Source organism: Kitasatospora sp. NPDC001660 (assembly GCF_053596725.1).
In genome coordinates, this window is the sequence record NZ_JBSFGU010000002.1 from 56,451 (window position 1) to 114,121 (window position 57,671).

48 protein-coding genes and 1 pseudogene (2 of these 49 cut by a window edge) are annotated in these 57,671 nt (G+C 72.1%); 36 read left to right on the forward strand and 13 right to left on the reverse strand.

From position 1 onward, the window contains the following. Positions 1-46, reverse strand: partial view of an exodeoxyribonuclease VII small subunit gene (locus ACWCXH_RS02245; protein ID WP_449799416.1) — the 5' portion only. The gene continues 221 nt to the left of window position 1, outside the view; 46 of the gene's 267 nt are visible here — the first part of the coding sequence; it begins with the start codon at positions 44-46; its stop codon lies off the left edge, out of view. 149 nt (positions 47-195) lie between these two features. Further along, a complete protein-coding gene (gene xseA / locus ACWCXH_RS02250; RefSeq protein ID WP_449799417.1) occupies positions 196-1,428 on the reverse strand; it encodes an exodeoxyribonuclease VII large subunit in 1,233 nt (410 codons plus the stop codon). Positions 1,429-1,527: 99 nt separating this feature from the next. Between xseA and ACWCXH_RS02255 the strand changes: the two genes are divergently transcribed. Further along, entirely contained in the window at positions 1,528-2,502 is a 975-nt protein-coding gene (locus ACWCXH_RS02255) for a 4-hydroxy-3-methylbut-2-enyl diphosphate reductase (protein WP_449799418.1), read from the forward strand. 132 nt (positions 2,503-2,634) lie between these two features. After that, a complete protein-coding gene (ppgK, locus tag ACWCXH_RS02260) occupies positions 2,635-3,381 on the forward strand; it encodes a polyphosphate--glucose phosphotransferase (RefSeq protein WP_449799419.1) in 747 nt (248 codons plus the stop codon). A 10-nt stretch (positions 3,382-3,391) separates the two neighbouring features. Here the strand turns inward: ppgK and ACWCXH_RS02265 are convergent, their stop codons facing one another. After that, positions 3,392-3,877 (reverse strand): DUF6542 domain-containing protein, encoded by a 486-nt coding sequence (locus ACWCXH_RS02265; protein WP_449799420.1) that lies wholly within the window; start codon positions 3,875-3,877, stop codon positions 3,392-3,394. Positions 3,878-4,186: 309 nt separating this feature from the next. Between ACWCXH_RS02265 and ACWCXH_RS02270 the strand changes: the two genes are divergently transcribed. Both ACWCXH_RS02270 and ychF read left to right on the forward strand, forming a co-directional pair. Then, the gene (locus ACWCXH_RS02270) at positions 4,187-4,579 is read left to right on the forward strand and encodes a glyoxalase (RefSeq protein ID WP_449799421.1); all 393 of its coding nucleotides are present in this window, start codon (positions 4,187-4,189) and stop codon (positions 4,577-4,579) included. A gap of 75 nt (positions 4,580-4,654) precedes the next feature. After that, positions 4,655-5,728 (forward strand): redox-regulated ATPase YchF, encoded by a 1,074-nt coding sequence (gene ychF, locus ACWCXH_RS02275; protein ID WP_449799422.1) that lies wholly within the window; start codon positions 4,655-4,657, stop codon positions 5,726-5,728. 109 nt (positions 5,729-5,837) lie between these two features. Here the strand turns inward: ychF and ACWCXH_RS02280 are convergent. Next, positions 5,838-6,973 (reverse strand): annotated as a pseudogene (locus ACWCXH_RS02280) (dihydrofolate reductase family protein). A gap of 150 nt (positions 6,974-7,123) precedes the next feature. Between ACWCXH_RS02280 and ACWCXH_RS02285 the strand changes: the two are divergent. The 23 genes from ACWCXH_RS02285 (at position 7,124) to ACWCXH_RS02395 (ending at position 38,328) form a co-directional block, all read left to right on the forward strand. After that, positions 7,124-7,936, forward strand: a complete 813-nt coding sequence (locus ACWCXH_RS02285) for a methyltransferase domain-containing protein (protein WP_449799423.1) — start codon at positions 7,124-7,126, stop codon at positions 7,934-7,936. Positions 7,937-8,094: 158 nt separating this feature from the next. Continuing rightward, a complete protein-coding gene (locus ACWCXH_RS02290) occupies positions 8,095-9,465 on the forward strand; it encodes a DUF4190 domain-containing protein (protein WP_449799424.1) in 1,371 nt (456 codons plus the stop codon). A gap of 117 nt (positions 9,466-9,582) precedes the next feature. After that, positions 9,583-9,735 carry a hypothetical protein gene (locus tag ACWCXH_RS02295; protein WP_449799425.1) on the forward strand — a complete coding sequence of 51 codons (153 nt, stop codon included), beginning with the start codon at positions 9,583-9,585 and terminating at the stop codon, positions 9,733-9,735. A gap of 10 nt (positions 9,736-9,745) precedes the next feature. Then, positions 9,746-10,156 carry an NUDIX domain-containing protein gene (locus ACWCXH_RS02300; protein ID WP_449799426.1) on the forward strand — a complete coding sequence of 137 codons (411 nt, stop codon included), beginning with the start codon at positions 9,746-9,748 and terminating at the stop codon, positions 10,154-10,156. A gap of 173 nt (positions 10,157-10,329) precedes the next feature. After that, positions 10,330-13,098, forward strand: coding sequence for a SpoIIE family protein phosphatase (locus ACWCXH_RS02305; RefSeq protein ID WP_449799427.1), 2,769 nt, complete (start codon positions 10,330-10,332; stop codon positions 13,096-13,098). A gap of 263 nt (positions 13,099-13,361) precedes the next feature. Further along, positions 13,362-15,959 (forward strand): SpoIIE family protein phosphatase, encoded by a 2,598-nt coding sequence (locus ACWCXH_RS02310; RefSeq protein WP_449799428.1) that lies wholly within the window; start codon positions 13,362-13,364, stop codon positions 15,957-15,959. A gap of 93 nt (positions 15,960-16,052) precedes the next feature. Then, positions 16,053-17,846: an ABC transporter family substrate-binding protein gene (locus ACWCXH_RS02315; RefSeq protein ID WP_449799429.1), complete on the forward strand. Its 1,794-nt coding sequence runs from the start codon at positions 16,053-16,055 to the stop codon at positions 17,844-17,846. A gap of 331 nt (positions 17,847-18,177) precedes the next feature. Next, positions 18,178-20,082 (forward strand): translational GTPase TypA, encoded by a 1,905-nt coding sequence (gene typA, locus ACWCXH_RS02320; RefSeq protein WP_449799430.1) that lies wholly within the window; start codon positions 18,178-18,180, stop codon positions 20,080-20,082. Between the two features lie 432 nt (positions 20,083-20,514). After that, the gene (locus ACWCXH_RS02325) at positions 20,515-22,140 is read left to right on the forward strand and encodes a peptide ABC transporter substrate-binding protein (RefSeq protein WP_449799431.1); all 1,626 of its coding nucleotides are present in this window, start codon (positions 20,515-20,517) and stop codon (positions 22,138-22,140) included. A gap of 89 nt (positions 22,141-22,229) precedes the next feature. After that, positions 22,230-23,174: an ABC transporter permease gene (locus tag ACWCXH_RS02330; protein ID WP_449799432.1), complete on the forward strand. Its 945-nt coding sequence runs from the start codon at positions 22,230-22,232 to the stop codon at positions 23,172-23,174. Then, positions 23,167-24,111 (forward strand): ABC transporter permease, encoded by a 945-nt coding sequence (locus tag ACWCXH_RS02335; protein ID WP_449799433.1) that lies wholly within the window; start codon positions 23,167-23,169, stop codon positions 24,109-24,111. Before ACWCXH_RS02330 ends, ACWCXH_RS02335 begins: the two co-directional genes overlap by 8 nt. 19 nt (positions 24,112-24,130) lie before the next feature. Then, positions 24,131-25,183, forward strand: coding sequence for an ABC transporter ATP-binding protein (locus ACWCXH_RS02340; RefSeq protein WP_449799434.1), 1,053 nt, complete (start codon positions 24,131-24,133; stop codon positions 25,181-25,183). Then, positions 25,176-26,198: an ABC transporter ATP-binding protein gene (locus ACWCXH_RS02345; RefSeq protein ID WP_449799435.1), complete on the forward strand. Its 1,023-nt coding sequence runs from the start codon at positions 25,176-25,178 to the stop codon at positions 26,196-26,198. The genes ACWCXH_RS02340 and ACWCXH_RS02345 overlap by 8 nt, the downstream gene beginning before the upstream one ends. 179 nt (positions 26,199-26,377) lie before the next feature. Continuing rightward, the gene (locus ACWCXH_RS02350) at positions 26,378-27,997 is read left to right on the forward strand and encodes a peptide ABC transporter substrate-binding protein (protein ID WP_449799436.1); all 1,620 of its coding nucleotides are present in this window, start codon (positions 26,378-26,380) and stop codon (positions 27,995-27,997) included. Between the two features lie 70 nt (positions 27,998-28,067). After that, positions 28,068-28,994 (forward strand): ABC transporter permease, encoded by a 927-nt coding sequence (locus ACWCXH_RS02355; RefSeq protein ID WP_449799437.1) that lies wholly within the window; start codon positions 28,068-28,070, stop codon positions 28,992-28,994. Continuing rightward, positions 28,987-29,985, forward strand: a complete 999-nt coding sequence (locus ACWCXH_RS02360; RefSeq protein WP_449799438.1) for an ABC transporter permease — start codon at positions 28,987-28,989, stop codon at positions 29,983-29,985. The genes ACWCXH_RS02355 and ACWCXH_RS02360 overlap by 8 nt, the downstream gene beginning before the upstream one ends. 16 nt (positions 29,986-30,001) lie before the next feature. Beyond that, positions 30,002-31,054 (forward strand): ABC transporter ATP-binding protein, encoded by a 1,053-nt coding sequence (locus ACWCXH_RS02365; protein WP_449799439.1) that lies wholly within the window; start codon positions 30,002-30,004, stop codon positions 31,052-31,054. After that, positions 31,044-32,153 (forward strand): ABC transporter ATP-binding protein, encoded by a 1,110-nt coding sequence (locus ACWCXH_RS02370; RefSeq protein WP_449799440.1) that lies wholly within the window; start codon positions 31,044-31,046, stop codon positions 32,151-32,153. The genes ACWCXH_RS02365 and ACWCXH_RS02370 overlap by 11 nt, the downstream gene beginning before the upstream one ends. Positions 32,154-32,599: 446 nt before the next feature. Beyond that, a complete protein-coding gene (locus ACWCXH_RS02375) occupies positions 32,600-34,240 on the forward strand; it encodes a peptide ABC transporter substrate-binding protein (RefSeq protein WP_449799441.1) in 1,641 nt (546 codons plus the stop codon). Positions 34,241-34,336: 96 nt separating this feature from the next. After that, complete coding sequence (locus ACWCXH_RS02380) at positions 34,337-35,281, forward strand: ABC transporter permease (protein WP_449799442.1); 945 nt, start codon at positions 34,337-34,339, stop codon at positions 35,279-35,281. Beyond that, positions 35,274-36,203, forward strand: a complete 930-nt coding sequence (locus ACWCXH_RS02385; protein WP_449799443.1) for an ABC transporter permease — start codon at positions 35,274-35,276, stop codon at positions 36,201-36,203. Before ACWCXH_RS02380 ends, ACWCXH_RS02385 begins: the two co-directional genes overlap by 8 nt. 15 nt (positions 36,204-36,218) lie before the next feature. Further along, positions 36,219-37,316, forward strand: coding sequence for an ABC transporter ATP-binding protein (locus ACWCXH_RS02390; protein ID WP_449799444.1), 1,098 nt, complete (start codon positions 36,219-36,221; stop codon positions 37,314-37,316). Beyond that, positions 37,309-38,328 carry an ABC transporter ATP-binding protein gene (locus tag ACWCXH_RS02395; RefSeq protein WP_449799445.1) on the forward strand — a complete coding sequence of 340 codons (1,020 nt, stop codon included), beginning with the start codon at positions 37,309-37,311 and terminating at the stop codon, positions 38,326-38,328. The genes ACWCXH_RS02390 and ACWCXH_RS02395 overlap by 8 nt, the downstream gene beginning before the upstream one ends. A gap of 69 nt (positions 38,329-38,397) precedes the next feature. Here the strand turns inward: ACWCXH_RS02395 and ACWCXH_RS02400 are convergent, their stop codons facing one another. The 5 genes from ACWCXH_RS02400 to ACWCXH_RS02420 all read right to left on the reverse strand — a co-directional run bounded on the left by ACWCXH_RS02400 (position 38,398) and on the right by ACWCXH_RS02420 (position 44,541). Beyond that, a complete protein-coding gene (locus tag ACWCXH_RS02400) occupies positions 38,398-40,113 on the reverse strand; it encodes an ABC transporter family substrate-binding protein (protein WP_449799446.1) in 1,716 nt (571 codons plus the stop codon). Between the two features lie 132 nt (positions 40,114-40,245). Then, positions 40,246-42,603, reverse strand: a complete 2,358-nt coding sequence (locus tag ACWCXH_RS02405) for a hypothetical protein (protein WP_449799447.1) — start codon at positions 42,601-42,603, stop codon at positions 40,246-40,248. A gap of 239 nt (positions 42,604-42,842) precedes the next feature. Further along, a complete protein-coding gene (locus ACWCXH_RS02410; protein ID WP_449799448.1) occupies positions 42,843-43,337 on the reverse strand; it encodes a DUF6113 family protein in 495 nt (164 codons plus the stop codon). Then, entirely contained in the window at positions 43,334-44,287 is a 954-nt protein-coding gene (gene mshB / locus ACWCXH_RS02415; protein WP_449799449.1) for an N-acetyl-1-D-myo-inositol-2-amino-2-deoxy-alpha-D-glucopyranoside deacetylase, read from the reverse strand. The genes ACWCXH_RS02410 and mshB overlap by 4 nt, the downstream gene beginning before the upstream one ends. A 59-nt stretch (positions 44,288-44,346) precedes the next feature. Further along, positions 44,347-44,541, reverse strand: a complete 195-nt coding sequence (locus ACWCXH_RS02420) for a DUF2304 domain-containing protein (RefSeq protein WP_449799450.1) — start codon at positions 44,539-44,541, stop codon at positions 44,347-44,349. 314 nt (positions 44,542-44,855) lie between these two features. Between ACWCXH_RS02420 and ACWCXH_RS02425 the strand changes: the two genes are divergently transcribed. The 6 genes from ACWCXH_RS02425 to ACWCXH_RS02450 all read left to right on the forward strand — a co-directional run bounded on the left by ACWCXH_RS02425 (position 44,856) and on the right by ACWCXH_RS02450 (position 51,333). Continuing rightward, positions 44,856-47,060, forward strand: a complete 2,205-nt coding sequence (locus ACWCXH_RS02425) for an alpha/beta fold hydrolase (RefSeq protein WP_449799451.1) — start codon at positions 44,856-44,858, stop codon at positions 47,058-47,060. A 220-nt stretch (positions 47,061-47,280) separates the two neighbouring features. Next, entirely contained in the window at positions 47,281-48,243 is a 963-nt protein-coding gene (locus tag ACWCXH_RS02430) for an ABC transporter ATP-binding protein (RefSeq protein ID WP_449799452.1), read from the forward strand. Further along, complete coding sequence (locus tag ACWCXH_RS02435; protein ID WP_449799453.1) at positions 48,240-48,962, forward strand: ABC transporter permease; 723 nt, start codon at positions 48,240-48,242, stop codon at positions 48,960-48,962. The genes ACWCXH_RS02430 and ACWCXH_RS02435 overlap by 4 nt, the downstream gene beginning before the upstream one ends. 8 nt (positions 48,963-48,970) lie before the next feature. Then, positions 48,971-50,227, forward strand: coding sequence for a sensor histidine kinase (locus tag ACWCXH_RS02440; protein ID WP_449799454.1), 1,257 nt, complete (start codon positions 48,971-48,973; stop codon positions 50,225-50,227). Between the two features lie 37 nt (positions 50,228-50,264). Further along, a complete protein-coding gene (locus ACWCXH_RS02445; protein ID WP_449799455.1) occupies positions 50,265-50,615 on the forward strand; it encodes a hypothetical protein in 351 nt (116 codons plus the stop codon). 73 nt (positions 50,616-50,688) lie between these two features. Further along, positions 50,689-51,333: a response regulator gene (locus ACWCXH_RS02450; protein ID WP_449799456.1), complete on the forward strand. Its 645-nt coding sequence runs from the start codon at positions 50,689-50,691 to the stop codon at positions 51,331-51,333. On the opposite strand, the gene ACWCXH_RS02455 is transcribed toward ACWCXH_RS02450, so the two are convergent. Together ACWCXH_RS02455 and ACWCXH_RS02460 are read right to left on the reverse strand one after the other, a co-directional pair. Beyond that, on the reverse strand, positions 51,326-52,198 hold the full coding sequence (locus tag ACWCXH_RS02455; protein WP_449799457.1) for a transglutaminase family protein: 873 nt from the start codon (positions 52,196-52,198) through the stop codon (positions 51,326-51,328). The genes ACWCXH_RS02450 and ACWCXH_RS02455 overlap by 8 nt on opposite strands. 58 nt (positions 52,199-52,256) lie before the next feature. Beyond that, entirely contained in the window at positions 52,257-53,261 is a 1,005-nt protein-coding gene (locus ACWCXH_RS02460) for a GNAT family N-acetyltransferase (protein ID WP_449799458.1), read from the reverse strand. Between the two features lie 133 nt (positions 53,262-53,394). On the opposite strand from ACWCXH_RS02460, the gene fdxA reads away from it, so the two are divergent. Together fdxA and dapC are read left to right on the forward strand one after the other, a co-directional pair. Then, entirely contained in the window at positions 53,395-53,721 is a 327-nt protein-coding gene (gene fdxA / locus ACWCXH_RS02465) for a ferredoxin (protein WP_030061559.1), read from the forward strand. Positions 53,722-53,741: 20 nt separating this feature from the next. Beyond that, on the forward strand, positions 53,742-54,893 hold the full coding sequence (gene dapC / locus ACWCXH_RS02470; RefSeq protein WP_449799459.1) for a succinyldiaminopimelate transaminase: 1,152 nt from the start codon (positions 53,742-53,744) through the stop codon (positions 54,891-54,893). A gap of 99 nt (positions 54,894-54,992) precedes the next feature. Here the strand turns inward: dapC and ACWCXH_RS02475 are convergent, their stop codons facing one another. Beyond that, positions 54,993-55,721: a hypothetical protein gene (locus ACWCXH_RS02475; RefSeq protein ID WP_449799460.1), complete on the reverse strand. Its 729-nt coding sequence runs from the start codon at positions 55,719-55,721 to the stop codon at positions 54,993-54,995. Positions 55,722-56,034: 313 nt separating this feature from the next. Continuing rightward, the gene (locus tag ACWCXH_RS02480) at positions 56,035-57,078 is read right to left on the reverse strand and encodes a hypothetical protein (RefSeq protein ID WP_449799461.1); all 1,044 of its coding nucleotides are present in this window, start codon (positions 57,076-57,078) and stop codon (positions 56,035-56,037) included. 146 nt (positions 57,079-57,224) lie between these two features. Between ACWCXH_RS02480 and dapE the strand changes: the two genes are divergently transcribed. Next, positions 57,225-57,671, forward strand: partial view of a succinyl-diaminopimelate desuccinylase gene (gene dapE, locus ACWCXH_RS02485; RefSeq protein ID WP_449799462.1) — the beginning only. The gene runs 630 nt beyond the window's last position; the window shows 447 of its 1,077 coding nt (coding positions 1-447); its start codon is at positions 57,225-57,227; its stop codon lies beyond the right edge, outside the window.

A 57,671-nucleotide genomic window follows, 5' to 3' on the forward strand; every position in this document is an offset into this window, starting at 1 on the left:
GGGCCTCGCCGGGCTGCTCCTGCTTCTGCTCCTGCTGCTCTGCCATGCGAGCCACACTAGGGGCTGACGCCGACAGAACGGCCGTGCCGGGTGGAAATCGGGTGCACACGACCTGCACGCCGGCGGCGGCGAGGCGCTCGACGGCAGCCTCGGCTTCGGTGAGCACGCGACGGCGCTCTCCCGCCGGTGCTCGTACTAGCCGGCGGCGGAGCCGGACCCCTCGGCGTCCACCGTGACGCCGAACCCGCCGCCCGCGACCCGGGCGTGCAGCGCCTCCCCGGACGCGACCTGCGCCGGATCCGTCACCACCGTGCCGTCCGCCCGCTGGAGCACCGCGTAGCCGCGCTCCAGGGTGGCCGCCGGGGAGAGCGCGACCACCCGGGCCAGCGTGTGCCCGAGGTCGCTCTGCGCGTGGTCCAGCCGCTGCCGCAGGGTGCGCCGGGCCCGCTCCAGCAGCCCGGCCACCTCCTGGCCGCGCCCGTCCAGCATCCGGTGCGGCGCGGCCAGCACCGGGCGGCTGCGCACGCCGTCCAGCCCGTGCTGCTCGCGCTCGACCCGCCCGTGGACGTACCGCCGGGCCCGGTCCCGCAGGTGGAGCACCTTCGCCAGCTCCTCGCCGACGTCCGGGACCACCTGTTTGGCGGCATCGGTCGGGGTGGAGGCGCGCAGGTCGGCGACGAAGTCCAGCAGCGGCTGGTCCGGCTCGTGCCCGATCGCGCTGACCACCGGCGTCCGGGCCGCCGCGACCAGCCGCACCAGCCCCTCGTCCGAGAACGGCAGCAGGTCCTCGACGCTGCCACCGCCCCGGGCCACGATGATCACGTCCACCTCGGGGTGCTCGTCCAGCTCCCGGACGGCCGCGCTGACCCGCTCCACCGCGCTGACGCCCTGCACCGGCACGTTCCGCACCTCGAAGCGGACGGCCGGCCAGCGCCGCCGGGCGTTCTCCAGGACGTCGCGCTCGGCCGCCGAGCCGCGCCCGGTGACCAGCCCGACGCACTGCGGCAGGAACGGCAGCGGCTTCTTCCGCTCGACGGCGAACAGGCCCTCCCCGGCGAGCCGCCGTTTCAGCTGCTCCAGCCGGGCCAGCAGCTCGCCGAGCCCGACCGGCCGGATCTCCGAGGCCCGCATCGACAGCTGCCCGCGCGCCGCGTACCACTCCGGCTTGGCGTGCACGACGACCCGCGCGCCCTCCTGCACGACGTCCGCGACCTGGTCGAACACCGACCGGAAGCACGTCACCGTGAGCGACACGTCCGCCTGCGGGTCGCGCAGGGTCAGGAACACCACGCCCGCCCCGGGCCGTCGGCTGAGCTGGGTGATCTGCCCCTCCACCCACACCGCGCCGAGCCGGTCGATCCAGCCGCCGATCAGCGCGGAGACCTTGCCGACCGGGAGCGGGGCTTCGGGGGAGCTGGTGTTGGCCATGCGTACGAGGCTAGCGGCGCCCGCCGACACCGGGACCCGGCGTGCCGACGGAACGCTCCTCCCGTCGGCGCGGCTCCCCGCCGCCCGTACGATGGAGCCATGTCCAACACCGCGCAGCGCCGTGTCCTGCTCGCCGCTCCCCGGGGCTACTGCGCGGGTGTCGACCGCGCCGTGATCGCCGTGGAGAAGGCCCTGGAGCAGTACGGGGCCCCCATCTACGTCCGCAAGCAGATCGTCCACAACAAGTACGTGGTGCAGACCCTGGAGAAGAAGGGCGCGATCTTCGTCGACGAGACGGAGGAGGTGCCCGAGGGCTCGATCGTCGTCTTCTCCGCGCACGGCGTCGCCCCGTCCGTCCACGACGAGGCCGAGGCCGGCAAGCTCGCCACCATCGACGCCACCTGCCCCCTGGTCACCAAGGTGCACAAGGAGGCCGTCCGCTTCGCCGACGAGGACTTCGACATCCTGCTGGTGGGCCACGAGGGCCACGAGGAGGTCATCGGCACGATGGGCGAGGCCCCGGACCGGATCCACCTGGTGGACGGCGCCGAGGACGTGGCCAACGTGCAGGTCCGCGACGAGTCCAAGGTCGTCTGGCTGTCCCAGACCACCCTTTCGGTGGACGAGACCATGGCCACCGTCGGCGAGCTGAAGAAGCGCTTCCCGCTCCTGGTCAGCCCGCCCAGCGACGACATCTGCTACGCGACCCAGAACCGCCAGGTCGCCGTCAAGCAGCTGGCCCCCGAGACCGACCTGCTGATCGTCGTCGGCTCCAAGAACTCCTCCAACTCGGTCCGCCTGGTCGAGGTCGGCCTGGAGTACGGCGCCAAGGCCGCCCACCTGGTGGACTTCGCCGAGGAGATCCGGGAGGAGTGGCTGGAGGGCGTCGGCACCGTCGGCCTCACCAGCGGCGCCTCGGTGCCGGAGATCCTGGTCGAGGGCGTGCTCGAATGGCTGGCCGCGCGCGGTTACGAGACGGTCGAGACCGTCAAGACCGCCGAGGAGCACCTGACCTTCTCGCTGCCCAAGGAGCTGCGCCGCGACCTGCGCGCCGAGGCCGCCGGCAAGCTGTAACGCCGTGCCCGCAAGGCCCGGTGCCCCGCGCGGGGCACCGGGCCTTCTGCTGTGCGCGGCCGCGCGGCCTCTCGTAGTTTTGTGCACAGGCTGTGGACAGCGGTTCGCGGCATCCGGTGGAGGGCGGTCGCGATGACGGCGGTATTCGGTGTGGACATCGGCGGTTCGGGCATCAAGGGCGCCCCGGTCGACCTAGGCCGCGGCGTGCCGGCCGAGGAGCGCCACAAGGTGCTCACCCCGCAGCCGTCCGCCCCCGAGGCCGTGGTCGCCGCCGTGCGGGAGGTGGTCCGGCACTTCGGCCACGAGGGCCCGGTCGGGCTGACCTTCCCGGGCGTGGTGGTCGGCGGCCGGACGAGAACCGCGGCCAACATGGACAAGGGCTGGATCGGCCTGGACGCCGAGGGCCTGTTCCGCGAGGCGCTGGACCTGCCGGCGACCGTCCTCAACGACGCCGACGCGGCGGGCCTCGCCGAGACCGCGCACGGCGCCGGCCGCGAGCAGTCCGGCGTGGCCCTGGTGCTCACCTTCGGCACCGGCATCGGCAGCGCGCTCTTCGTGGACGGCGCGCTGGTGCCCAACACCGAGCTGGGCCACCTGGAGCTGCGCGGCAAGGACGCCGAGCGCCGGGCCTCCTCGGCGGCGAAGGAGCGGCACGAGCTGAGCTGGGAGCAGTGGGCCGGGCGGGTCGACGAGTACCTGGACCTGGTGGAGATGCTGTTCTCGCCGCAGCTGATCGTGATCGGCGGCGGGGTGAGCCGCAAGCACGAGAAGTTCCTGCCGCTGCTGCGCGAGCGCGAGGCCCGGGTCGTCCCCGCGGAGCTGCGCAACGACGCGGGCATCGTCGGGGCCGCCATGGCCGCGGCCCGCGCGGCGCGGTGACGGCCCCTCGCTACCGCGACCGCTGGATCCGGCGCTGGGCCACGAACCGGGCGAGGACGATCAGCGCGGCCAGCCCGGTGCCGGAGAAGAGCCAGCCGGCCCGCAGCGCCAGCCCGGTCGCCAGGGCCACCACCTGGGCGGTGACGCCCGGCGAGTTCACCGGCGCGAGCAGCAGCAGCGCGAGCGCGAAGGCGATCGGGCCGCTGATCGGCGCGGCCAGCAGGTCGACGTAGCGCACCCGGACGGCCAGCTGGAAGCAGACCATCAGGTAGCCGAGGCCGAACAGCCAGCCGAGGCCGTCGAACAGCAGCCGGTCGACCCCGGCCACCGCGAGGGTCGCCAGCACGCCGACCACGCCGGTGCCGACGGCGGTCAGCCGGGTCGGCCGCCCGGTGCGGCGGCGCCCGTAGAGCCGGGCGTCGCCGCGGCCGCGCAGCGGCAGGCGCAGCCGGAGCTTCGGGGTGGCGGGGCGGGCGTTGTCGGGCGGCCCGGCCACGGGGCGCGGCCGGGAGGCGGCGGGGGCCGCGGCGGCCCCGGGGGGCCGCCCGGGCCCCGGGACCGCGGCTGCGGCCCTGACGTTCGGCGGACGGCGTCTGGGCCCTGGCGGCTGGGTACGGATGCTCTGCTCCACCCACCCAACGTACGGTCCGATCATCGCCACACTGTGTAATGGACCGTTCAGGCCTTGCTCCGTGTCTGCGGACGGAGTACTGATGTGATCGTCGCTCAGGTCGGCCGACCTGTCCGGCCGGCGCCGCTCGGCGATGCGGCGCACCGTCAACCGACCTGCTCAACGGGGACCGCCATGACCGCCGGCTTCACCTTCGAACGGCTCCACCACGTCCAGCTCGACATCCCGGCCGGCGCCGAGGGCGAGTGCCGGGCCTTCTGGGCCGGCGTCCTCGGGATGACGGAGGTGGAGAAGCCGCCGGTGCTCGCCGCCCGCGGCGGCTGCTGGTTCCGCGGCGGCGGGCTGGAGGTCCACCTCGGCGTCACGCCGGACTTCCGTCCGTCGCTGAAGGGCCACCCGGGCATCCAGGTGAGCGCGCTGGACGCGCTGGCCGAGCGGCTGGCCGCGCACGGCCACGAGGTCGTCTGGGACGACGACCTGCCCGGTCACCGCCGCTTCCACTCCAGCGACCGGCTGGGCAACCGGCTGGAGTTCCTGGAGCCCCTGCCGGTGGCGACCGAGGCGTGAGGCGCTGCACGTAGACTTGGGGGTCGGCCCGTACGGTGCCGACCCAACTCCTCCAAGCCCACGGGACTGCGCTTCATGTCGCTCACGATCGGAATCGTCGGCCTGCCGAACGTCGGCAAGTCGACCCTGTTCAACGCCCTGACCAAGAACGACGTGCTGGCGGCCAACTACCCGTTCGCCACCATCGAGCCGAACGTCGGCGTCGTCGGCGTCCCGGACGCGCGGCTGGCCAAGCTCGCCGAGATCTTCGGCTCCCAGCGCATCCTCCCGGCCACCGTCGACTTCGTCGACATCGCCGGCATCGTGCGCGGCGCCTCCGAGGGCGAGGGCCTGGGCAACAAGTTCCTCGCCAACATCCGCGAGTCGGACGCGATCTGCCAGGTCGTGCGTGCCTTCACCGACCCGGACGTGGTGCACGTGGACGGCAAGGTGTCGCCCAAGGACGACATCGAGACCATCCACACCGAGCTGATCCTGGCCGACCTGCAGACCATCGAGAAGGTCCTCCCGCGGCTCCAGAAGGAGGCGCGTCTGAAGAAGGACACCGCCCCCGTGCTGGCCGCCGCCGAGGCCGCGCAGGCGGTCCTGGAGACCGGCAAGACCCTCTTCGAGGCCGGCTTCGACACCGCCCCGATCCGCGACCTGCACCTGCTGACCGCCAAGCCCTTCCTCTACGTCTTCAACGTGGACGAGGCCGAGCTGGCCGACGAGGACTTCAAGAACGCCCAGCGCGAGCTGGTCGCCCCGGCCGAGGCGATCTTCCTGAACGCCAAGATCGAGTCCGAGCTGATCGAGCTCGACGACGTCGAGGCGCTCGAACTCCTCCAGTCGATGGGCCAGGAGGAGCCGGGCCTCGCCACCCTCGCCCGGGTCGGCTTCGACACCCTCGGCCTGCAGACCTACCTCACGGCCGGCCCCAAGGAGACCCGCGCCTGGACCATCAAGAAGGGCGCCACCGCCCCCGAGGCGGCCGGTGTGATCCACACCGACTTCCAGAAGGGCTTCATCAAGGCCGAGGTCATCTCCTTCGACGACCTGGTCGAGACCGGCTCCATCGCCGAAGCCCGCTCCAAGGGCAAGGCCCGCATCGAGGGCAAGGAGTACGTCATGCACGACGGCGACGTCGTGGAGTTCCGCTTCAACGTCTGACGGCCGCTCGACGCATCGGACCGCCCGGCCCCGTGGTTGCACGGGGCCGGGCGGTCCGGCGTTTCCGGGGGCGGACGGACGGCGGCGGTGAGGATCGGGGCTCGGTGGGTCACCCGTGTCCGAGCAGGTGCGCGTTGACCGCCCGGGCCTGCGCCGCCAGCTGCGGCAGCTCGACCACTTCGACCCCGGCCGCCTCCAGCAGCGCCGTGCCCTGGCAGTCGGTGACGAACAGGTCCGGCTCCCGCCAGGCCACCACCACCCGCGGCACGCCCGCCGCGATGATCAGCCGGGCGCACGGCACCGGGCGCGAGGCGCGCTGCCCGCACGGCTCCAGCGAGCTGTAGACCGTCGCGCCGCGCAGCCGCGGGTCGCCGGCCGGGAGCTTGCCGAGCGCGGCCTCCTCGGCGTGGTCGTGCGCGTCCGCCTCGCGGCTGAAGCCCTCGGCGAGCACCTCGCCGTCCGCACCGACGATCACCGCGCCGACGGAGAAGGCCGTCTCGGACGGCGGGCACCGGCGGGAGAGTTCGACGGCCCGGCGCAGGTGGTCGAGGTCGGTGGTCACGGGGCTGGCTCCTTCGGGGCGTACCTGAGCAGGACGACATCGCCCACGGTACGTGCCTCCAGCAGGCGCATCCGCCGCGCCGGACCGCCGGGGAAGGCCGCCGGGTGGACGAACCGCGGCGCCCGTGCCTGGCCGACCAGCAGTGGTGCGACGGCCAGCTGGAGCTCGTCCGCCAGGCCCTGCGCGAGGAACTGGGTGTGCACGCTGCCGCCGCCCTCGACCATCAGGCGTCGCACGCCGCGTGCGCCCAGGTCGTCCAGCACCGCGCCGAGGTCCACCGCGCCGCCGAGTGCGACCACCTCGGCCAGCCCGTCCAGTGCCGGGCGCAGCGCCGCCGCGCCGGCGTCCGTCGTGTATGCGAGCTTGTCGCCGCCGGTGTGCCAGAACCGCAGCGCCGGGTCGAGCGTGCCGCTCGCGCTGAGCGTCGCCTTCAGCGGGTACGCGGGGCGGCCGGTCGCGACCCGGGCGGCCCGGCGGGCGGGGTCGTTGACCAGCAGGCGCGGGTTGTCGGCGCGCAGGGTGTTGCCGCCGACCAGGATCGCGTCGGCGGCGGCGCGCTCCGCGTCGACCCGGTCGAAGTCGGCGGCGTTGGAGAGCAGCAGGCGCTCGGGGGAGGCGTCGTCGAGGTGGCCGTCGAGCGACACGGCGGCGCTCAGCAGGACGAAGGGGCGCGGGCCGGGCATGGGGCGGGACCGTTCTGTCGGGGGCGCCTCCACGGTACGGCGGGCGGTGGGGGAGGCACTGTCGAGTGATCGGGATATGAGACGAAGCTTCTCGTCATGCGGGATCAGGGGTAGCGTCGCAGGACGCCGACCACGATCGAGGGGGATCCGATGACCGGACAGTCCGCCGTCTACACGCACGGCCACCAGGAAACCGTGCTGCGCTCGCACCGCTCGCGGAGCGCCGCCGACTCCGCCGCCTACCTGCTGCCCGAACTGCGGCCCGGGCAGGCCCTGTTGGACGTCGGTTGCGGGCCCGGCACGATCACCGCCGACCTGGCCGAACTGGTCGGCCCGGGCGGGCGGGTGGTGGCCGTGGACACCTCCGCGGAGGTGTTGGAGCAGGCGGCCGAGTACGCGGCCGGGCGGGGGCTGTCCAACGTCGTCTTCGAGGTCGCGGACGTCCACCAACTGGATCACCGCGACGGGGAGTTCGATGTGGTGCACGCCCACCAGGTGCTCCAGCACGTGGCCGATCCGGTGGCCGCGTTGCGCGAGATGCGCCGGGTGGTGGCGCCGGGCGGCGTGGTCGCGGCCCGGGACGTCGACTACGCGTCGATGACCTGGTACCCCGAAGCGCCCGCGCTGGACGGCTGGTCGGCGCTCTACCGGCGGACCGCGCGGGCCAACGGCGGCGAGCCGGACGCCGGGCGGCGGCTGCTGTCCTGGGCCCGCGCGGCCGGCTTCGCCGAGGTCGCGGCCACCGCCACCACCTGGACCTTCGCGACGCCCGAGCGGTGCGCGTGGTGGGGCGGCATGTGGGCGGACCGGACGGTCGACTCGGCGCTCGCCCGCACGGCGGTGGCCGAGGGCTTCGCGGACCGGGAGGAACTGGAGCGGATCGCGGCCGGCTGGCGGGAGTGGAGCACCGCCGGGGACGCGTGGTTCTCGATGCTGCACGGCGAGATCCTGGCCCGCGGCTGAGGGGCGGGAACAAACGGCGGGCGGACGTTCGAAAAGATCGGGTAAAGTCGCGCGACCGTTCGTTCGCGGGCCCGTTGCGATCCGCGCCGTGTGCCGAACACCGCCGAACGCCGCCGACGCAGAACTGACGCCCGCACCGCCGGGCCGGGGGAGCCCACGTGTCCAAGCCCGATCCCGACGCGCCCGTCCCCGGGCCGGAGAACCCCGCGCCCGCGGACCCGGCGGACCGGGTCGACCTCCACAAGAAGGACGTCCCGCCGGCGGCGCCCGCGGACGCGCCGCCCGTCGAGGCACCCGCCGACGCCCCGCAGCCCGCCGACCCGTGGGCCGCCCCGGCCGGCGCCCCGGCCTTGGCACCGCCCCAGCCCCCGCCGCCGTCCGGCGGGACCGCCGGGGGCTGGGCGTCGGTGCCGCCCGGCGCGTACTCCGGCTTCCAGCCCGGTTACGACTACACCCGGTACCCCCCGTACCCCAGGCAGATCAACGGCTTCGCCATCGGCGCGCTCGTGACCGGCCTCACCTGCTTCTGGCCGGTCGCCCTCGTGCTGTCGGTCGTCGCGCTGGTCCAGATCAGGAAGCGCGGCGAGCGCGGCCTGGGCATGGCCGTGACGGGCCTGGTGTTCGGCGTGCTCGGCATCCTGCTCACCGCTCTCGCCGGCTTCGGCGCGCTGGTGGCCGGGGACGGGCCGGACCGCGCCGGCGGCTCCGGCCGGCCGCCCAAGGCCCCGGCCGGCTCCGTCCGCTGGTCCGCCCTCAAGTCCGGGGACTGCTACAACTCCCCGGACGGGGGCAGCCGGACCGACCCGGACGGCGGCGACGAGACCGTGTACTGGGTCCGCAAGGTGCCCTGCTCAGCCCCGCACCACGGCGAGGTGGCCGGTACCTCCCCGATCCCGTCGAGCACCGGCCAGCCCTACCCGGGCGAGTCGACGATCCGCGGGCGCGCCGCCGAACTCTGCCACCCGGTGCTCGACAACTACGCCCTCGACCAGTGGGCGATCCCGGACGGCATGGACGAGATCTACCTCTACCCGACCAGCGGCAACTGGAAGTCCGGCGAACGGTACGTCACCTGCGCCTTCGAGGACCGCGACGCCGAGCACGTGGGCACCGTCCGCACCGACCGCGGCAGCCTGAACTCCGCCCAGCTCACCTACCTGGAGGCCGTCCGCGGCTTCAACTCGGCCTACGCGAACCGGCCCAAGGGCGACGTCGAGACCGCCGGCCCCGAGTACGTGACCTGGGCCAAGCAGATGGCCGCCGCCTCCCGCACCGAGGCCGAGCAGCTGTCCCGCACGACGGCGCCCTGGTCGGACGGCGCCAAGCCGAAGATCGCGGCGCTCGTCGCGGCCCAGCGGGACGCGGCCGCCGCCTGGGACTCCGCCGCGCGGACGGCCGACCCCACCGCGCTCGCGGGGGAGGTCCGGCGGGCCGAGCAGGCGACGGCCAGGACCACCCCGCTGAGCGTCGACGTCCGCCGCGAGCTGGGCCTGTCCACCGGCGAGCAGGTGCCCGACCTCCGGGTCTGACGCGCCGTCTTACCCGGAGTTAACCGGGCCCGTACCTGCCGGTAGCGATCCGCGCGTACGGTTCCGGGCAGGTATCCCCGGCCCGACCCCCACGCAGGCCGGGGATACGCTCCCGCCATGGGCACCTTTCGGGTGATGCGGCAGGACGACAACGGCAACCGCTTCGTCGTCGCACGCGGCCTCGCGAAGTCCGAGGCCGAGCACCTCGCGGCCGAGTTCGAGGCCCGCGGGCACAAGCAGCTGTACTGGGTCGAGGCCGAGGACGCATAGGCTCGGGCCCATGAACGTCGAGGAGCAGGCCGCCGTCCGGATCGTGGTCGGCGGTGCGATCGTCCACGAGCGGCGGGTGCTGGCCGCGCGCCGCAGCGCCCCCGCCGCGGTGGCCGGGCGCTGGGAGTTCCCGGGCGGCAAGGCCGAGCCCGGCGAGAGCGAGGCCGACGCGCTGGAGCGCGAGCTGCTGGAGGAACTCGGCGTCCGGGCCAGGGCGCTGCGGCGGCTGCCCGGCGCGTGGGCCGTCCGGCCGGGCCTGGAGCTGCGCTTCTGGGCCGCCGAACTGCTCTCCGGCGACCCCCGCCCGCTGGAGGACCACGACGAACTGCGCTGGCTCGGCCCGGACGAGCTGGACTCCGTCGACTGGATCGACCACGACCGGGACGTCCTGCCGTACGTCGCCGGGCTCCTGCGGGCCTGAGCGCCGTACGGCCCGACGCGCAAGACGCCAGATAGGTCAATCGGACAAGACGACCCGGGAGCCGGGATAGCCTGGGTTCTGCTGGGTGTGTCACTTTTCGGCACATTTCGTCACCATCGGTGAGCCGTCCCGGCCGGTGCCGCCGATCCCGACCAGAGCCGGAGGCCCCGTCGGTGTCGAATACCGGGAACGGCGGCGGGGGAGCACGGCGGACAGGCACCGCGGGGAGCGCCGCCGCCCGCGCCCGGCTGCGCCGCGGCGCCCGCCCGGCCGCTCCGCAGCCGTCCGCCGTCCGCCGCCGCGGCACCGGGCCGGCCGCCGTCACCGAGGCCGCTCCCGGCGGCGCCGAAGCCGGCACCCCGCGGCCCGCGCCGACCCTCGCCGTCCCCGGCCCCGGCACCCGGGCCGGCCTGCGCAGCCGCCCCGGCCGGCCGTTCCCCGGCGGGCTCTTCGAGCCGACGCGCGGTGCCGGCACCCCGGCCGAGGGCAGCCTGCTCGACATGCTCAAGGTCGCCATCGCGATCCTCGACACCGCCGGCCGCGTGGTGCTCTGGAGCCCCGCCGCCGAGGAACTGCTCGGCTGGCCGAACGAGCTGCTGGTCGGCCGCCGGATCGACGAGCTGATCCCGGACCACCAGCAGGTCACCCGGATCCAGGCCGCCATCCAGGACACCCTGCGCAACGGCCGCTGGGCCGGGCCCGCCGAACTGCGCGACCGGGACGGCGTGCCGCTCGCCGTGGACGCCCGGATCTCGCTGCTGGTGGACGGCGACGGCACCCCGTTCCTCCAGGTCAACCTGGCCGAGGCGGCGGCCGTCCGGGCCGTCGAGCGGGACCTCGCGGTGCGCGACGCGCTGTTCGAGCAGTCACCGCTCGGCATCGCCGTCCTCGACACCGACCTGCGCTACACCGCCGTCAACCGGACCCTCGCCGAGATGAACGGCATCGCCACCGAGGACCACGTCGGCCGCACCACCGGTGAGACCCTGCCCGAGCGGGCCGCCGACGAGATCACCGCCATCCAGCGCCAGGTGCTGGCCACCGGCGAGCCCGTCATCGACGTCACCCTCGCCTCCCCGGTCACCGCCCGCTCCGGCTACCGCTCGATCTCCTACAGCCGGATGACCGACCGCTCCGGCCGGGTGCTCGGCATCTCCGGCACCGTGATGGACGTCACCGAGCGCTACCGGGCCGTCGCCAAGGTCGAGCACGCCCGGCGCCGGCTCTCCCTGCTCAACGAGTTCGGCTCCCGGGTCGGCGACCTCCTCGACGCCTCCCGGATCGCCCAGGAGCTCGCGAGCTCCGTCGTCCCCCGGCTCACCGACCACTCCGCGGTGATCCTGCTCCAGGCCGTCGCCCACGGCGACGACCTGCCCCGGCACGGCCACGACCGGCGCACCTCGCTGCTCCAGCTCGGCACCGCCTCCGTCCAGGACGGCCCCGAGGTCGACGTGATGCTCCGCCGCGGCGCCCGGATCACCTTCGCCGAGGACTCCGCCTGCGGCCGGGTGCTGCGCACCGGCGTCCCCGAACTGCTCTCCGGCGCCGACCAGCTGAACGACGTCACCTACCCGGGCGACCCGAAGATGCAGGCCGCCCACGACCTCGGCGTGCACTCGATGCTCGTCGTCCCGCTGCGCGCCCGCGGCATCGTGATCGGCCTGCTGCTGGTCAGCCGGGCCGGCTACCGGGAGGGCTTCGACCGGGACGACCTCGCCTTCACCGTCGAACTCGCCGACCGGGCCGGCAGCTCGCTCGACAACGCCCGCCTCTACGCCCGCGAGCGCACCGCCGCGCTGACCCTCCAGCGCACCCTGCTCCCGCAGCAGGTCCCGCAGCCCACCGGCGTCGAGGTCGCCTACCGTTACGTGCCCGGCTCCAGCGGCACCGAGGTCGGCGGCGACTGGTTCGACGTCATCCCGCTGCCCGGCGACCGCACCGCGCTGGTCGTCGGCGACGTCATGGGCCACGGCCTGCGCGCCGCCGCCACCATGGGCCGGCTGCGCACCGCCGTCCGGGTGCTCGCCGCCCTCGACCTGCCGCCGGACGTGCTGCTGCGGCACGTCCACGAGCTCGCCGACGACCTCGCCCAGGGCCCGGACGAGGCGCTGCTCGCCACCTGCGTCTACGCCGTGTTCGACCCCGGCACGGCCCGGCTGACCGTCGCAAAGGCCGGGCACATCCCCCCGGTGCTCGTGGTGCCCGGCCAGGAGACCGGGGAGCCGACCCGCACCGGCAGCCCGCTGCCCGGCGGCGCCGGCCGGATCCTCGACCTGCCCTCCGGCGCCCCGCTCGGCGTCGGCGGCGTCCCGTTCGAGGCGGTCGAACTGAAGATCCCCGAGGGCAGCCTGCTCGCGCTGTGCACCGACGGCCTGGTCGAGTCCCGGGACAAGGACCTGGACGTCGGCCTCGGCCGGCTGGTCACCGTGCTCCAGGAGCCGTACGCCTCGATCCAGGCCGCCTGCGAGGCGGTGCTCGACACCATGGAGCAGGGGCGCGAGCCGGACGACGTCGCGCTGCTGCTCGCCCGGCTCGGCCACGGCCAGGCCGGCATCCCGACGGCCGGCTGGACGCTGCCCGCCGAGCCCACCGCCGTCTCCCGGGCCCGTCGGCTGGTGCGCTCCACGCTCGCCGAGTGGAGCGTCGAGGAGCTGACCGACACCGCCGAACTGCTGGTCAGTGAGCTCGTCACGAACGCCGTCCGGTACGCCAGCGCCCCGATCGGGGTCCGGCTGACGCTCGGTGAGACGCTGCTCGTCGAGGTCTCCGACCCGCTGCCGGACCCGCCCCGCGAGCGGCACGCGGCCGAGGCGGACGAGGGCGGGCGGGGCCTGGAGCTGGTCCGTCGGCTCGCGCTGCGCTGGGGCGCCAGGGCCGAGGGGATCGGCAAGGTCGTCTGGTTCGAGCAGGCGCTCCCGGGTAATGAGCCCGACGGGCCGTGAGCCGAGTCGCGGGCCTGTCACCGACGGCACTGCCCGCCAGCGGGACGCGAGTAGAACGGGGCCGCATATGCCACCTGGAGGCCGGGGGGAGCGCGCACTCCGGAAGGGGGCGCGGGCGTGGCATTGTGGTTGCGCGGGCGGTAGGACAAAAACCTTCGCCCGATCTGATGTTGTGATGTTGAGGGCGTGTGAACGTACCCCTCGATGATGAATACTCGGTCTTCTCGACATCCGGACGGTCGCGGGTTGGAGGGGTCGGTCCGTTGAACAGCACCCCGGCGCGGAACGCGCCGAGCAGCAGCAGTCATGCCGCTGTACCCGGGCAGGCCGGTTCACCGCACCTGCCCGCCCCGGCGGCCCGCCCGGCCGCCGCGGCCGAGGGCCGGCGCCACGCCGCCCACGCCGGCACCCACGCGGGCGCCGGCTCGGTCTACGACTACATCCGGGTCGCCACCTTCGCGATCGGACCCGACGGGCGGATCAGCCAGTGGAGCGAGCGCGCCGCCGAGTTCTTCGGCGTCCCCGCCGCCGACGCGGTCGGCGCCGACCCGATCACCACCTTCGTCCCCCGCGAACTCTGGCAGCGCGGCCGCGCCCGGCTGGAGCGCACCCTCGGTGGCGAGGAGTGGGTCGGCACCACCCCCTACCTCGACGCCGCCGGCGGCGAGGGCCTCGCCGAGCTGTACCTGATGCCCGACAGCCCCCCGCCCGCCGCGGGCGCCACCTGTCTCGCCGTCGACCTCGGCCGGCTGCGCCGCGTCGAGACCGATCTCGCCGCCTCCGAGGCGGTTTTCGGCCAGACCCCGACCGGCTTCATCCTGTTCGACGGCCGGCTGCGCCTCCAGCGCGTCAACGACGCCTTCGCCTCCGGCATGGGCCTGACCCCCGCCGACCTCGAGGGCCTCACCCCGCACGACCTCTTCCCGCCCTCCGAGGCCGACCGGCTCAGCGCCGCCCTGCGCAAGGTCCTCGCCACCGGCGAGCCCGTCTTCGACCTGCGCTTCCACGGCGTCGTCCCCACCCGCGAGGGCAACCGGCTCTGGGCCGTCTCGCTCTACCGCCTCAACGGCGCCGCCGGGCAGCCCATCGGCGTCGCCGGGCAGGTCTCCGACGTCACCAGCCGGCACGTCGCCGAGCGCGAGGCCGACGGCGTCCGCCGCAACCTCGCCCTGCTCAACGAGGCCAGTGCGCACATCGGCTCCACCCTCGACCTGGAGACCACCGCCAAGGAACTGCTCGACGTCGTCGTCCCGCCGTTCTGCGACCTCGCGACCGTCGACCTCTACACCGCGCTGCTCTCCGGCGAGAGCGTCCCGAGCACCGGCCGGCTCGGCGACACCGTCCTCACCGACGGCAGCGGCGAACTGCGCCGGGTCGCCGTCTCCAGCGTCGTCGGCGGCGCCTCCTCGGTGCTCGGCTCCGTCACCGGCCTGCCCATCGCCGAGGCCGGCGGCACGCTCTGCTACCCGCGCCGCTCCCCGCACGCCCGGGCCCTGCGCACCGGCCGCAGCGTCGTCCCCGAGCCCGGTCCCGACCCGCTGCTGCGCTCCACCCTGATCGTCCCGCTGGTCGCCCGCGACCAGGTGCTCGGGCTCGTCCAGCTCTCCCGCGCCATCGGCAGCGAGCCCTTCGACGCCCGCGACGTCGCCATCGCCGAGGAGCTCGTCGCCCGCGCCGCCGTCTGCATCGACAACGCCCGGCTCTACCGCCGCGAGCACGAGCGCGCCCTGATCCTCCAGCGCAGCCTCCTGCCGCCCGGCAACCCCGCCGCCAGCGGCCTGGAGATCGCCTGCCGCTACCTGCCCAGCAACAACAACACCGAGGTCGGCGGCGACTGGTTCGACGTCATCCCGCTGCCCGGCAACCGCACCGCGCTCGTGATCGGCGACGTCATGGGCCGCGGCCTGCGTGCCGCCGTCGCCATGGGCCAGCTGCGCACCGCCGTGCGCACCCTCGCGATGCTCGACCTCGACCCCGCCGAGGTGCTCGGCGCCCTCGACGAGATCGCCCGCGGCCTCGGCGACGACTCCGTGCCGGCCGGCCCGGCCAGCCCGTACGGGCGGCTCACCTCGACGGCCGACGAGGAGGCCCGCGAGGTCTACCTGGCCACCTGCGTCTACGCCGTCTTCGACGCCGTCACCCGGCGTTGTGTGTTCGCCAACGCCGGCCACCTGCCGCCCGTCCTGCTCGGCCCCGGCGAGCCCGCCCGGATGCTCGACGTGCCGCCCGGCCTGCCGCTCGGCGTCGGCGGCGAGCCCTTCGAGGAGGTCGAGCTGACGCTCCCCGACGGCGCCGTCCTCGGCCTCTACACCGACGGCCTCGTGGAGAGCCGCAAGCACCAGCTGGACGAGGGCCTGCGCGCCTTCCGCACCGCCCTCTCGGTCGAGGGCAAGGGGCTCGAAGAGCTGTGCGACCACGTCCTCGGCGAGCTCAACCCGCACCACGGCGAGGACGACATCGCCCTCCTGATGGCCAAGGTGCACGCCTTCCCCGAGGACTGCGTCGGCAACTGGTTCCTGCCGCCCGAGCCCACCTCCGTCGCCAAGGCCCGCGAACTCGCGTGCAGCTGGCTGCTCGCGCGCGGCATGGACGAGCTCGTCGACACCACCGAGCTGCTGGTCAGCGAACTGGTCACCAACGCGCTCAAGCACGGGCGCGGCGAGATCCGGCTGCGGCTGCTGCGCGATCGCGGCATGGTCTGCGAGGTGTGGGACGACGGCTACGCCCAGCCCCGGCAACGGCGCGCGCAGGAGACCGACGAGGGCGGGCGCGGCCTGCAGCTCGTCAGCCTGCTCGCCGAGCGCTGGGGCAGCCGGCGGACGCCCAAGGGCAAGATCGTCTGGTTCGAGCTGGCGCTCTGACGCGCCCGGGGGATCGGCCGTCCGGGTGCAGTCGCCCGGCGGTCCGCCGTGTCGGCGCGGGCGCGCCCGGCCGGTCGGCGTTCGATGGCGGCCATGCGTGTCCGCCAGCTCCCCGCCGCAGCCGCCGCGCTGCTGCTCGCCGCCGTCCTCGGCGGCTGCTCCGACGGTCCGGCCCCCGCCCGACCCCCCGCCCCCGAGCCCGTCCCCGAGGTCACCGCCTCCACCGGGGACGTCCGGCCCGTCGACCGGACCGCCGTCCGGGACGGCGGCACGCTGCACTGGGCGGTGGACCGGGTCCCCGCCACGCTCAACGTCTACCAGCCCGCCGCGACCGCCGACTCGGCGCTGCTCGCGCACGCCCTCTACCCGTCGCTGTTCCGGCCCGACGAGCACGGGCGGCTCGTCCCCGACCCGGACTACCTGGCCGGCGCCGAGTCCACCCCGCCCGGTCAGCAGCCGCAGGTCGTCACGTACCGGCTCAACCCGCACGCCGTCTGGAGTGACGGCACCCCGCTGTCCGCCGCCGACCTCATCGCCCAGCGGGCCGCGCTCTGCGGCCTCGACCCGGCGTACCGGGGCGAGCACCCGGGCGGGTACGACGCCATCGACTCGATCGCCCAGGGCGCCGACCCGCGCGAGGTCCGGGTCACCTTCCGGCGGCCGTACGCCGAGTGGCGCTCCCTGTTCGGGCCGCTCTACCCGGCGGCCGAGACGTCCACCGCCGCGGCGTTCAACCAGGCGCTCGCGGGCGGCGGCCACGTCACCGCCGGGCCGTACGCGGTGTCCCAGTACGACGCCGAGGGCGGGCGGGTGACGGTGGCGCGCAACCCGCTCTGGTGGGGCGACCTGCCGAAGGCCGACCGGATCGACTTCGTCGCGGCGGCGCCCGAGCGGCGGCTCGACGCGCTGGACCAGGAGGAGCTGGACATCGCCCCGCTCACGGCCGCGGTGGACCGGGCGGTGCCGCCCGCACCGTCCGTGAGCCCCGAGGCTACGGCCTCGCCGCCCGCCGCCGCTCCCGAGGCGGCGGCGCTCGCCCTGCGGCGGGCCGAGTCGCTGCCGGGCGTCACCGTGCACCGGGCCGCCGCGGCCTCGCTCACCCAGCTCACTCTCAACGCCGCCCGGGGGCCGCTCACCGACCCCGCGCTCCGGCTCGCCCTCGGTCGGGCCGTCGACCGGCGACGCGTCGCCGACGCGGCCCTCACCCCGCTCGGCATCGCCCCGGCCACGCTGGGCAGCCACCTCCTCGCGGGGGACCAGGACGGCTACCGCGACAACAGCGCGGCCGCCGGCCCCGCCGACGCCGCCCAGCTGCTCGACGAGGCCGGGTGGAAGCGGCCGGACGGCGGCGGCACGCGGACCAAGGACGGCAAGGCGCTCGCCTTCGACCTGCTGATCCCGGCCGGCTCCGCGACCGCGAAGCGCACCGCGGACGCGCTCACCGCGGGCCTCGCCGAGCAGGGCGTCGCGCTGCGCACGGTGACCGCGCCCGCCGACACCTTCGTCAAGGAGCACCTCGCGGCCGGGGACTACGACCTCGCCCTGTTCTCCTGGCCGGCCGGCCCCAGCCCGGCGAGCCAGCAGCGCCCCGCGTACGCCAAGCCCCGGCCGGACCTCGCCGGCGTCCTCGACCCCGGCACCAACTACGCCCGCAGCGGCACCGAGGAGATCGACCGCCTCTTCGACCGGGCGGCCGGCGAACTCGACCCGGCCACCCGCCTGGGCCTGCTCCAGGACGCGGACACCCGGATCTGGCAGCTCGGCCACTCGGTGCCGCTCTACCAGCGGCCGGAGCTGGTCGGCGTCCGCTCGGGCGTGGTCGGTGCCGGGGTGTGGGGCTTCGGCTGGCCACGCTTCCAGGACGTGGGGTGGTCCCGGGCCTCGTAGCGGGGCCGCGTCGCCCGCGGGCGACGCGGCGGCGAAGGCGGGTTCGCCCGGGCGGAAGACGGGGTCCTTCCCGCCCGTTCAGGACCACCGCCGGCGCCGCCACCGCCGCCGGCCGGCGTGACCCGGCTGTGATCTTGGTCCCGCCCGATGGGCTCGTTTCCGCCCTGGTGCGCCCTTCCCCGTACCATAGGAGAAAGCCGAGGCATGTCCAGATGCCCGGCGGGTGGACCGGTAGTAGCAGGCGAACGGGTGGCGGCGACCGACAGGGGTCGCAAGTGCGCGTATCGCGGCCGGGCGCCGTAACCCACGATTCCGGGAGAATCCGCTAGGCATGCCCACGCGCAACGACATCCGTAACGTCGCCATCGTCGCCCACGTCGACCACGGCAAGACCACTCTGGTCGACGCCATGCTGAAGCAGGCCGGCGCCTTCGCCGCCCACCAGCAGCTCGACGACCGCATGATGGACTCGAACGACCTGGAGCGCGAGAAGGGCATCACCATTCTCGCGAAGAACACGGCGGTCAAGTACCACCCCAAGGACGGCGGTGCGCCGATCACCATCAACATCATCGACACCCCGGGCCACGCCGACTTCGGCGGCGAGGTCGAACGCGGTCTGTCGATGGTGGACGCGGTCGTGCTCCTCGTGGACGCCTCCGAGGGCCCGCTGCCGCAGACCCGCTTCGTGCTCCGCAAGGCGCTCTCGGCCCGTCTGCCCGTCATCCTCTGCATCAACAAGACGGACCGCCCGGATTCCCGGATCGACGAGGTCATCAACGAGACCTACGACCTCTTCCTGGACCTGGACGCCGACGAGGACCAGATCGAGTTCCCGATCGTCTACGCCTGCGCCCGTGACGGCGTCGCCTCGCTGACCAAGCCGGAGAACGGCACCGTCCCGGCCGACAGCACCAGCCTGGAGCCGTTCTTCTCCACCCTGCTGGAGCACGTCCCGGCCCCGAGCTACGAGGAGGACGCGCCGCTCCAGGCCCACGTCACCAACCTGGACGCCGACAACTTCCTCGGCCGCATCGCGCTGCTGCGCGTCGAGCAGGGCGAGCTGCGCAAGGGCCAGACCGTGGCCTGGATCAAGCGCGACGGCTCGATCCAGAACGTCCGCATCTCCGAGCTGCTGATGACCGAGGCGCTCACCCGCAAGCCGGCCGAGGTGGCGGGCCCCGGTGACATCTGCGCCGTCGCCGGCATCTCCGACATCATGATCGGCGAGACCCTGGCCGACCCGGAGAATCCGGTCGCGCTGCCGCTGATCACGGTGGACGAGCCGGCCATCTCGATGACCATCGGCACCAACACCTCGCCGCTGGTCGGCCGTGGCGGCAGCGGCAAGGGCGCGGACGCCAAGTCCGGCGCCAAGGTGGACCGCAAGGTCACCGCCCGGCAGGTGAAGGACCGCCTGGACCGCGAGCTGATCGGTAACGTCTCGCTGCGCGTCCTGGACACCGAGCGCCCGGACGCCTGGGAGGTGCAGGGCCGCGGTGAGCTGGCGCTGGCCATCCTGATCGAGACCATGCGCCGTGAGGGCTTCGAGCTGACCGTCGGCAAGCCGCAGGTGGTCACCAAGGAGGTCAACGGCAAGACCCACGAGCCGGTCGAGCGCCTCACCGTGGACGTCCCCGAGGAGCACATGGGTGCCGTCACCCAGCTCATGGGCGTCCGCAAGGGCCGGATGGACAACATGTCCAACCACGGCTCGGGCTGGGTCCGCATGGAGTTCGTCGTGCCGTCCCGCGGCCTGATCGGCTTCCGCACCGAGTTCCTCACCAACACCCGCGGCACCGGCATCGCCCACTCGATCCACGAGGGCCACGAGCCGTGGTTCGGCACGCTGACCACCCGCAACAACGGCTCGCTGGTCGCCGACCGGGCCGGCGTGGTCACCGCCTTCGCGATGACCAACCTGCAGGAGCGCGGCGTGCTCTTCTGCGAGCCGGGCACCGAGGTGTACGAGGGCATGATCGTCGGCGAGAACTCGCGCTCCGACGACATGGACGTGAACATCACCAAGGAGAAGAAGCTCACCAACATGCGGTCCTCGACCGCCGACGTGGCCGAGTCGATCGTCCCGCCGCGCAAGCTCTCGCTGGAGCAGTCGCTGGAGTTCTGCCGCGAGGACGAGTGCATCGAGGTGACCCCGGAGACGGTTCGCATCCGTAAGGTCGTCCTCGACCAGAAGGACCGCGGCCGCACCGCCTCGCGCGCCAAGAAGGCGTGACCCGGACGGATTGATCGGCCTTTGGCCGGAAAGCTTCGCCCCCCTTTCCAAATGGAGAGGGGGGCGAACTTTTTCAATCACCCCAAGTTGTCGACGCGCGTATAAACGGAATAACGCCTATCACACTGGGGTGTCCGCTGAGCGGACGCGCCAGTCCGTCATTCATGACGGCTGTCCGTTTGGTACCTGTCTGACTATGTCTCATATGTCCGGTTTTCGAAACTTACCGACCGTTCATGTGACCTAATTGAGATCGGCACTGGTCACTTTCGTGTCCGTGCGTGACGGATAGTGGAGCCAGTCAGGCTCGGGTCAAGGGTTAACGCGCAGGGGTGCGCGCCGAAACCACGAGCGCGGACGGCACGGCGGATCCGGTGTCAACCATCCGCGGTGCTCTCCTCGTTGGAAAGTCGATTTCAGGAGGCATCCCCCATGCGTGGTGCAACCCAGACCAAGTGGCTCGTCGCGGCGACCGCGATCGCCCTGGCGGCGACCGCTTGCAGCACCAGCTCGAAGAGCAGTGACTCGGCCTCGAAGGACGGCGGCAGCATCGCCGTCCAGCTCGGTGAGCCCCAGCACGGTCTGGTTCCGCAGAACACCGCGGAGTCCGAGGGCACCCAGGTGGTGTACGCGCTTTTCACCGGCCTGGTCGACTACGACATCAAGACCAACGCGCCGAAGCTCGCCATGGCCGAGTCGATCGACTCCACGGACAGCACGACCTGGACGATCAAGCTCAAGGACGGCTACACCTTCCACAACGGCGAGAAGGTCACCGCCAAGTCCTTCGTGGACGCCTGGAACTGGGGCGCCAACCAGGACAACGCCGCCGAGGGCCTGCCCTTCTACGACAAGATCCTCGGCTCCGACGAGCTGGCTCCGGGCAAGGGCAAGACCCCCACCGCCAAGGAGCTCAAGGGCCTGAAGGTCGTCGACGACAAGACCTTCACCGTCACCCTGAAGGCGCCGTTCTCCCAGTTCAAGACGATGCTGGGCTACAACCCGTTCTACCCGCTGCCGACGGCGTTCTTCAACGACCCGAAGGCCTTCGGTGAGCACCCCATCGGCAACGGTCCCTTCCAGATGGACGGCGACTGGGACCACAACAAGCAGATCAAGATCAAGCGTTACGACAACTACGGTGGCACCAAGGCCCACCTGCAGAACGTGACCTTCAAGATCTACGACAACCTGGACACCGCGTACAACGACCTGCGCGCCGACAACATCCAGGCCACCAACAAGCTCCCGATCTCCGCGATGTCCACCGTCGCCAGCGAGTTCGGCGACCGCTACATCAACAAGCCGGAGTCGGGCATCGGCTACATCGGCTTCCCGATCGCCTACAACCCGGCCTACCAGAAGCCGGAGATCCGCAAGGCGATCTCGATGGCGATCGACCGTGACGCGATCACCAAGACGATCTTCGCCGGCACCCGCGTCCCGGCCTCGGACTTCGTCAGCCCGCTGATCAACGGCTACCGCAAGGACGCCTGCGGCGACGCCTGCAAGTACGACCCGGCCAAGGCCAAGGACCTCTTCACCCAGGCCGGCGGTCTGCCGAACAACACCCTGGAGCTCGGCTACAACGCCGACGGCGGCCACAAGGAGTGGATCGAGGCCGTCGGCAACCAGCTGAAGAAGAACCTCGGCGTCGAGGTCACCTTCAAGCCGTTCGAGAAGTTCGGCAAGATCCTGGACGCGCTGCAGGCCAAGCAGTACCAGGGCGCCTTCCGCATGGCCTGGTCGATGGACTACCCGTCGATCGAGGACTACCTGCGCCCGATCTTCTCGAAGGTCGCCATCGACAGCGGCTCGAACTACGGCGGTTACGTCAACGACCAGTTCGAGAGCCTGCTGACCCAGGCCGACGCCGCGAAGACCGAGGACGAGGGCATCAAGCTCTACCAGCAGGCCGACGACATCCTGATCAAGGACATGCCGTACATCCCGGTCTACACGTACCAGTCCTCCGCTGCGTACACCAAGAAGATCAAGAACTTCAACACGGATGCGCAGATGCGCTACAACCTGGCCGAAGTTGAGATGGCCGGCTGATCCGGTAGTCAGACGATCGGGGGCGGGTGGACCGGACCACAGTCCGGCTCCGCCCGCCTCCCTTCCTTGTCCGAAAGTATGGAGGTCTGATGGGCCGCTATGTGATCCGCCGGTTGATACAGGCGATCCCTGTTCTCATCGGTGCGACGTTCCTGATCTACGCGATCGTCTTCTTCCTGCCCGGTGACCCGGTGCAGGCGCTGGCGGGCGAGAAGCGCGCCGACCCGATCGTGGCGGAGATGATCCGTCAGAAGTACCACCTGAACGAGCCGTTCTTCGTTCAGTACTGGGACTACATCTCGGGTGTCTTCCGCGGCGACCTGGGCGAGAGCCTGCAAGGTCGCAAGGTGGCCGACATGCTCGGCGAGGCGTTCCCCTACACCGTCAACCTCGCCGTGGTGGCCTTCGTCATCGAGGCGGTCGTCGGTGTGGCGGCGGGTGTCATGGCGGCCCTTCGCAAGGGCAAGTTCCTCGACCAGCTCGTGCTCCTCAGCACCCTGCTGGTCATCTCGGTCCCGGTCTTCGTCACCGGCTTCATCCTCCAGCTGGTGCTCGGCGTCCAGCTGAAGAACTCGTACGGCATCGACTTCTTCGCGGTCTCGTTCAACGAAGAGGACGGGCTCCGCGCCTACCTGCTGCCGGCTCTCGTCCTCGCGTCGCTCTCGCTCGCGTACGTCGCCCGACTGACCCGCACCAGCCTGATGGAGACCATGCGCGCGGACTACGTCCGCACCGCGGTCGCCAAGGGCCTGAAGCGCCGTCGGGTGATCGGCCGCCACGCCCTGCGCAACGCCCTGATCCCGATCGTCACCTTCCTCGGTGCCGACCTCGGTGGCCTGATGGGCGGTGCGGTGATCACCGAGAAGATCTTCAACATGCACGGCATCGGTGGCCTCATCGCCCAGGCCGTGTACCAGAAGCAGGGCACGGTCATCGTCGGCATCGTCACGCTGCTGGTGCTGATCTACCTCCTGACCACCCTGCTCGTGGACATGCTGTACGCCGTGCTCGACCCGAGGATTCGCTATGAGTGACACCATCACCAAGGACGCCTCGGCGCCGGCCGGGGGCAACGACCCGAAGGCCGCGCCGGCGAAGGCCGCGAAGCCGGAGCGCGTCGCCAGCCTGTGGTCGGACGCGGCCCGCGACCTGCGCCGCAACCCGCTGTTCATCATCGGCGGTGTGCTGGTGCTGGCGCTGATCGTCATCTCGATCGTGCCGGGGTGGTTCACCGACGGCAGCCCGTTCGACAACGGTGCGTGCGACCTGTCGCACTCGCTGGAGCGCCCGAGCGCCGACCACTGGTTCGGTTACGACGTCCAGGGCTGCGACAACTACACCCGCACCATCTGGGGCGCCCGCAACTCGATCATCGTCGGCATCCTGACCACCACCCTGGTCACCGTGGTCGGCTCCCTCCTCGGTCTGTGGGCCGGCTGGAAGGGTGGGGTCATCGACTCGATCCTGTCGCGCGTGACCGAGATCTTCTTCTCGATCCCGACCCTGCTCGGCGGCATGCTGATCATGTCGATGCTGCCGTTCGCCGGTAACGCCTACAGCGTCTCGCTGGTGATGGCCGTGCTCGGCTGGCCGCAGATCTTCCGCATCATGCGTGCGTCGGTGCTCTCCAACAAGAACAACGACTACGTGATGGCCGCCCGCGCCCTGGGCGCCGGTTCCGGCCGGATCACCTTCCGGCACATCCTGCCGAACGCCATCGCACCGGTCATCGTCGTCGCCGCGATCAGCCTGGGCGTCTTCATCGGTGCCGAGGCCGCGCTGTCCTACCTGGGCATCGGCGTCCAGCCGCCGCAGATCTCCTGGGGCCTGATGATCAGCGACGCCCAGGTCCGCTTCCTGGCGGCCCCGCACGTGCTGCTCTTCCCCGCCGCGGTCCTGAGCGTCACCGTGCTGGCCTTCATCATGCTCGGCGACGCGGTGCGCGACGCCCTCGACCCGAAGCTCCGCTGAGAGAAGAGGTGACGACCCGATGACCACCGTGATCGAGAACCAGAACCAGAAGAGCGGCCGGCTCGAAGTTGGCACCCCGCTGCTGGAGGTCAAGGACCTCCACGTGGAGTTCCACACCCGGGACGGCGTCGCGAAGGCCGTGAACGGCGTCAACTACTCCGTGGCCGCCGGCGAGACCCTGGCGGTGCTCGGCGAGTCCGGCTCCGGCAAGTCGGTGACCGCCCAGACCATCATGGGCATCCTCGACATGCCGCCCGGCAAGATCAGCCAGGGCCAGATCCTCTTCCGTGGCCAGGACATGCTGGCCATGAAGGAGGAGGAGCGCCGGCTGATCCGCGGCCAGAAGATCGCGATGATCTTCCAGGACGCGCTGTCCTCGCTGAACCCCGTCATGACCGTCGGCGCCCAGCTGGGCGAGATGTTCCGGGTGCACCGCGGCGCCTCCAAGAAGGAGGCCCGGGAGAAGGCCATCGAGCTGATGGAGCGGGTCCGCATCCCCGCCGCCAGGCAGCGCGTGGGCGACTACCCGCACCAGTTCTCCGGCGGCATGCGCCAGCGCATCATGATCGCGATGGCGCTCTCCATGGAGCCCGACCTGATCATCGCCGACGAGCCCACCACCGCCCTGGACGTGACCGTCCAGGCCCAGGTGATGGACCTGCTCGCCGAGCTGCAGGCCGAGTACAACATGGGCCTGATCCTGATCACCCACGACCTCGGCGTGGTCGCCGACGTCGCGGACAAGATCGCCGTCATGTACGCCGGCCGGATCGTCGAGACGGCCCCGGTGCGCGACCTGTACGCCAACCCGGCGCACCCGTACACCAAGGGCCTCCTGCGCTCCATCCCGCGCCTGGACCAGAAGGGCCAGGAGCTGTACGCGATCAAGGGTCTGCCCCCGAACCTGCTGAAGGTCCCGGCCGGCTGCGCGTTCAACCCCCGCTGTGACGTCGCCACCGACCTGTGCCGCACGGAGATCCCGGCGCTGCACCAGGTGACCGACAAGGACGGCAAGGAGCTCACCGGCCGCCGCAGCGCGTGCCACCTCTGGAAGGAGACCCTCCATGGCTGAGCCCATCCTGGAGGTCAAGGACCTGGTCAAGCACTACCCGCTGACCCAGGGCATCCTCTTCAAGAAGCAGGTCGGCGCGGTCAAGGCGGTCGACGGCATCTCCTTCGACCTGATGAAGGGCGAGACGCTCGGCATCGTCGGCGAGTCCGGCTGTGGCAAGTCCACGCTGGCCAAGGTGCTGATGAACCTGGAGCGGGCCACCTCCGGCCAGGTGCTGTTCAAGGGCGAGGACATCTCCAAGCTGACCGGCCAGGCCCTCAAGGCCGTGCGCCGGAACATCCAGATGGTGTTCCAGGACCCGTACACCTCGCTGAACCCGCGCATGACGGTCGGCGACATCATCGGCGAGCCGTTCGAGATCCACCCCGAGGTGGCCCCGAAGGGCGACCGCCGCAAGGCCGTCCAGGACCTCCTGGACGTCGTCGGCCTGAACCCGGAGTACATCAACCGGTACCCGCACCAGTTCTCCGGCGGCCAGCGCCAGCGCATCGGCATCGCCCGCGGCCTCGCGCTCAAGCCCGAGATCATCATCTGCGACGAGCCGGTCTCCGCCCTGGACGTGTCCGTCCAGGCGCAGGTGATCAACCTGCTGGAGCAGCTGCAGGGCGAGTTCGGCCTGTCGTACATGTTCATCGCCCACGACCTCTCCATCGTCCGGCACATCTCCGACCGCGTCGGCGTGATGTACCTCGGCAAGATGGTCGAGATCGGCACGGACGAGGAGATCTACGACAACGCCACCCACCCGTACACCCAGGCGCTGCTCTCCGCGGTGCCGGTGCCGGACCCGACCGCGCGCGAGAGCCGCGACCGGATCATCCTGACCGGCGACATCCCCTCGCCGGCCAACCCGCCGTCCGGCTGCCGCTTCCGCACCCGCTGCTGGAAGGCGGAGGACCGCTGCTCCGAGGAGCTCCCGCTGCTCGCGGTGCCCTCGCTGCTGAAGGGCCCGGCCGCGCACGAGTCGGCCTGCCACTTCGCCGAGGTGCGGGAGACGGAGACGGCCGCGGCCTGATCGCCGGCACCCGTGACGCACCCGGAAGGGCCCGTGGCTTCCCCGCCACGGGCCCTTCCGGCGTTCCGTCAACTCCACGCGCGGTCACCGCACCCGTCCGGGGGTACTCGGCTCGCGCCGTCGTCGGAGCGCGCTTCTCATGGGGTGTGATGCGACACACACCTTGAGGAGGGACCTCCATGCCCGTAGCCGCCCGTGCTCGTTGGGTCCTCGCCGCTGCGACGTCCGTGGTCCTGGTGGCCACCGGGTGCAGCAGCGGCGGAGGCGGCACCAGCTCGTCCGACACCAGCAAGACCTTCAGCTACCAGAGCAGCGAGCCGCAGAACCCGCTGCAGCCCGCCAACGCGAACGAGGTCGGCGGCGGGCGCATCCTGCAGAACCTCTTCAAGGGGCTGGTCGACTACGACCCGACCACGGCCAAGATCCGGTTGCAGGTCGCGGACAAGATCGACACCAGTGACTCGCAGACCTTCACCATCACGCTGAAGGACGGGTGGAAGTTCCACGACGGCACCCCGGTGCACGCCAAGAACTTCGTCGACGCCTGGAACTGGGGCGCGGCCACCACCAACAACCAGATCAACAGCTCCTGGTTCTCCGACATCGAGGGCTACAAGGACGTCCACCCGGCCGCCGGCCAGCCGACCACCGACAAGATGTCCGGCCTGACCGTCACCGACGACCTGCACTTCACCGTCAAGCTGAGCAACAAGGTCTCGTACTTCGAGTACAAGCTCGGCTACATCGCCTTCGCGCCGCTGCCGGACGCCTTCTTCAAGGACCCGGCCGGGTACGGGCAGAAGCCGGTGGGCAACGGGCCCTACCAGTTCGTCAGCTGGTCGCACAACCAGGAAGTGGTCACCAAGACCTTCCCGGACTACCAGGGCGTGGACAAGCCGAAGAACGGCGGCATCGTCTTCAAGATGTACAACACGTCCGAGGCCGCCTACGCCGACCTCCAGTCCAACAACCTGGACGTGATGGACCAGGTGCCGCCGTCCGCGCTGGCCACCTACAAGAGCGACCTCGGCGACCGGGCGATCGACGCCCCGCAGGGCGCCATCCAGAACATCGGCTTCACGCTCTACCAGGCCGACTGGGCCTCGCCGGACAAGGCCAAGGTCCGCCAGGGCCTGTCGATGGCGATCGACCGCGACACCATCACCAAGACGGTGCTCCAGGGCTCCCGCAAGGCCGCCAGCGCGTGGGTGGCCGAGGGCGTCGAGGGCTACAAGGACGGCGCCTGCGGCGACTCCTGCAAGTTCGACCCGGCCAAGGCCAAGGCGCTGATCACCGAGGGCGGCGGCGTCCCCGGCAACAAGCTCTCCATCACCTACAACGCGGACGGCGGCCACAAGGAGTGGGTCGACGCGGTCTGCAACTCGATCCGGCAGAGCACCGGTGTCGACTGCACCGGCGACCCGAAGCCCGACTTCAAGACGGCCCGCGCGGCGATCACCAAGCACCAGCTCAACGGCGCCTTCCGCACCGGCTGGGTGCAGGACTACCCGCTGAACGCCAACTTCCTGTCGGACGTCTACCGCACCGGCGCCGCGTCCAACGACTTCGGCTACAGCAGCGCGAAGTTCGACCAGCTCGCCAAGCAGGCCGACGAGGCCTCCAGCGTCGCGGACACGGTCTCCGGCTACCAGAAGGCCGAGGCGGTGCTGCCGGGCGACATGCCGGCCATCCCGCTCTGGTACTACCGCACCAACTCGGGCTTCTCGACCAAGGTGCAGAACGTGAAGTTCGACTCCTTCGGCAACCCGGCCTGGACCCAGGTCGAGGTCAAGGGCTGATCCCCTCTCCCGCCGGCCCCGCCCTCCCCGCACGGAGGGCGGGGCCCGGCCAGCTAGGAAGGAGGCCCGGATGGGCAGTTACGTGCTGCGGCGGGTGCTGCAGATGATCCCGGTGTTCTTCGGCACCACGCTGCTGATCTTCCTGATGGTCTACACGCTGCCGGGGGACCCGGTGGCGGCGCTGTTCGGCGAGAAGGCCGCCGACCCGGCCGTGGTGGCCAGCATCAAGCACAAGTACTACCTCGACCAGCCGGTCTGGAAGCAGTACCTGCACTACATGGGGAACCTCTTCCAGGGGGACTTCGGGACCAGCTTCACCGGCCGCCCGGTCACCGACATCATGGCGGGCGCCTTCCCCGTCACCATCCGGCTCGCGCTGCTGGCCTTCGTGTTCGAGATGATCCTGGGCCTGTGCCTCGGGCTCGTCTCCGGCCTCAAGCGCGGCAGTCCGCAGGACACCCTGGTGCTGATCCTCACCCTGCTGGTGATCTCGATCCCGGTCTTCGTCCTCGCGTACATCGCGCAGACGGTGTTCGCCACCAACCTGGGCTGGGTCACGCCGACGGTGCAGGACAGCTACGACCTCTCCCAGCTGCTCCTGCCGGCGATGGTGCTCGGCTCGCTCTCGCTCGCGTACGTCGCCCGGCTCACCCGCACCTCCATCGGCGAGAACCTGCGGGCCGACTACATGCGCACGGCGGTCGCCAAGGGCCTGCCCCGGCGGACCGTCATCTCCCGCCACCTGCTGCGCAACTCGCTGATCCCGGTGGTCACGTTCCTCGGCACCGACCTGGGCGCCCTGATGGGCGGCGCGATCGTCACCGAGGGCATCTTCAACGTGCAGGGCATCGGCAACGTCCTGTACCGGGCGATCAACCAGAAGGAGGGGCCGACGGTGGTCGGCATCGTGACCGTCCTGGTGATCGTCTACCTGGTCGCCAGCCTCCTCGTCGACCTGCTCTACGCGGTCCTGGACCCGAGGATCCGCTATGCCTGACATCCACGACGAGGACTCGTACGAGCCGCACCCCAAGCCCGGGGTCTCGCGCCTCGACTACGCGGGCGGGCAGGGCATGGCCGTCGAGCAGGAGACCCTGGTCGAGAGCGACGTGGTCAAGCGGGAGGCGGCCCGCAGCCTCTGGGGCGACGCCTGGCGGGACCTGCGGCGGCGGCCGATCTTCCTGGTCTCGGCGGTGCTGATCCTGCTGCTGGTGATCATGGCGATCTTCCCGTGGGCGTTCACCGACGCCGACCCGCGCAAGGCCGACCTGGTGCACGACTACCTGCGCCGGCCGGACTGGTCGGACGTCTTCGGGGCCGGCTGGTTCGGCTACGACGGGCAGGGCCGCTCGATCTACGCCCGCGTGGTGTACGGCGCCCGCGCCTCGATCACCGTCGGCATCTGCGTCACCGCGACGGTCACCGTGCTCGGCGGGCTGGCCGGCATGATCGCCGGGTACTTCGGCGGCGGCGTGGACGCGGTGATCTCCCGGATCGTCGACATCTTCTTCGGCATCCCGCTGCTGCTCGGCTCGCTGGTGCTGCTGAACGCCTTCTCCACCCGCACGGTGTGGAGCGTGGTCATCGCCCTGGGCTTCCTCGGCTGGACCCAGATCGCCCGCGTCATGCGCGGTGCCGTGCTGACCGTCAAACAGGCCGACTACGTGGTGGCCGGACGGGCGCTCGGGGCCGGGACCGGGCGGCTGATGTTCCGGCACATCCTGCCGAACGCGATCGCCCCGGTGATCGTCGTCGCGACCATCGCGCTCGGCGGCTACATCGCGACCGAGGCGACGCTGAGCTTCCTCGGCATCGGTCTGCAGGACCCGACCATCTCCTGGGGCATCGACATCTCCTCCGCCCAGAAGGTGATCCGGACGGCGCCGTACGTGCTGTTCTTCCCGGCCGCGGCGCTCTCCGTCACCGTGCTGGCCTTCATCATGCTGGGCGACGCGGTGCGCGACGCCCTCGACCCGAAGCTTCGCTGAGCGAGGGGAGCGCATCGTGACTACAGCTGTGGACACCACCAAACCGGGGCGGGAGGCGCCGTACGAGGGACCGCTGCTCGACGTGCGGGACCTGCACGTCGAGTTCGTCACGCGGGACGGCGTGGCCCGGGCGGTCAACGGGGTCAACTACAGCGTCCGGGCGGGGGAGACGCTGGCGGTGCTCGGCGAGTCCGGATCGGGCAAGTCGGTGACGGCGCAGGCGATCATGGGAATCCTGGACATGCCGCCGGCCCGCATCCCGCGCGGGGAGATCCGCTTCCGCGGCCAGGACATGCTCAAGATGGGCCGGGAGGAGCGGCGGCGGATCCGCGGCCGGAAGATCGCGATGATCTTCCAGGACGCGCTGTCCTCGCTCAACCCGGTGCTCAGCGTGGGCTTCCAGCTCGGCGAGATGTTCCGCGCGCACCACGGGACGTCCCGCAAGGAGGCCGGGGACAAGGCCGTCGAGCTGATGGACCGGGTGCGCATCCCGGCGGCGAAGCAGCGCGTGAACGACTATCCGCACCAGTTCTCCGGCGGCATGCGCCAGCGCATCATGATCGCGATGGCGCTGGCGCTCGAACCGGACCTGATCATCGCGGACGAGCCCACCACCGCGCTGGACGTGACCGTCCAGGCCCAGGTGATGGACCTGCTGGCCGAGCTGCAGGCCGAGTTCCGGATGGGCCTGATCCTGATCACCCACGACCTCGGCGTCGTCGCGGACGTCGCGGACAAGATCGCGGTGATGTACGCGGGACGGATCGTCGAGACGGCGCCCGTGCACGAGCTGTACGCAAGGCCCGCGCACCCCTACACCCGGGGTCTGCTGGACTCGATCCCGCGCCTGGACCAGAAGGGCCAGGAGCTCTACGCGATCAAGGGGTTGCCGCCCAACCTGCTGCGGATCCCCAAGGGGTGCGCCTTCAACCCGCGCTGCCCGCGGGCGCAGGACATCTGCCGGGCCGAGGTGCCGGAGCTGTTCCCCGTGACCGAGGACGACGACACGCCGCTGGCCGGGCGGGGCAGTGCCTGCTTCTTCTGGAAGGAGACGCTCCATGACCGGTAACGGGGCGAGTGCGCTGGGGGCGACCACGCCGGAGGAGCTCGCGTTCAACCAGGACGTGGCGCGCGGCGAGCCGATCCTCGAAGTCCGCGACCTGATCAAGCACTTCCCGCTGACCAAGGGGGTCCTGTTCAAGAAGCAGGTCGGTGCGGTGAAGGCGGTCGACGGGGTCGGCTTCGACCTGATGCAGGGCGAGACGCTGGGCATCGTCGGCGAGTCCGGGTGTGGCAAGTCCACGCTGGCCAAGGTGCTGATGAACCTGGAGCCGGCCACCAGGGGATCCGTCCGGTACAAGGGCCAGGACATCACCCGGTTGTCGGGGGCGGCGCTGAAGGCCGTGCGCCGGAACATCCAGATGGTGTTCCAGGACCCGTACACCTCGCTGAACCCGCGGATGACCGTCGGCGACATCATCGGCGAGCCGTACGAGATCCATCCCGAGGTGGCGCCGAAGGGGGACCGCCGCAAGGCCGTTCAGGATCTCCTGGACGTCGTCGGGCTCAACCCCGAGTACATCAACCGGTATCCGCACCAGTTCTCCGGCGGGCAGCGTCAACGCATCGGCATCGCACGGGGGCTGGCGCTCAAGCCGGAGATCATCATCTGCGACGAGCCGGTGTCGGCGCTCGACGTGTCGGTGCAGGCGCAGGTGATCAACCTGCTGGAGAAGCTCCAGGGCGAGTTCAACCTCTCGTACATGTTCATCGCCCATGACCTCTCGATCGTCCGGCACATCTCCGACCGCGTCGGGGTCATGTACCTCGGCAAGATGGTCGAGATCGGCTCCGACACGGAGATCTACGACCACGCCACCCACCCGTACACTCAGGCACTGCTCTCCGCGGTGCCGGTGCCCGACCCGACCGCGCGGGAGTCGCGGGACCGGATCGTGCTGACCGGGGACGTGCCGTCGCCGGCCAACCCGCCGTCGGGCTGCCGCTTCCGCACCCGCTGCTGGAAGGCGCAGGAGCGATGCGTGGTGGAGGTCCCGCTGCTCGCGGCGCCGACGTGGCTGGACGGGCCGGCCCGGCACGAGTCGGCGTGTCACTTCGCGGCGGAGCGCGAGATCGGGCAGAGCGCGGCGGAGCGCGAGATCGGGTAGAGCGCGAGAGCGGCCGGGGCCGCCGCGGTCGGGTAACAATTCGGTCGACGTCGCGGCAGGCGGCGCGAACCAAGGGCGCGTCCTCGATTCGAGGGCGCGCCCTCGGCTGTGCTGCGCAAACGCCGGGAAAAGATCAATTACCCCTCGTAAACGCGCGAATACCGGAGATCATTGTCCGCCTTCCGGGGTTTGAAACGGGTGGCCGCCGGATGCGATATGCGGGAATTTGGCGAGCATTGTCCGGACCGACTCGGGCGCGTAATTGAAAAGATATGTGACGTGGATTCCGAAAGGGGGGTCGGTTGATCGATAGTTGCCTTGCGCGTATCAGTGGTCACCTCGCCAACTGCGCGGATCGGCCCTGAGATGTCGACCTCCGCCATGCCCGGCACACCGAGTGGCGGGGCGCCGTTCGTTCGTAAGCCCCTAAAACGAGGAGCAGTTGAATGAGGCCCACCAAGACGATGCGCCTGACCGCGATGGCGGCCTGCGCGGCACTCGCGGTCTCCGCGTGCAGCACGGGCGGCAGCGACAAGAAGTCCCCGGAGGGGGCGAGCGCGAACGGCAGGACCGGCGGTTCGATCAGCGTCGAGCTCGGTGAGCCGCAGAACGGCCTGGTCCCGCAGAACACCGCCGAGTCCGAGGGCTCCCAGGTCGAGTACGCGCTCTTCGTCGGGCTCGTCGACTACGATCCCAAGACCAGCACGCCCCGGCTGAACATGGCCGAGTCGATCGACTCCCCGGACTCCACCGTCTGGACGATCAAGCTCAAGGACGGCTACACCTTCCACAACGGCGAGAAGGTCACCGCGCAGTCCTTCGTCGACGCCTGGAACTGGGGCGCGAACCAGAGCAACGCCGCGCAGGGCCTGCCGTTCTACGACAAGATCCTCGGCTCCGACGAACTCGCCCCCGGCAAGGACAAGCAGCCCACCGCCACGGCGCTCAAGGGCCTCAAGGTCGTCGACGACAAGACCTTCACCGTCACCCTCAAGGCGCCGTTCTCGCAGTTCAAGACCATGCTCGGGTACAACGCCTTCTACCCGCTCCCGAAGGTGTTCTTCAACGACCCGAAGGCCTTCGGCGATAACCCGATCGGCAACGGCCCCTTCCAGATGGACGGCCCGTGGCAGCACAACCAGCAGATCAAGGTCAAGCGCTACGACAAGTTCCCGGGCAAAAAGGCCAAGCTCGATTCGGTCACCTTCAAGATTTACGACAAGCTGGAAACCGCGTACAACGACCTCCGCGCGGACAACATCCAGATCACCAACAAGCTGCCGATCTCGGCGATGGCGACGGTCGCCCAGGAGTTCGGTGACCGCTACGTCTACCAGCCGGAATCCGGGGTCGGGTACATCGGATTCCCGATCTCGACCAACCCGGCGTTCGCCAAGCCCGACCTGCGCAAGGCGATCTCGATGGCGATCGACCGCGAGGCCATCACCAAGACCATCTTCTCCGGCACCCGCAAGCCGGCCGACGACTTCGTCAACCCGATCATCCCGGGCTACCGGCAGGGCGCCTGCGGCGACGCCTGCAAGTACGACCCGGCGAAGGCGAAGGCGCTCTTCACCCAGGCCGGCGGCCTGCCCGGCAACAAGCTGGAGATCGGCTACAACGCGGACGGCGGCCACAAGGAGTGGATCGAGGCCGTCGGCAACCAGCTGAAGAACAACCTCGGCCTCGACGTCACCTTCAAGCCGTTCGAGAAGTTCGGCAAGATCCTCGACGCGCTGCAGGCCAAGCAGTACTCGGGCGCCTTCCGCATGGCCTGGGAGATGGACTACCCGTCCATCGAGGACTACCTCCGCCCGATCTTCTCGAAGATCGCCATCGACAACGGCTCCAACTACGGCGGCTACGTCAACGAGGACTTCGAGGCGCTGCTCGCCAAGGCCGACCAGGCGAAGACCGAGGACGAGGGCCTGAAGCTGTACCAGCAGGCCGACGACATCCTGCTCAAGGACCTGCCCTACATCCCCGTCTACACGTACATGAGCTCGGGCGCCTACACCAAGAGCGTCAAGAACGTGATCATCGACGCCCAGAGCCGGATCGACCTGGCCGACGTCGAGCTCGCCTGACCCGAGTCCCCTTGACCGGTACGTCCCGGAGGGCGGCGCGGGAAACCCCCGTGCCGCCCCGTCGGCGACGTGCCCCAACCACGAGGAGGCCGTCGCATGGGCCGCTATGTGGTCCGTCGGGTCATCCAGGCCATACCTGTGATCCTCGGCGCGACGTTCCTGATCTACGCACTGGTCTTCCTGCTGCCCGGTGACCCCATCCAGGCACTGGCCGGTGAGAAACGCGCGGACCCCACGGTCGTCGCGATGCTGCACGACCGGTACCACCTGGACGATCCGTTCTTCCTCCAGTACTGGCACTACCTGGTCGGCCTGTTCCAGGGCGACTTCGGCGAGGACTACCGCGGCCACGCGGTCGTGGACGTGATGACACGGGCGTTCCCGTACACCATCAACCTGTCGGTGACCGCGCTGGTCATCGAGATGGCGGTGGGCGTGGTCGCCGGCGTGGTCGCCGCCCTGCGGCGCGGCCGCTTCATCGACAACCTGGTGCTGATCTCGACCCTGATGGTCATCTCGATCCCGACCTTCGTGATCGGCTTCGTGCTCCAGCTGGTCCTCGGGGTGAAGCTCCACAACGACTACGGCATCGACTTCTTCCCGGTCTCGTTCAACGAGGACGACGGCTTCCGCGCCTACATCCTGCCGGCGTTCGTGCTCGCGTCCACCTCGCTCGCCTACATCGCCCGGCTCACCCGGACCAGCCTGACCGAGGTGATGCGGGCCGACTACGTCCGCACGGCGGTGGCCAAGGGCCTGAGCCCGCTGCGCGTCGTGGTGCGGCACGGGCTGCGGAACGCGCTGATCCCGATCGTCACCTTCCTCGGCATGGACCTGGGCTCGCTGATGGGCGGCGCGGTGATCACCGAGGGCATCTTCAACATCCCGGGGATCGGCCACCAGCTGTTCCAGTCCGTGTACCTGCGCGAACGCACCATCGTGGTGGGCGTCGTGAGCGCCCTCGTGATGGTGTACCTCTTCACCAACCTGGTGGTCGACCTGCTCTACGCCGTTCTTGACCCGAGGATCCGTTATGAGTGAGCCGACGAACACGCTGGACACCACGGCCGCGGTGAACGGGGCGGCCACGGCCAAGGGCGACAAGGAGCGGGTGGCCAGCCTCTGGACGGACGCCTGGTACGACCTGCGGCGCAATCCGCTCTTCGTCATCGGCGGGCTGCTGGTGCTCCTCATGGTGGCCATGGCCGTCGCCCCGCAGCTGTTCACCGGCAAGGACCCGAACTCGCCCGGGTTCTGCGAGCTCTCGTCCTCGTTGCAACGCCCCTCCGCGGACCACTGGTTCGGCTTCGACGTCCAGGGCTGCGACGTCTACACCCGGACGATCTGGGGCGCCCGCAACTCGATCATCGTCGGCATCCTGACCACCTCGCTGGTGGTCCTGGTCGGCGGCACGCTCGGCCTGCTGGCCGGCTGGCTGGCCGGCGTCTGGGACAGCCTGCTCTCGCGCGTGACCGAGATATTCTTCGCCATCCCCCTGCTGCTCGGCGGCATGCTCATCATGTCGACCTGGCAGAAGGGCAACGCCTGGACGGTCTCGGCGGTGATGGCGGTGCTCGGCTGGCCGCAGATCTACCGGCTGATGCGCTCGGCGGTGATCTCCAACAAGCACAACGACTACGTGGTCGCCGCCCGCGCGCTCGGGGCCGGCACCGGGCGGATCGTCACCCGGCACATCCTGCCGAACGCGGTGGCGCCGGTGATCGTGGTCTCCACCATCAACCTCGGCGTGTACATCGGCGCCGAGGCCGCGCTGTCCTACCTGGGCATCGGCATCCAGTCCCCGGCGATCTCCTGGGGTCTGATGATCAGCGATGCCCAGTCCCGCTTCCTGAACGCCCCGCACGTGCTGCTCTTCCCGGCCGCCGTGCTGAGCATCACCGTGCTGGCGTTCATCATGCTCGGCGACGCGGTGCGCGACGCCCTCGACCCCAAGCTGCGCTGAGGAGGGCCGCGGATCATGACTGACACGACGAAGCCGTCCGGCACGAGGAACAGCCGGGCGCACGTGGGCGCGATCGAGGTGACCGGCCCGCGCCGGGAGAACCTGGTGCCCGGCACGCCACTGCTCGAAGTCGACGACCTGCACGTCGAGTTCGTCACCCGGGACGGCATCGCCAAGGCTGTCAACGGCGTGAGCTACTCGGTGTCGGCCGGGGAGACGCTGGCGGTGCTCGGCGAGTCCGGGTCGGGCAAGTCGGTGACGGCGCAGGCGATCATGGGCATCCTGGACATGCCGCCCGGGCGGATCACCGCCGGCAAGGTGCTGTTCCGGGGCCAGGACCTGCTGACGATGAGCTCCAAGGCGCGGCGCGCGGTGCGCGGCCGGAAGATCGCGATGATCTTCCAGGACGCGCTGTCCTCGCTCAACCCGGTGCTCAGCGTCGGCTACCAGCTCGGCGAGATGTTCCGGGTGCACCAGGGTGCTTCGCGCAAGGAGGCGAAAGACCGGGCGATCGAGCTGATGGAGCGGGTGCGCATCCCGGCGGCGAAGCAGCGGGTGAACGACTTCCCGCACCAGTTCTCCGGCGGCATGCGCCAGCGCATCATGATCGCGATGGCGCTCTCGATGGAGCCCGACCTGATCATCGCGGACGAGCCCACCACCGCCCTGGACGTGACCGTCCAGGCCCAGGTGATGGACCTGCTCGCCGAGTTGCAGTCCGAGTTCCACATGGGGCTCATCCTGATCACCCACGACCTCGGCGTGGTGGCCGACGTCGCGGACAAGATCGCGGTGATGTACGCGGGACGGATCGTCGAGACGGCGCCCGTCCACGAGCTGTACGCGCGCCCGGCCCACCCGTACACCCGGGGCCTGCTCAACTCGATCCCCCGGCTGGACCAGAAGGGGCAGAACCTGTACGCCATCCAGGGCCTGCCGCCGAGCCTCCTGCGCATCCCGACGGGCTGCGCGTTCAACCCGCGCTGCGACCGCGCGCAGGACCGCTGCCGGTCCGAACTGCCGCCGCTCGCACCGGTGCTGGACGAGGAGGGCAGGGACCTGCCGGGCCGGCACAGCGCCTGCCACTTCTGGAAGGAGACCCTCCGTGGCTGAGCCGATCCTGGAGGTCCGGAACCTGGTCAAGCACTACCCGCTGACGCAGGGCATCCTCTTCAAGCGGCAGGTCGGCGCGGTCAAGGCCGTGGACGGCATCTCCTTCGCCCTGGTGAAGGGGGAGACGCTGGGCATCGTCGGCGAGTCCGGGTGCGGGAAGTCCACGCTGGCCAAGGTGCTGATGAGCCTGGAGCGGGCGACCGCCGGTGAGGTGCGCTACAAGGGCCAGGACATCACCCGGTTGTCGGGGGCGGCGCTGAAGGCCGTGCGCCGGAACATCCAGATGGTGTTCCAGGACCCGTACACCTCGCTGAACCCGCGGATGACGGTCGGCGACATCGTCGGTGAGCCGTTCGAGATCCATCCCGAGGTGGCGCCGAAGGGCGATCGCCGCAAGGCCGTTCAGGATCTCCTGGACGTCGTCGGGCTCAACCCCGAGTACATCAACCGGTATCCGCACCAGTTCTCCGGCGGGCAGCGCCAGCGCATCGGCATCGCACGGGGGCTGGCGCTCAAGCCGGAGATCATCATCTGCGACGAGCCGGTGTCGGCGCTCGACGTGTCGGTGCAGGCGCAGGTGATCAACCTGCTGGAGAAGCTCCAGGGCGAGTTCGGGCTCTCCTACATGTTCATCGCGCACGACCTCTCGATCGTCCGGCACATCTCCGACCGCGTCGGCGTGATGTACCTCGGCAAGATGGTCGAGATCGGCACGGAGGACCAGATCTACTCCTACCCGACCCACCCCTACACCCAGGCCCTGCTGTCGGCCGTGCCGGTGCCCGACCCGACCGGTCGCGAGCAGCGCGAGCGCATCCTGCTCAGCGGCGACCTGCCGTCGCCGGCCAACCCGCCGTCCGGCTGCCGCTTCCGCACCCGCTGCTGGAAGGCGCAGGAGCGCTGCAGCACCGAACCGCCGCTGCTCGCGGTGCCCTCGCTGCTGGAGGGGCCGGCCGCGCACGAGTCGGCCTGCCACTTCGCCGAGGTGCGGGACGTGATCGGGAGCGCGTGAGCCCGTTCGTCCGGCCGGGTCGCGGAGTCCGCCGACTCCCCGGCCCGGCCGGTCACCTCCCGAGGCCGCTCACTTCTCGAAGCCGACGTTCTCCCAGACGATGTCGGACAGGCCCTGCGCGCCGATGTTGGCGAGGTTGGCGCGGGCGCCGTACAGCTGCGGCCGCTGGTAGAGCGGGAGCATCCCGGCGACCTTCCACAGCTCGGCGTCGGCCTGGTTGATGGCCTCGGAGGCGGTGGCGGCGTCGGGCGCCGCCGCGGCCCGGTCGAGGGCGGCGTCGACGGCCGCGCTGCCGGTGCCGGAGTGGTTGTTGCCGCTGTTCTGGGCGAAGCTGGCGCGGCTGCCGCTGGCGGGGAAGGGCGTGCCGAGCAGCGCGTACGTGGCGATGTCGAAGTCCTGCCGGTTGACGTACCTGTCGAAGAACTCGTTGGCGCCGGCCTGCACGGTGGTGACCTTCACGCCGACGTTCCTGAGCATCCCGGTGACGGCCGCGGCCTCGTTCTGGGCGGTGGCGACGCCGGCCGGGACGACCATCCGCAGGTTCAGCTCGTGGCCGTCCTTGTGGCGGACGTCGCCGTCGAGCTTCCAGCCGGCCGCGTCGAGCTTGCGGCGGGCCTCGGCGGGATCGTAGCGGCTGAGGCCGAGCGAGTTGTCGCGGTAGGCGTTCTGGTTGGCGACCAGCAGGTGGTTGTTGAGCGTGGCGGGCGGCCAGTCCAGGCCCTTGAGGTCCTCGCGGGTGATCGCGTCCCGGTCGATCGCCTGGAACACGGCCTGGCGCACGGTCGCGTCGGTGAGCAGCGGGCTCCGGCCGTTGAGGGTGAGCTGGCGGAAGTCCGGCCCGCCGGCCCGCCGGACGACGGCGCCCTTGGTGCGCTTGACGGCCTCGTAGCCGGCCACGTCCGGGCCGTTGTCGAAGAGGTCGATCTCGCCCCGGCCGAAGGCGGCGGCCTTTGCCGAGGGGGTCATGGCGTGGAAGACGATCCGGTCCAGCAGCGGCTTGTCGCCCCACCAGGCCGGGTCGGCGACCAGGGTGACGGTCTGCGCCGCCGGGTCCAGCTTCTCGACCTTGAACGGGCCCGCGGTGACCGGGATGGCGTCCAGGTAGGCGGTGTTGAACAGGTCCGGGGTGGCCACCTTGCTCGCCGGCAGCAGCGGGGCGTTGGCGGCACCGTTGAACATCGACTGCCACTCGGAGAACGGCTGGTCGAAGGTCATCACGGCCTGGAAGTCGTCCTTGCCGCGCTCGACCGAGGAGACCAGTTCGAACCCGGTGCTGCCGGAGGACCTGAACGCCGGGTCCTTGCCGTTCATCGCGCGCCAGTCGGCCTCGATGTCGCGCCAGGTGATCGGGGTGCCGTCGGACCAGTGGGCCTTCGGGTTGAGCGTCCACACGACCACCTGGCGGCCGTCCCTGAGCTCCGCGTGGGCCTCCTGGAGGTAGGCCGGGTTGACGGTCTGGGTGCCGGCCGCGTCGGAGCGGAAGAAGGTGGGCAGCAGCGGCTTGGTGACGCTGCCCGTCGAGGACTCGGTGCCGTCGGCGTGGACCGGCGACCACTGGTGGGAGAACTGCGTGATCGCGAGGTTCAGCGTGCCGCCCTGGCGCAGCTGGGCGCGGTCGCGCGGGTTGACGTCCGTCGCCGTGAACTTGGGCGACTGCGGGGCGGACGGCGGGGCGTCGCCGGCCGGGTCGTCCGCCTGGGACGCGCACGAACAGAGCGTCAGCGAGAGCGAGAGCGCGGTGAGGCCGGCGAACAGGGCCGTCCGGTGGTGGAGGCGGCGGCCCATTGGCGTGCTCCCGAGGCGGATGTGACGGATGGTGTGGCGTCACATCTTGGCGACCGGGACGGGAGTTGTCGAGGGGCGGGCCCGCTGTCTTCGTCGAAGAGGGGGCGGGCCCGCCCCACGGTGGTGCGGGGATCAGGCGACGGTGAACTTGAAGGTGCGGTCCTTGTCGCCGCTCTTGTCGAGCAGCGGCGTGAGCGCGTCGGCGACGTCCTGCGCGGTGATCGCCGCGGACTGGCCGTTCTTCTTGATCTTGACCTTGTCGAAGACGCTGCCGAGCTGGGCGCCCAGCGCGTCCATGTCCCACTTGGGCACGATCTTGCCGGAGGCGTCCGGGACGAGGGTGAGCGTCTTGGCGGCGGTCAGCTTGCCGAAGTTCCAGGTCTTGGCGCCGGCCTGGAGGTGGATCTGGCCGCTGACCGCGGACTTGCCGAGGCCGTCCGCGGCGGCCTGCAGGGCCTGGGCGGAGACCTTGGGCTGGGCGGCCGTGACGTTCAGCGCGATCGGCTGGTCGGGCTTGCCGGCGGCGCGGTCGCGGTAGGCCTGCTCGACCACGGCGACGGCGCTCGCCGAGTCCAGCGCCTGGCCGGCCTTGCCGGCCACGACGACCGGGTCACCGGAGTCGCTGAACTTGACGTAGCCCTCCTGGAGGCCCTGGCCCGAGCCGGCGGCCAGGCCGTCCAGTGCGGCCTTGAGCTTGGCCCGGTCGACCTTGACCTCCGGCGCGACGTTCTTCGTGCCGCCCTTCAGCGACTTGATGACGTCGACCGGGCTGTAGCTGTGCTGGGTGAGGCCGTCCACGGTGGCCGTGGTGTCGAAGGCCAGCCCGGCGACGGTCGGGTCCAGGTCGACGGCCTGGTCGCCGATCTTCAGCTTGAGCGGCTGCTGGCCGGCCTTGCCGACCGTCTCGTCGAGCTGGTGGATGGCCTGGTCGCGGTTGTTGCCGCCGATGTCGGTGCCGAGCACCACGGTGCCCTTGGGGATGTCGGACTGGTTCAGCATCAGGCCGGTGCCGTACGCGGCGGCGCCGAGGAACAGGATGCCGCCGATGCCGTAGACGCCGAGCTTGACGATCTTCTTGCCGCCGCCCTTGCTCTTGCCCTTGCCCTGTGCCTTGGCGGGCGCGGCCTTCGCGGGCTCCGGCGTGGCGGCGGGCGCGGGGGCCGGCAGCGGCGTGACCTCGGTGGCCTCCGCGTCGCGGCCGGGCTGCTGCGGGCGGGCCGGGGCGGTGCTGAACGGGTCGACGAGGGCGGCCTTGCCGCCCGGGGCGCCCGGGGCACCGGGGAAGAGGCCGCCGGGGGCGGGGGTGGCGAACGCGTCCTGGCCGGGCGCGGCGGGGCGCTGCGCGGCGAACGGGTCGGCGCCGGTGGGCGCGGAGGCGAACAGGCCCGGCTGCTGGCGGCCCTCGCCGGGGCGCGGGGCGCCGTTCTGCGGGGCGCCGTCGCGGGGCAGGCCGGGTATGGCGGCCGACGGGGGCACGTCCTCGCGGATCGGCGCGAAGCCGTCCACGGAGGTGCCCTCCGGCTCGGCCGCGCCGGCCGGGAAGGGCTGGGCGCCCTGCGGGCCGCGGTTCTGCGGGCGGCCGTTCGGGGTGCCGGGACCCTGGGGGCCGCGGTTCTGCGGGCGGCCGTTCGGCGCACCGGCGCCCTGCGGGCCGCGGTTCTGCGGGCGGCCGTTCTGCGGGCCGCGCGGGCCGGCGGGGGGCGTCGGGGCGAACGGGTCGGCGACGGGCGCTGCGGCCTCGTACACGCCGGGCTCCTCCGACTGGCCCTCCGGGCCGCCGAACGGCGAGGCGGACGCGCCGGACGCGCCGGACGGGCGCGGCGCGGGGGCCGGGCGGCCGTTCGGCCGGGCGCCACCCTGGCCGGGACGGGCTCCGCCGGGCTGGGCACCGTTCGGGTGCGCACCGTTCGACTGCGGCTGGACCTGCGGCTGGACCTGCGACTCGGCGTCGGTCCCCGGCGCACCCGCCGGGACCGCGGCGGGCGCGGACTCGGCGGGCGCCGGCGCGGCCTTCTTCTGCCGCGGCCGGAACCACGCACCGGTCGACTCGGACTCGGAGGTCGCCGGCGGGATCGGCGGGATCTGCCACTCCGGCGGCAGGTTCGGCGGCGTGGCCGTGCGGCCGCCGCCCTCCATCACGCCGAGGACGGGGGAGGAGGGCGCGGAGCGGTGGCGCGGAGCGTCCGCCTCGGGGGCGGGCGCCGGGGCCTCGTCGCCGGGGCCCTCCTCGTTCTTGACGGTGCTGCGGACGACGACCGGCGGGATCGGGCGCGAGCCGGGGATGTTGATCCGGACCCGGGTGGTCAGGGTGGTCTCGGTCTTCGGGGCCTCGTCCTCGCCGCCCGCCGCCGCGCCCTGGGCGGCACCGCCACCGGACCGGTCGCCGCCGGGCAGTCCCGGTGTGCCGTAGGGCGGGGTGCCCGACGGGTAGGCGTCCGGGCCCGTGCGCCGGGGCGTCGGGTGGGCGTTGTCAGATTCGCGGCTGCTCAATGCTGCTCTGCTCCGGGTTCGCGGGCGGGCCGTGCGGCGCGACCGCGGTTCGTGGTCGCCGGGCCTGGGGCGGGCGGCGGTCGGGTACGGCGTTCTGCGGCACCACCATACTGGGAAGAACTGAGCGGTGAACGGGTTCGGACAGATCCCGATACGTCCGGTTCCTCCGGTATGAGAGTACGGCCGTGCGGTCCTGACTGCTCGTTGTGCGCGGTACCGTACGCGCTGCACCCCCGGGTTCAGCGGGGCGGGTTGGGGACCCCGGGGAACCAGCTGGTGCGGGTGGGCAGGGTGGCGCAGATCACGCCCAGGATCGAGCCGACGAACATCCAGGCGAGCGACGTGCCGTTGGTCCACAGCACGGTGTCGCCCTCCGCCCGCGGCACGATGACGAGCACCAGGGCGACGAACCAGCCGGCCGCGGGCAGCGCGGCGCCCAGCCGGGTGCCGGTGACGCGCAGTCCGCCGTAGAAGGTGGCGGCGGTCGCGCCGAGTGCCAGCAGGACTCCCACGGGCGGCCACAAGGCCTGCACAAAGGATCCGCAGACCGAGACCGCGAAACCGAGCAGGAGGAACAGGACATACGCCGCGAACCGCGCGAGGCGCGGGGGTTGAGGCTCGGCCAGGCGCTCCTCCCGGGTGCCGAGGACGGCGGCGGCGAGCGGGCGGCGGGGGGCCCGGGGCGCCTTCCCGTCGGCGGGCTCGGCCGGCTTGCGGTCGGCGGGCTTGTTCATCGGGTGCTCTCCTCGGCGGTCGCCGCGGCGTCTTCTCCGGAGTTCCCTGCCGCGCCGTCGCCCGCGGCGCGGTCGTGGCCCAGGCCGGCGAACAGGTCGTCCTCGGGCCGCCCGGGTCCGGCCTGGCCGCGCACCAACTGGTAGTACTCGGTGGCGAGCAGCGGCTGGCCGAGGTGGTTGGAGAGCGCGAACGAGGCGCCGTCCACGGTGATCTGGGTGGCGTGCGCAGCCATCGCGACGGCCTTGCGCCCGGCGTACGCGGTGCCGTCCACCGCGGTCGTGACCACCGCGTCGTCCACCACCCCGGGGACGTCCGACGGGACGGCCGTGCCGGGGAAGGACGCCCGGGCGGCGGTGGCGGCGAGCCCGGCCTCGATCACCGAGCGGGGCATCCGGTTCCAGTACACCTTGGCGATCCGCCAGGCTGGGCCGAGCTCGGGGCGGTACGCCGGGTCGGCCGCGAGGTCGTACGCGCGCATCGCGACCCGGTGCGCCTGGATGTGGTCCGGGTGCCCGTAGCCGCCGTTCTCGTCGTACGTGACCAGCACCTGCGGCCGCACCTCGCGGACCACCGGGACGAGGTGGCCGGCCGCCTCGTCCACGTCGGCCCGCCAAAAGCAGCCGGGCGCGTCGTTGTCGGGCACGCCCATCATCCCGGAGTCGCGGTAGCGCCCGGGGCCGCCGAGGAAGCGGAAGTCGGTGACGCCGAGGGCACTCATGGCCTCGCTCAGCTCGCCGATCCGGTACGCGCCGAGGGTGTCGTCCCGATCGGCCGTCAGGTGGGCCAGCCCGGGGGGGATCACCTCGCCGCCCTCGCCGAGGGTGCAGGTCACCAGGGTGACGCGGGCGCCCTCGGCGGCGTACCGGGCCATGGTGGCGCCGTTGCCGATCGACTCGTCGTCGGGGTGGGCGTGCACCAGCAGCAGGCGGCGTCCGGTAGTCGAGGTCATGGGAGGAAGCCTAACGACCGGCCGGGCGGGGGTGTGTGCGTGCGGGGGCGTGGGGGTCCTCAGAGCTTCAGGCCGTTGATCATCCCGGCGAGGTTGCTGGTGAGCTGGCTGATCGACGGGGCGATGGAGCTGGACGCCAGGTAGAAGCCGAGCAGCGCGCAGACGATCGCGTGCGCGAGCTTCAGGCTGGAGCGGCGGATCAGCACCACCACGATGACCAGCATCAGCATGGCCGCCGAGATGTTCATAGCCATGTCGGCTCACACCCCTTCTCGGGTGCGCCACCCCTGGGGAGGGCGGCGGTCGGACCGTGTGGGACTCGCGGCCGGGCGCCCGGAGGCCCGGGACGGGGGGCCCGGCGATCAACCGCGTGATCAGTCTTACCCGATGGGTGAGCGGAGCATGACGTTCGGTGAGGCCGCGCGCCGGGGTGCGGCGGCACTCGTGGGGCGCATGGGCCGGTCGGAGGGGGTGCGGACCACTTTGGGGCGTACTTCCCGACGATGCTCCGAACGAGTGATCAAAACGCTCCCGGCAGCGCGCGTCCGAGGTCGTAGGGTCTGGTGCCATGACCTCCCACACCCCTGCGGACACCTTCCCCCGGCAGTACGCGCGGACCCTGCGCTACACCGTCGGCGCGCCCCGGTCCTTCTCCGTCGCGCCGGACGGCTCCCGGGTCGTCTTCCTGCGCTCGCGATCGGGCGGCGACCGGGCCAACCTGCTCTGGACCCTCGACACCGCCACCGCCGAGGAGCGGATCGCCGCCGACCCGGCCGTCCTGCTCGGCGGCGGCGAGGAGGACCTCTCCCCGGCCGAGAAGGCCCGCCGCGAGCGCAGCCGCGAGGGCTCGGCCGGCATCGTCGGCTACGCCCTGGACACGGCCGGCCGACTGGCCGCCTTCGCCCTCTCCGGTCGCCTGTTCACCGCCGACCTCGTCACCGGCGCCACCGCCGAACTCCCCGCCGAGGGGCCGCTGCTGGACCCGCGGCCCGCCCCGAACGGCGCGTACGTCGCGTACGCCAACACCGCCGGCGAACTGCGGCTCACCCGCGCCGACGGCACCGGCGACCGGGCCCTCGCACAGCCCGACGGCCCGAACGTCACCTGGGGTCAGGCCGAGTTCATCGCCCAGGAGGAGATGAGCCGCGACCGCGGCTTCTGGTGGTCCCCGGACAGCGACCGCCTGCTGGTCGAGCGCGCCGACGACACCCCGGTGCGCCGCTGGTGGATCGCCGACCCGGCCAACCCGGAGCGCGAGCCCGCCGAGGTCGCCTACCCCGCCGCCGGCACCGCCGACGCCGAGGTCGGGCTCTGGGTGTTCGACCTGGACGGCGGCCGCACCGAGGTCGTCTGGGACCGCGCCGCCTTCCCGTACCTCGCCCGGGTGCACTGGTCCAGGGGCGGCGTGCCGCTGCTGCTCGTCCAGGCCCGCGACCAGCGCAGCCAGCGGATCCTCGGCCTCGACGTGGCCACCGGCACCACCGAGGTGCTGGTCGAGGAGCACGACGACACCTGGCTGGAGCTGTTCCAGGGCGTCCCGGCCTGGACGCCGGACGGCAAGCTCGTGCGGATCTCGGACATCGAGGGGGCGCGCGAAGCGCATCCTGAGAAGGGTGGTGGCGGGCGACGGGAGGGCGGAGCGCGTGCGCTGGTGATCGGCGATCAGGCCGTCACCGGGGACGACCTGCACCTGCGCTCCGTCCTGGCGGTCACCGACGACGAGGTGTTCTTCACCGCCTCCGGCGGCGCCGCGGAGACCGACCCCGAGCCCGGCTGGGTCGCGGTCGGCCGGATCAGCCACGACGGCAAGCGGCTCGGCTGGGAGTCTTCCAACGGCCGCCCGTTCACCTCCGTCACGACCGCCGTGCACGCCGCCGGCATCACGGTCCGCGCCACCGCCGAGCCCGACCTGCCCGGCACCCTCGTCCAGGTCGCCCGGGACCTGCCCGAGGGCGTGGTCGTCGACGACATCGCCACCATCGCCTCGTACGCCGAGACCCCGGTCATCGCCGCCCGCCCGGTGTTCCGGTTCGCCGGTGAGCGCCGCATCCCCGCCGCCGTCTTCCTCCCCACCGGCTACGACCGCGAGCGGGACGGCCTGCTGCCCGTCCTCATGGACCCGTACGGCGGCCCGCACGGGCAGCGCGTCGTCCAGGCGCACAACCCGCACCTCAACTCGCAGTGGTTCGCCGACCAGGGCTTCGCGGTCATCGTCGCCGACGGGCGCGGCACCCCCGGGCGCAGCCCGGCCTGGGAGAAGTCGATCGCCTTCGACTTCGCCGGCGCCACCCTGGACGACCAGGTGGACGCGCTGCAGGCGCTGGCCGAGGAGTTCCCGCTCGACCTCGGCCGGGTCGCCGTCCGCGGCTGGTCCTACGGCGGCTACCTGTCCGCGCTCGCCGTGCTGCGCCGCCCGGACGTCTTCCACGCGGCGGTGGCCGGAGCGCCGGTGACCGACTGGGAGCTGTACGACACCCACTACACCGAGCGCTACCTGGGCCACCCGGCCGAGCGGCCCGAGGTGTACGCGGCGAACTCGCTCACCGGGTACGCGGCCGGGCTGGAGCGCCCGCTGATGATCATCCACGGGCTCGCGGACGACAACGTGGTGGCCGCCCACACCCTGCGGCTGTCCTCCGCCCTGCTCGCCGCCGGCCGCCCGCACACGGTGCTGCCGCTGTCGGGCGTCACGCACATGACGCCGCAGGAGGAGGTGGCGGAGAACCTGCTGCTGCTCCAGGTCGACTTCGTGAAGCGCTCGCTGGGGATGTGACGCCGGCACCGTCAACCACCCCTGACGAACACTCCTGACCAGGGGTTTCGGCGGCCGGTGCCCCTGACGGGGGTACCGGCCGCCGGCATGACATCCGTCATACGGAACGCACGACGGCGGACACTGCCGCCGTACCCGGCCCGCGCGGGACTCTGTGGTGGTGCGAACAGCACCGACCGCGTCACCGGACGCGACACCACCAGGGGAGAGGAGCGGGGCGATGGGCACCGAGGTGGCCGCCTTCCGCGGCGTCGGCAAGAGCTACGGGCGGGTGCGGGCCGTCGACGGCCTGGATCTCGTGCTGCGGCCGGGCGAGACCGTCGCCCTGCTCGGGCCGAACGGCGCCGGCAAGTCCACCAGTCTGGACCTGCTGCTCGGCCTGCGCGAGCCCGACCGGGGCAGCGTCTCGCTGTTCGGCGGCAGCCCGCGCGAGGCGATCGCGGCCGGCCGGGTCGGCGCGATGCTGCAGAGCGGCGGGCTGATGGCCGACGTCAAGGTCCGTGAACTGGTCAAGCTCGCCTGCGACGTGCACCCGCGCGGCCGGTCGGTCACAGGGGTACTGACCGACGCCGGGATCACCGAGCTGGCCGAGCGCCGGGTGGACAAGCTGTCCGGCGGCCAGGAGCAGCGGGTCCGCTTCGCCCTGGCGATCGCCGGCGACAGCGACCTGATCGTGCTGGACGAGCCCACCACCGGCATGGACGTCAGCGTCCGGCAGGCGTTCTGGGCGAGCATGCGTGCGCAGGCCGACGCCGGGCGGACGGTGCTGTTCGCCACCCACTACCTGGAGGAGGCGGACTCTATCGCCGACCGCGTCCTGGTCCTGCACCGCGGCCGGCTGATCGCGGACGGCAGCTCCGCCGAGATCAAGGCGCGCGCCGGGGCCCGCCGGGTGGCCTTCGAACTCCACGACGTGGATGGCGGGTTCGAGGAGTCGCTGCTGCGCACCCTGCCAGGCGTGCAGTCGCTGGACGTCAGCGCCCGGGTGCCGGGCGTACGGACGGTCCGGATCCGGACGGCGGACGCCGACGCGAGCGTCGCCGGGCTCTACCGGGCGGGCCTGTACCCGCGCGGGCTGGAGGTCACCGCCCTGGGCCTGGAGCAGGCCTTCCTGACCATCACCGGCGAGCAGGACCACCAGGACGCCGAGCACCAGGACGCAGTGAAGGAGACCGCGCGATGACCACCCTGATCCAGCTGGAGGTCCTGCGGACCCTCCGCAACAAGCGGTACCTGCTCTTCACCGTCGCCTACCCGGCGCTGATGTACTTCTTCTTCATCCACGTCTACGACTCGACCAAGCCGGCCGGCGGCCTGCCGGTGAAGACCTACTTCATGGTCTCGATGGCCACCTTCGGCGCGGTCGGCGCGGTGCTCACCGGCAGCGCGCAGCGGATCTCGCTGGAGCGCAAGAGCGGCTGGGTGCGGCAGCTGCGGCTGACCGCGCTGCCCGGCCGGGCGTACACCGCCGGCAAGATCGCCGCGAGCGCGGTGACCACGCTGCCGGCGATCCTGGTGGTGTTCGCGGTCGGCGCCAGCCAGGGGGTGTCGCTGAGCGCGGCGCAGTGGGTGGGCCTGGCGCTGGCCCTGTGGCTGGGCAGCTTCGTGTTCGCGGCGCTCGGGGTGGCGCTCGGGTACGCGGCGGCGCCGGACTCGGTGCAGACCATTGTGATGATCGCCTACATGCTGATGTCGCTGTTCGGCGGGACGTGGTTCCCGGTGAGCGGCTCGCTGGAGAAGTTCGCGCAGTTCAACCCGGTGTTCCTGTACAACAAGCTGGCCACCTTCACCCAGCCCGGGCACTCGCTGGACACCGTCGCGGTCGCCGGTCTGGCCGGCTTCCTCGCGGTGTTCGTCACGGCCGCCGCCGTGCTGTACCGGCGCGACACCCGCCAGGCATGATGATCCACATGGACGACACGCGCCGCACCCACCGCACCGACGAGCAGCCGGAGGCGGGTGCGGCGCGCCCGTCGTTGTCGTTCATGAACGCCCCCGGCTCCCCGGTGGAGACCAGGCGGCAGATGGTGGTCAAGGTCGCCTGGATGCTGATGTGGATGCTCTACCTGGCCTACCCGGCGGGCGATCTGGTGCGCGGCGGCCACGGCGTGGGCGCCCAGGTGTTCGGCTGGACCTGCCTCGCGGTGTTCGTGGTCGCCTACGTCATGCTGGTGATCTTCCGCTCGATGGCGGGGATGAAGCCGCGGGGCTGCCAGGCGATCGTCGCGACGATGATCGTGCTCGCGGTCGCCGCGTCCGTCGGCCTGGGCGAGTCCTTCCTGACCCTCTTCATCTACGCCTCGGTGTGCCTCGCGATCATCACGCCGACGCGCCACGCGCCGCGCGCGCTCGTCGGCATGGCCGTGCTCACCGCCGGGACCGGCCTGGTCGTCCACGCATCCGCGGACAACATCACGACCTTCACGCTCAGCGCCTTCCTCTCCGGCATCGCGATGACGGGCATGCAGCGGCTCATCGCCACCATGAAGGAGCTGCGCGAGGCAAGGGCCGCCGTCGCACACCTGGCCGCTTCCGAGGAGCGGCTGCGGCTCGCCCGCGACCTGCACGACCTGCTCGGGCACTCGCTGTCGCTGATCACCCTGAAGAGCGAGCTGGCCGGGCGGTTCATGGACGCCGGCAAGGACGAGGCGGCGCGGGCGCAGGTCGCCGACATCGAGCAGGTGGCGCGGCAGTCGCTGATCGACGTCCGGGAGGCGGTGACCGGCTTCCGCCGGCCCACCCTGCCGGTCGAACTCGCCGCCGCCCGAACCGCGTTGGCCGCGGCGCAGGTGCAGCTGGAGGCCGCGCCGGAGCTCGTCGACACCTGGCCGGGCCTGGCCAACGAGGAGTCGGGCGCGCTGGCCTGGGCCCTGCGCGAGGCCGTCACCAACATCGTCCGCCACGGCGAGGGCGCCACCGTCTGCACCGTCACCGCCGACACGGCCTGGGAGGGGAGCGGCGATCGGTACGCCGTCCTGGAGATCGCCGACGACGGCCGCGGCCCGGGCAAGTCCAAGCCGGGCAACGGCCTTTCGGGCCTGGAGGAGCGCCTGTCCCTGGTCGGCGGCCGGCTGGAGACCGGTCCGGGCATCCGCGGCAAGGGCTTCCGGCTGCGGGCCGTGGTGCCGCTGCGCGAGGTCTCGGCGCCGGTGACGAACGCGCCGTAGCCGGAACCCGGACGGCCGGCCGGACGTCGTTGCGGACATGGCCACCGTTCTCGTACTCGGCATCGACCCGCACACCGTCCCCGGCATGGACGGTGACACCCTGCGTGCCGGCCTCGACGCCGAACTCGCCCGCTTCGCCGACCACGGCATCGACGCCGCCATGACGCTCGTCGCCCTCGACGAGAGCGCCGCGCCCGCGCTCGTCGCGGCCCTCGGAGAGCGGGAGTGGGACGTCGTGGTGATCGGCGGGGGCATCCGCAAACCCGAGCCGCTGCTCACGTTCTTCGAGCACGTGGTCAACCTCGTCCGCCGGCACGCCCCGAAGGCCGCCCTCGCTTTCAACTCCAGCGGCGGCGACAGCGTCGAGGCCGCCAAGCGCCACCTCTGACCGGAGCGGGAAGAGGACCCCGGCGTCTCCCCCCGCGGGAGGCGCAGGCCGGTCCCCCTCTATGGTCGTGCCCATGAGTGACATTCAGAACGGCCCCTCGATCCGCGTGCTGCTGGCCGAGGACCAGGGGATGGTCCGGGAGGCGCTGGCGGCGCTGCTCGGGCTGGAGGGGGACATCGACGTCGTGGCGCAGGTGGGCCGCGGCGACGAGGTGGTGGCGGCGGCGCTGGCGAACGACGTCCAGGTCGCCGTGCTGGACATCGAGATGCCGGGCATGACGGGCATCGAGGCGGCGGCGCAGCTGCGCAAGCAGGCGCCGCGGACGAAGGTCGTGATCGCGACGACCTTCGGGCGGCCGGGCTACCTGCGCCGGGCGATGGAGTCGGGCGCGGACGCGTTCCTGGTGAAGGACGCGCCCGCCTCCGAACTCGCCGGGGCGATCCGCCGGGTGCTGCGCGGGGAGCGGGTGATCGACCCGGCGCTGGCCGCGGCGGCGCTGGCCGAGGGCGCCAACCCGCTGACCGCCCGCGAGCGGGACGTCCTCGGCGCGGCGGCGGACGGCGCGGTGAACGCGGACATCGCCAAGCGCCTGCACCTGTCCGAGGGGACGGTGCGCAACTACCTCTCGATGGCGATCCAGAAGACCGAGGCCCGCAACCGCACCGAGGCGGTGCGGATCGCCCGCGAGAAGGGCTGGCTCCAGCCGGGCGTCAGTTGAGCCGGTGCCGTGCCGCCCGGGCGTCCTGGCGGACCTTGGCCGCCGCGTCCGGGTCGAAGGCGTCGAGGATCCGGGCGTAGGCGTCCATCTCGGCCGAGCCGCCGAGGAAGTCCCCGGTCCGGACGAGGAGTTCGGCGCGTTCGAGGCGCAGCTGGGCGGGGTGGCGGGGGAGCAGCAGGGCGAGTTCGGTGGCCCAGAGCTGGGTGCGGGCGTGCTCGGGGCGGTCGGCGGCCCAGACGCGGATGTTGCCGAGCACGCGGTGGACGATGTCGAGCGGCTGGGCGGGGGTGAGCAGCGCGGGCGTGAAGGGCTGCCCGGTGGCCTGCACGAGCCGCTCGGCGTCGCCGGGGTCCAGCAGCCGCCCGCCGTGGAAGGGGTCGGCCAGGACGTACTGCTCGCCGCCGGCCGGGCCGCCGACGGCGACGATGAAGTGGCCGGGCAGTGCGATGCCGTGGACGGTGAGCCCGGACCGCCGTCCGACCGCCATCCACACCAGGGAGAGCGTGATCGGCAGCCCGCGCCGCCGCCGCAGGACCTCCGGCAGCAGCGAGGACTCCAGCCGGCGGTAGTCGGACTGCTGCCCGTGGAACCGCTCCCGCCCGCCGAGGACGGCGGCGAGCAGGGCGGCGGTCTCCTCGGGCCCGGCGGGGGCGCGCTCGGCGACGGCGAGCCGGACGGCGGCGGCGTGCCGGTCGAGGGCGGCCTCGCACGCGGCGAGCAGGGCGTCGACGCCCGGCGGCTCGCCGGGGTCGTCCGGGTCGGTGAGGGGGCCGTGTTCGGCGGCGGCGAGCAGGCAGAGCAGCACCGGATCGGGCTCCTCGGCGCGGGCGGCGGTCCGGAAGCGGTCTCTGCTCTGCTCGGTCACGGTGACGGCGACGGCTTTCGTACGGCGGGCGGGCAAACAGGCAAGCGGTGGCCGGGGACTACCCCTGGGGCAGCCGGGCGTAGTGGTAAGTGTGACTGGTCGTGAAGCCGAGTCCGTCATAGAGCGCGATCGCGCCGTCGTTGTCCGCCTCGACCTGCAGGCAGGCGCCGGTGGCCCCCTCCTCGGCGGCGCGGGCGGCGAGCACCGCCATGACCGCCGTGGCCAGCCCGGCCCGCCGGGCGTACGGCTGGACCTCGATCGCGCCGAAGCAGGCCCACGCGCCGTCGACGACGCAGCGTCCGATCGCCGGCGGTGGCTGCCCCTCAGCCCCGGGCACGGTGGCGAACCAGACCGAGGGCCCGCCGTGCAGCACCCGCCGGGCCGCCTCCTGCACGGCCGGGTCCTCGCTCAGCTTCCCGTACAGGGACATCCAGGCGGGCCCGGCCGTGCGCGCGAGCCGCACCCGGTCGTGCCCGGAGCCGACCCTGGTCAGCCCGGCCAGCGGGGCGGTGCGCACCAGCGTCGGCGACTGCGTGCGCCCGAGCAGCTCCCGCAGCCCGTCCGCCGTCCCCGGTGTGACGACCTCGACCAGGGCGGGCAGTTCGCGCTCGGCGTACCAGCCCCGGACGGCGGCCAGCGCCTGCGGCAGCGGCAGTCCGGGATCGCCGAGCGCCTGGACGGAGTTGGCCCGCTGGGTGAACCCGGCCGAGGCGCGCAGGGTCCACTCCCCGAGCGCCTCCTGCTCGACGCCGGGCCAGCAGCGCGCCGCGATCCGCTGGAGCTCGACGGGCGTCGCGGCGGGCAGCGGGGCCCGCCGGGCCGGGAAGAGCGGCACCACCTTGCCCGCGACCAGCAGTCGCTCGGGGAAGGAGACCGGACCGCCGGTGCGCGGCACGACCGTCAACCCGTGATCGTCCCACGATGTGAGCACGCCGATCACATCGCGGAAGACCGGCCGGCCGTCCACGAACTCGGACAGGCGCCGGACGGACACGCGTCGTCCCACGTCAGAGCGATCTATCCGGACCTCCGGACGCTCCTGGAGCGGGCCGTCAGCCGCCATCTGGGCACCTCCTGTGCATTTGCGGTCTCCGACCCGCGATACTAGGGGCGGGCATCGACGACGCCGCGCGCACCGCGCACGCGAGTAGAACAGAACGGGCCGCCAACCGGCCCTTCCTAGGAGGAACGACAGCGTGACCTACGTCATCGCGCAGCCTTGTGTCGACGTGAAGGACAAGGCGTGCATCGAAGAGTGCCCGGTTGACTGCATCTACGAGGGCGAGCGATCGCTCTACATCCACCCGGATGAGTGTGTCGACTGTGGCGCTTGCGAGCCGGTCTGCCCGGTCGAGGCGATCTTCTACGAGGACGACACTCCCGAGGAGTGGAAGGACTACTACAAGGCGAACGTCGAGTTCTTCGACGACCTCGGTTCGCCCGGTGGTGCCTCGAAGCTCGGCCTGATCGAGCGTGACCACCCGTTCATCGCCGCTCTGCCGCCGCAGAACGCCGACCACTGACGATCGGTGGCATCTGAGCTGTGAGCACCGACAACAGCACGCGCGCGCCGTTCCCGGGCCACCCGGGGGCGGCGCGCCGCGTTTCGGACCGCCTGCCCGTCTTCCCCTGGGACAAGCTGGAGCCGTACAAGGAGACCGCGCTCGCCCACCCGGGCGGCCTGTGCGACTTCTCCGTCGGCACCCCGGTCGACCCGGTCCCCGAGGTGATCCAGAAGGCGCTGGCCGTCCACACCGACACCCCCGGCTACCCGACCGTCTGGGGCCCGCTGGAGCTGCGCGAGGCGATCGCCGGCTGGCTGCACCGCCGCTGCGGCGCCGAGATCGGCCCGCAGGCCGTGCTGCCGACCATCGGCTCCAAGGAGCTGGTGGCCTCGCTGCCGGCCCAGCTCGGCCTCGGCCCGGGCGACCAGGTCGCCTACCCGCGCCTCGCCTACCCGACCTACGAGGTGGGCGCGCGGCTGTGCGGCGCGGAGCCGGTCGAGTACGACTCGGTGGACGAGCTGGACGGTTCGCGGGTGCGCCTGCTCTGGGTGAACTCGCCGTCCAACCCGACCGGCCGGGTGCTCGGCAGGGACGAGCTGCGCCGCGCGGTCGCCTGGGCCCGGGAGCACCGGGTGCTGCTGGTCAGCGACGAGTGCTACCTGGAGCTCGGCTGGGAGGCCGAGCCGGTGTCCGTCCTGCACCCGGACGTGTGCGGGGACGACCACGAGGGCCTGCTGGCCGTCCACTCGCTCTCCAAGCGCTCCAACCTGGCCGGCTACCGCTCCTCCTTCGTGGCGGGCGACCCGGTCGTGGTCAAGGAGCTGCTGGGGCTGCGCAAGCACGGCGGCATGATCGTCGCCGCGCCCGTCCAGGCGGCGACGATCGCCGCGCTGGAGGACGACGCGCACGTGGCCGAGCAGCGGGAGCGCTACGCGGCCCGGCGCTCGGCGCTGCGGGCGGCCCTGGAGGCGTACGGCCTGCGGATCGAGCACTCGGAGGCGAGCCTCTACCTGTGGGCGACCCAGGACCGCCCGTGCTGGGAGACCGTGGCCGAACTGGCCGAGCTGGGCATCCTGGTGGCGCCCGGGGAGTTCTACGGTCCGGCCGGCGAACGGTTCGTCCGGGTCGCCTTCACGGCGACGGACGAGCGGGTCGCCGCGGCCGTCGAGCGGCTGGGCGCGGCGCGCTAGCAGGGCGGTGGACGAAGGGGCCGGTGTCCCGGACACCGGCCCCTCCACGGTCTTCGACCCGGCTGTGCGGGCCGGTCTGCGGACGCGTCCGCGGGCGGTCTAGACGCCGAGGCCGCCGCCGTTCACGCCGCCCAGCAGCCCGCCGACCGGGCCGAGCGCGCCGGTGAGGCCGGACAGCGGGTTGTTCGGGCCGAGGTCGGTGCCGCCGAGGCGGTTCTCCGAGCCGTGCTGGGCGAGGCCGAGGACGTCGGTGCCGGGCAGGCCGCCCGGGAGCGTGCGCTCGACGGACTGCAGCGGCAGGGCGTCGGTGACGGCGTTGGTGCTGGGGACGGCGCCGGACAGCTTGTCGGCGCCGGGCAGGCCCTGGGTGACCGCGCCGGCGCTGCGGGTGCCCATGGCCTTGCCGGTGACGGCCTCGCCGAGCTTGCCGGCCAGCGCCGAGGCGACCTTCGGGGTGATGGCGGAGAGCCGGCCGGTGGTGGCGGCGGTCTTGTCGACCGGGGCGGCGAGCGATCCGGCCTTCTCGTTCGCCTCGGGCAGCTGCTTGGCGACGATGTCGCCGGTGGCGTCGGCGGCGGCCGGTACGCCCGCGGCGACGGTCGCGGCGCTGGTGGTCCCGGCGGCCGTGCCGAGCTCGTGGGTGGTGTGCTGGAGGCTGGAACCCGCGTCGGTGTTGGTCAGCTGGCCCACCGGCGCGGCGAGGTCGCTCTTGGGCAGCAGGGCGTCGCCGCCCAGGGCGGACGCGGAGCCGGCCGCGACCAGCGGGGTCGCTCCGGCCGCCACGACGAGCGCGGCCTGGGCGATCCGGCGCGTGAGGGGGTGAGACATGGGGCTCCTCGGAAGGGTCTGGGTCCGTCCCGTCCGCCGGGTGGACGACCGGGCGGACGACGTTGTTACCGCTTGAGAAGCCAGAAGGTTTCGGCCGGTGCAAGGAAAGTGTCCGACCGACCATCGGATCGTATGACTACAAGGAAGCGCCCCACCGGAGCCCGCCGGGGGCCGTGGATCCTGCGCCGGGCAAGGGGAGTGACGGTTCTCCACCCGGGGCCGCCGGAACGGGCGGCCGGGCCCGGCGTCGACACGGGGTTGACCCGGAATCACCCGTCCGGCGGCAACCCGCACGTCAGTGCGTCAACCCGCGTCACGCGGCCAGGGTGACCTGGACGAGCTTGGTCGTCGTCCCGGTCGGCTGCGGCTGCCAGCCGTCCTCCGACTTGGTCTTGCGCCAGATCTTCCCGTCGTAGGCCACCGTCGCGATGCCCAGCTGCTGCGCCTGGGCGACCGCCCAGTGCGCGACCTCCCAGCCGCTCGCCCGCTCGGCGGCCGCGGCGGCGTCGGCCCCGGCGTCCGCCGAGGTGGTCAGCGCGGCGGCGGACGGGTCCGGGGTCAGCGCGACGGCGCTCTCGGCGCCCTTGATCGTCGACGTGTAGCCGGTGGCCGCGGTGACGGTGCGGCCGAACTCGCGGCGCACCCGGTCGGAGAGCACCTGGGTGCGGTCCGGCGCCGCGGCCGGGGTGGCGGAGGCGCTCGCGGTGGGCGACGCCGAGTCGTCCCCCGGGTCCGGCTTGGCGTAGTCGTGCACGACGCAGGTGAACGAGGCGGGCTCGCGGCCGGCCAGCGCCGAGGTGAGCAGCGTCGCCTTGGTCTCGTGCTTGGCGTACGCCTGCGGGTAGCCGCTCTTCTGCACCGCCTGCGCCGCGTCGGTCAGCGGCAGCCGGGTGTACCCGGGCACCTTGACCAGGCCGTCCAGGAACTTGTTGGTCGCGTAGACCGGGTCCTGGATCTGCGCCGCGGTGCCCCAGCCCATCGAGGGGCGCTGCTGGAACAGGCCGATCGAGTCCCGGTCGCCGCCCGCGAGGTTGCGCAGCTTGGACTCCTGCATGGCGGTGGCCAGCGAGATCGCCGTCGCCCGGTCCGGCAGCCCGCGCGAGCGCGCCACCGCGGCGATCGTCGCGGCGTTGCCGGCCTGCGACAGCTCCAGGGTGCCCTCGCCGGTCGCGGTCTTCACCGTGCAGCCCTCGGGCTCGCTCTCCTTGAAGCCGAACCACCAGATGCCGACCACGGCCGCCCCGGCGACCAGTGCGAGGCCTAGCAGTCCGACGATCACGAGCAGCAGGGCGCGCAGCGGCCCGCGGCGGGGGGGCGCCAATTCGTCGCCCTGATCCTCGCTCTTCTTCCTGGCCACCCTCGCCCCTCTCGCGCCTGCTTCCTGATCCGACACCGTACCCACTCGGACGGGTGTGCGGCGCCCCCCGGTTGCCGATACGCATCGCCGACCGTGTCACACGACTGCCACACGGGGCCCAGGCCACGCGCACTAGGCTGGCGCCCATGAGCAGCTCCGACACGACGCCTCTGGACCTCACCCTCGACGGCGGCACGCTGACCGCCCGGCTCGTCGACTTCCCGTCCGTGAGCGGCGACGAGCAGCCGCTCGCCGACGCCGTGGAGGCCGCCCTGCGCGCCTACCCGCACCTGACCGTCGACCGGTACGGCAACAACGTGGTGGCCCGCACCCACCTCGGCCGCTCCGAGCGCGTCCTGCTGGCCGGCCACCTGGACACCGTGCCGATCGCCGACAACCTGCCCTCGTACGTCGACGGGGACCTGCTCTACGGCTGCGGCACCTCGGACATGAAGTCGGGCGTCGCCGTCCAGCTGCGGCTCGCCGCCACCTTGCCCGAGCCCAACCGCGACCTGACCTTCGTGTTCTACGACTGCGAGGAGGTGGAGGCCCACCGCAACGGCCTCGGCCACCTCGCCAAGGAGCGGCCCGAG

Coding starts and splice junctions, on each gene's coding strand:
- xseA (WP_449799417.1), bottom strand. CDS start 1,428: ATGGCCAACACCAGCTCCCCCGAAGCCCCGCTCCCGGTCGGCAAGGTC.
- ACWCXH_RS02255 (WP_449799418.1), top strand. CDS start 1,528: ATGTCCAACACCGCGCAGCGCCGTGTCCTGCTCGCCGCTCCCCGGGGC.
- ppgK (WP_449799419.1), top strand. CDS start 2,635: ATGACGGCGGTATTCGGTGTGGACATCGGCGGTTCGGGCATCAAGGGC.
- ACWCXH_RS02270 (WP_449799421.1), top strand. CDS start 4,187: ATGACCGCCGGCTTCACCTTCGAACGGCTCCACCACGTCCAGCTCGAC.
- ychF (WP_449799422.1), top strand. CDS start 4,655: ATGTCGCTCACGATCGGAATCGTCGGCCTGCCGAACGTCGGCAAGTCG.
- ACWCXH_RS02285 (WP_449799423.1), top strand. CDS start 7,124: ATGACCGGACAGTCCGCCGTCTACACGCACGGCCACCAGGAAACCGTG.
- ACWCXH_RS02295 (WP_449799425.1), top strand. CDS start 9,583: ATGGGCACCTTTCGGGTGATGCGGCAGGACGACAACGGCAACCGCTTC.
- ACWCXH_RS02300 (WP_449799426.1), top strand. CDS start 9,746: ATGAACGTCGAGGAGCAGGCCGCCGTCCGGATCGTGGTCGGCGGTGCG.
- ACWCXH_RS02315 (WP_449799429.1), top strand. CDS start 16,053: ATGCGTGTCCGCCAGCTCCCCGCCGCAGCCGCCGCGCTGCTGCTCGCC.
- typA (WP_449799430.1), top strand. CDS start 18,178: ATGCCCACGCGCAACGACATCCGTAACGTCGCCATCGTCGCCCACGTC.
- ACWCXH_RS02325 (WP_449799431.1), top strand. CDS start 20,515: ATGCGTGGTGCAACCCAGACCAAGTGGCTCGTCGCGGCGACCGCGATC.
- ACWCXH_RS02330 (WP_449799432.1), top strand. CDS start 22,230: ATGGGCCGCTATGTGATCCGCCGGTTGATACAGGCGATCCCTGTTCTC.
- ACWCXH_RS02335 (WP_449799433.1), top strand. CDS start 23,167: ATGAGTGACACCATCACCAAGGACGCCTCGGCGCCGGCCGGGGGCAAC.
- ACWCXH_RS02340 (WP_449799434.1), top strand. CDS start 24,131: ATGACCACCGTGATCGAGAACCAGAACCAGAAGAGCGGCCGGCTCGAA.
- ACWCXH_RS02345 (WP_449799435.1), top strand. CDS start 25,176: ATGGCTGAGCCCATCCTGGAGGTCAAGGACCTGGTCAAGCACTACCCG.
- ACWCXH_RS02350 (WP_449799436.1), top strand. CDS start 26,378: ATGCCCGTAGCCGCCCGTGCTCGTTGGGTCCTCGCCGCTGCGACGTCC.
- ACWCXH_RS02355 (WP_449799437.1), top strand. CDS start 28,068: ATGGGCAGTTACGTGCTGCGGCGGGTGCTGCAGATGATCCCGGTGTTC.
- ACWCXH_RS02360 (WP_449799438.1), top strand. CDS start 28,987: ATGCCTGACATCCACGACGAGGACTCGTACGAGCCGCACCCCAAGCCC.
- ACWCXH_RS02370 (WP_449799440.1), top strand. CDS start 31,044: ATGACCGGTAACGGGGCGAGTGCGCTGGGGGCGACCACGCCGGAGGAG.
- ACWCXH_RS02375 (WP_449799441.1), top strand. CDS start 32,600: ATGAGGCCCACCAAGACGATGCGCCTGACCGCGATGGCGGCCTGCGCG.
- ACWCXH_RS02380 (WP_449799442.1), top strand. CDS start 34,337: ATGGGCCGCTATGTGGTCCGTCGGGTCATCCAGGCCATACCTGTGATC.
- ACWCXH_RS02385 (WP_449799443.1), top strand. CDS start 35,274: ATGAGTGAGCCGACGAACACGCTGGACACCACGGCCGCGGTGAACGGG.
- ACWCXH_RS02390 (WP_449799444.1), top strand. CDS start 36,219: ATGACTGACACGACGAAGCCGTCCGGCACGAGGAACAGCCGGGCGCAC.
- ACWCXH_RS02400 (WP_449799446.1), bottom strand. CDS start 40,113: ATGGGCCGCCGCCTCCACCACCGGACGGCCCTGTTCGCCGGCCTCACC.
- ACWCXH_RS02410 (WP_449799448.1), bottom strand. CDS start 43,337: ATGAACAAGCCCGCCGACCGCAAGCCGGCCGAGCCCGCCGACGGGAAG.
- mshB (WP_449799449.1), bottom strand. CDS start 44,287: ATGACCTCGACTACCGGACGCCGCCTGCTGCTGGTGCACGCCCACCCC.
- ACWCXH_RS02420 (WP_449799450.1), bottom strand. CDS start 44,541: ATGGCTATGAACATCTCGGCGGCCATGCTGATGCTGGTCATCGTGGTG.
- ACWCXH_RS02425 (WP_449799451.1), top strand. CDS start 44,856: ATGACCTCCCACACCCCTGCGGACACCTTCCCCCGGCAGTACGCGCGG.
- ACWCXH_RS02430 (WP_449799452.1), top strand. CDS start 47,281: ATGGGCACCGAGGTGGCCGCCTTCCGCGGCGTCGGCAAGAGCTACGGG.
- ACWCXH_RS02435 (WP_449799453.1), top strand. CDS start 48,240: ATGACCACCCTGATCCAGCTGGAGGTCCTGCGGACCCTCCGCAACAAG.
- ACWCXH_RS02440 (WP_449799454.1), top strand. CDS start 48,971: ATGGACGACACGCGCCGCACCCACCGCACCGACGAGCAGCCGGAGGCG.
- ACWCXH_RS02445 (WP_449799455.1), top strand. CDS start 50,265: ATGGCCACCGTTCTCGTACTCGGCATCGACCCGCACACCGTCCCCGGC.
- ACWCXH_RS02450 (WP_449799456.1), top strand. CDS start 50,689: ATGAGTGACATTCAGAACGGCCCCTCGATCCGCGTGCTGCTGGCCGAG.
- ACWCXH_RS02460 (WP_449799458.1), bottom strand. CDS start 53,261: ATGGCGGCTGACGGCCCGCTCCAGGAGCGTCCGGAGGTCCGGATAGAT.
- ACWCXH_RS02475 (WP_449799460.1), bottom strand. CDS start 55,721: ATGTCTCACCCCCTCACGCGCCGGATCGCCCAGGCCGCGCTCGTCGTG.